46 protein-coding genes and 2 tRNA genes (1 of these 48 running past the window's edge) are annotated in these 57,671 nt (G+C 50.2%); 31 read left to right on the top strand and 17 right to left on the bottom strand.

The genetic code is table 11. The annotated features are described in order from the left end of the window. On the top strand, positions 1-166 hold the 3' portion of the coding sequence (locus V0288_RS16630; protein WP_332866255.1) for a hypothetical protein. 41 nt of this gene lie to the left of the window's left edge; the window shows 166 of its 207 coding nt (coding positions 42-207); the start codon falls outside the window, past its left edge; it ends in the stop codon at positions 164-166. Between the two features lie 182 nt (positions 167-348). Here V0288_RS16630 and V0288_RS16625 read toward each other — a convergent pair. After that, positions 349-422 (bottom strand) — tRNA-Asp (locus V0288_RS16625). Positions 423-466: 44 nt separating this feature from the next. Next, complete coding sequence (locus V0288_RS16620) at positions 467-3,952, bottom strand: HEAT repeat domain-containing protein (protein WP_332866254.1); 3,486 nt, start codon at positions 3,950-3,952, stop codon at positions 467-469. A 692-nt stretch (positions 3,953-4,644) separates the two neighbouring features. On the opposite strand from V0288_RS16620, the gene V0288_RS16615 reads away from it, so the two are divergent. From V0288_RS16615 to V0288_RS16600, 4 genes are all read left to right on the top strand, one after another. Further along, a complete protein-coding gene (locus tag V0288_RS16615; protein WP_332866253.1) occupies positions 4,645-5,436 on the top strand; it encodes a transporter substrate-binding domain-containing protein in 792 nt (263 codons plus the stop codon). Between the two features lie 60 nt (positions 5,437-5,496). After that, a complete protein-coding gene (locus V0288_RS16610) occupies positions 5,497-6,036 on the top strand; it encodes a tetratricopeptide repeat protein (protein ID WP_332866252.1) in 540 nt (179 codons plus the stop codon). 55 nt (positions 6,037-6,091) lie between these two features. Then, on the top strand, positions 6,092-7,126 hold the full coding sequence (gene trpD, locus V0288_RS16605; RefSeq protein ID WP_332866251.1) for an anthranilate phosphoribosyltransferase: 1,035 nt from the start codon (positions 6,092-6,094) through the stop codon (positions 7,124-7,126). A gap of 276 nt (positions 7,127-7,402) precedes the next feature. After that, positions 7,403-8,119, top strand: a complete 717-nt coding sequence (locus V0288_RS16600) for a Uma2 family endonuclease (RefSeq protein ID WP_332866250.1) — start codon at positions 7,403-7,405, stop codon at positions 8,117-8,119. A gap of 29 nt (positions 8,120-8,148) precedes the next feature. Here the strand turns inward: V0288_RS16600 and isiD are convergent, their stop codons facing one another. Next, the gene (isiD, locus tag V0288_RS16595) at positions 8,149-8,361 is read right to left on the bottom strand and encodes a protein IsiD (protein WP_332866259.1); all 213 of its coding nucleotides are present in this window, start codon (positions 8,359-8,361) and stop codon (positions 8,149-8,151) included. A gap of 188 nt (positions 8,362-8,549) precedes the next feature. Between isiD and V0288_RS16590 the strand changes: the two genes are divergently transcribed. Together V0288_RS16590 and V0288_RS16585 are read left to right on the top strand one after the other, a co-directional pair. Then, entirely contained in the window at positions 8,550-9,416 is an 867-nt protein-coding gene (locus tag V0288_RS16590) for an ABC transporter permease (protein ID WP_332866249.1), read from the top strand. 196 nt (positions 9,417-9,612) lie between these two features. Beyond that, positions 9,613-11,625 carry a ribonuclease catalytic domain-containing protein gene (locus tag V0288_RS16585; RefSeq protein WP_332866248.1) on the top strand — a complete coding sequence of 671 codons (2,013 nt, stop codon included), beginning with the start codon at positions 9,613-9,615 and terminating at the stop codon, positions 11,623-11,625. Between the two features lie 36 nt (positions 11,626-11,661). On the opposite strand, the gene V0288_RS16580 is transcribed toward V0288_RS16585, so the two are convergent. Beyond that, entirely contained in the window at positions 11,662-12,126 is a 465-nt protein-coding gene (locus V0288_RS16580; RefSeq protein ID WP_332866247.1) for a DUF29 domain-containing protein, read from the bottom strand. Positions 12,127-12,199: 73 nt separating this feature from the next. Here V0288_RS16580 and V0288_RS16575 point away from each other — a divergent pair, with 73 nt between their 5' ends. Together V0288_RS16575 and V0288_RS16570 are read left to right on the top strand one after the other, a co-directional pair. After that, positions 12,200-12,535 (top strand): hypothetical protein, encoded by a 336-nt coding sequence (locus tag V0288_RS16575; RefSeq protein ID WP_332866246.1) that lies wholly within the window; start codon positions 12,200-12,202, stop codon positions 12,533-12,535. After that, positions 12,532-13,152 carry a class II aldolase/adducin family protein gene (locus tag V0288_RS16570; RefSeq protein WP_332866245.1) on the top strand — a complete coding sequence of 207 codons (621 nt, stop codon included), beginning with the start codon at positions 12,532-12,534 and terminating at the stop codon, positions 13,150-13,152. The genes V0288_RS16575 and V0288_RS16570 overlap by 4 nt, the downstream gene beginning before the upstream one ends. Here V0288_RS16570 and V0288_RS16565 read toward each other — a convergent pair. After that, positions 13,132-14,166 carry a hypothetical protein gene (locus V0288_RS16565; RefSeq protein ID WP_332866244.1) on the bottom strand — a complete coding sequence of 345 codons (1,035 nt, stop codon included), beginning with the start codon at positions 14,164-14,166 and terminating at the stop codon, positions 13,132-13,134. The genes V0288_RS16570 and V0288_RS16565 overlap by 21 nt on opposite strands. A gap of 159 nt (positions 14,167-14,325) precedes the next feature. Between V0288_RS16565 and V0288_RS16560 the strand changes: the two genes are divergently transcribed. Beyond that, positions 14,326-15,501: a hypothetical protein gene (locus V0288_RS16560; RefSeq protein WP_332866243.1), complete on the top strand. Its 1,176-nt coding sequence runs from the start codon at positions 14,326-14,328 to the stop codon at positions 15,499-15,501. Positions 15,502-15,565: 64 nt separating this feature from the next. On the opposite strand, the gene V0288_RS16555 is transcribed toward V0288_RS16560, so the two are convergent. From V0288_RS16555 to bchL, 7 genes are all read right to left on the bottom strand, one after another. After that, positions 15,566-17,326 (bottom strand): mechanosensitive ion channel family protein, encoded by a 1,761-nt coding sequence (locus tag V0288_RS16555; protein ID WP_332866242.1) that lies wholly within the window; start codon positions 17,324-17,326, stop codon positions 15,566-15,568. A 133-nt stretch (positions 17,327-17,459) separates the two neighbouring features. Further along, positions 17,460-18,356 (bottom strand): tetratricopeptide repeat protein, encoded by an 897-nt coding sequence (locus V0288_RS16550; protein ID WP_332866241.1) that lies wholly within the window; start codon positions 18,354-18,356, stop codon positions 17,460-17,462. A gap of 223 nt (positions 18,357-18,579) precedes the next feature. Beyond that, positions 18,580-18,951, bottom strand: a complete 372-nt coding sequence (locus tag V0288_RS16545) for a hypothetical protein (RefSeq protein ID WP_332866240.1) — start codon at positions 18,949-18,951, stop codon at positions 18,580-18,582. Between the two features lie 96 nt (positions 18,952-19,047). Further along, a complete protein-coding gene (gene bchN, locus V0288_RS16540; RefSeq protein WP_332866239.1) occupies positions 19,048-20,448 on the bottom strand; it encodes a ferredoxin:protochlorophyllide reductase (ATP-dependent) subunit N in 1,401 nt (466 codons plus the stop codon). 16 nt (positions 20,449-20,464) lie between these two features. Further along, a complete protein-coding gene (locus V0288_RS16535; RefSeq protein WP_332866238.1) occupies positions 20,465-20,851 on the bottom strand; it encodes a DUF5331 domain-containing protein in 387 nt (128 codons plus the stop codon). A gap of 161 nt (positions 20,852-21,012) precedes the next feature. Next, the gene (locus V0288_RS16530) at positions 21,013-21,405 is read right to left on the bottom strand and encodes a DUF5331 domain-containing protein (RefSeq protein ID WP_332866237.1); all 393 of its coding nucleotides are present in this window, start codon (positions 21,403-21,405) and stop codon (positions 21,013-21,015) included. 185 nt (positions 21,406-21,590) lie between these two features. After that, positions 21,591-22,463: a ferredoxin:protochlorophyllide reductase (ATP-dependent) iron-sulfur ATP-binding protein gene (gene bchL / locus V0288_RS16525; protein ID WP_422661999.1), complete on the bottom strand. Its 873-nt coding sequence runs from the start codon at positions 22,461-22,463 to the stop codon at positions 21,591-21,593. A gap of 1,569 nt (positions 22,464-24,032) precedes the next feature. Between bchL and V0288_RS16520 the strand changes: the two genes are divergently transcribed. The 11 genes from V0288_RS16520 (at position 24,033) to V0288_RS16475 (ending at position 39,511) form a co-directional block, all read left to right on the top strand. Beyond that, a complete protein-coding gene (locus V0288_RS16520; protein ID WP_332866236.1) occupies positions 24,033-26,339 on the top strand; it encodes a GumC family protein in 2,307 nt (768 codons plus the stop codon). A 252-nt stretch (positions 26,340-26,591) separates the two neighbouring features. Continuing rightward, positions 26,592-27,743, top strand: coding sequence for an EpsG family protein (locus V0288_RS16515; RefSeq protein ID WP_332866235.1), 1,152 nt, complete (start codon positions 26,592-26,594; stop codon positions 27,741-27,743). Between the two features lie 163 nt (positions 27,744-27,906). Beyond that, on the top strand, positions 27,907-29,268 hold the full coding sequence (locus tag V0288_RS16510; RefSeq protein WP_332866234.1) for a flippase: 1,362 nt from the start codon (positions 27,907-27,909) through the stop codon (positions 29,266-29,268). Positions 29,269-29,996: 728 nt separating this feature from the next. Beyond that, a complete protein-coding gene (locus V0288_RS16505; protein ID WP_332866233.1) occupies positions 29,997-30,719 on the top strand; it encodes an FkbM family methyltransferase in 723 nt (240 codons plus the stop codon). Next, complete coding sequence (locus V0288_RS16500) at positions 30,716-31,972, top strand: glycosyltransferase family 4 protein (protein WP_332866232.1); 1,257 nt, start codon at positions 30,716-30,718, stop codon at positions 31,970-31,972. Before V0288_RS16505 ends, V0288_RS16500 begins: the two co-directional genes overlap by 4 nt. A 1,048-nt stretch (positions 31,973-33,020) precedes the next feature. Continuing rightward, positions 33,021-34,178: a glycosyltransferase family 4 protein gene (locus V0288_RS16495; protein WP_332866231.1), complete on the top strand. Its 1,158-nt coding sequence runs from the start codon at positions 33,021-33,023 to the stop codon at positions 34,176-34,178. 174 nt (positions 34,179-34,352) lie between these two features. Beyond that, the gene (locus V0288_RS25160; RefSeq protein ID WP_422662000.1) at positions 34,353-34,529 is read left to right on the top strand and encodes a glycosyltransferase; all 177 of its coding nucleotides are present in this window, start codon (positions 34,353-34,355) and stop codon (positions 34,527-34,529) included. 426 nt (positions 34,530-34,955) lie between these two features. Further along, positions 34,956-35,759, top strand: coding sequence for a glycosyltransferase family 2 protein (locus V0288_RS16490; RefSeq protein ID WP_479687455.1), 804 nt, complete (start codon positions 34,956-34,958; stop codon positions 35,757-35,759). A gap of 452 nt (positions 35,760-36,211) precedes the next feature. After that, on the top strand, positions 36,212-37,444 hold the full coding sequence (locus tag V0288_RS16485) for a glycosyltransferase (protein ID WP_332866229.1): 1,233 nt from the start codon (positions 36,212-36,214) through the stop codon (positions 37,442-37,444). Between the two features lie 307 nt (positions 37,445-37,751). Continuing rightward, a complete protein-coding gene (locus V0288_RS16480) occupies positions 37,752-38,192 on the top strand; it encodes a hypothetical protein (protein ID WP_332866228.1) in 441 nt (146 codons plus the stop codon). Between the two features lie 209 nt (positions 38,193-38,401). Continuing rightward, positions 38,402-39,511 (top strand): glycosyltransferase family 4 protein, encoded by a 1,110-nt coding sequence (locus tag V0288_RS16475; RefSeq protein ID WP_332866227.1) that lies wholly within the window; start codon positions 38,402-38,404, stop codon positions 39,509-39,511. An 86-nt stretch (positions 39,512-39,597) separates the two neighbouring features. On the opposite strand, the gene V0288_RS16470 is transcribed toward V0288_RS16475, so the two are convergent. The 5 genes from V0288_RS16470 to V0288_RS16450 form a co-directional block, all read right to left on the bottom strand. Continuing rightward, the gene (locus V0288_RS16470; protein WP_332866226.1) at positions 39,598-40,122 is read right to left on the bottom strand and encodes a YdcF family protein; all 525 of its coding nucleotides are present in this window, start codon (positions 40,120-40,122) and stop codon (positions 39,598-39,600) included. Between the two features lie 74 nt (positions 40,123-40,196). Beyond that, on the bottom strand, positions 40,197-41,207 hold the full coding sequence (galE, locus tag V0288_RS16465; RefSeq protein ID WP_332866257.1) for a UDP-glucose 4-epimerase GalE: 1,011 nt from the start codon (positions 41,205-41,207) through the stop codon (positions 40,197-40,199). After that, on the bottom strand, positions 41,207-41,977 hold the full coding sequence (locus tag V0288_RS16460) for a class I SAM-dependent methyltransferase (protein ID WP_332866225.1): 771 nt from the start codon (positions 41,975-41,977) through the stop codon (positions 41,207-41,209). The genes galE and V0288_RS16460 overlap by 1 nt, the downstream gene beginning before the upstream one ends. Positions 41,978-42,970: 993 nt before the next feature. Then, positions 42,971-44,353, bottom strand: a complete 1,383-nt coding sequence (locus tag V0288_RS16455; protein WP_332866224.1) for a sugar transferase — start codon at positions 44,351-44,353, stop codon at positions 42,971-42,973. A 602-nt stretch (positions 44,354-44,955) separates the two neighbouring features. Then, on the bottom strand, positions 44,956-45,753 hold the full coding sequence (locus V0288_RS16450) for a nucleoside phosphorylase (RefSeq protein WP_332866223.1): 798 nt from the start codon (positions 45,751-45,753) through the stop codon (positions 44,956-44,958). Positions 45,754-45,845: 92 nt separating this feature from the next. On the opposite strand from V0288_RS16450, the gene V0288_RS16445 reads away from it, so the two are divergent. The 10 genes from V0288_RS16445 (at position 45,846) to V0288_RS16400 (ending at position 57,635) form a co-directional block, all read left to right on the top strand. Next, positions 45,846-46,439, top strand: a complete 594-nt coding sequence (locus tag V0288_RS16445) for a sigma-70 family RNA polymerase sigma factor (protein WP_332866222.1) — start codon at positions 45,846-45,848, stop codon at positions 46,437-46,439. Beyond that, positions 46,439-46,822: a hypothetical protein gene (locus tag V0288_RS16440; RefSeq protein ID WP_332866221.1), complete on the top strand. Its 384-nt coding sequence runs from the start codon at positions 46,439-46,441 to the stop codon at positions 46,820-46,822. The genes V0288_RS16445 and V0288_RS16440 overlap by 1 nt, the downstream gene beginning before the upstream one ends. A 14-nt stretch (positions 46,823-46,836) precedes the next feature. Beyond that, positions 46,837-47,343, top strand: coding sequence for a Spy/CpxP family protein refolding chaperone (locus V0288_RS16435; RefSeq protein ID WP_332866220.1), 507 nt, complete (start codon positions 46,837-46,839; stop codon positions 47,341-47,343). 173 nt (positions 47,344-47,516) lie between these two features. Continuing rightward, the gene (locus V0288_RS16430; protein WP_332866219.1) at positions 47,517-49,259 is read left to right on the top strand and encodes a peptide ABC transporter substrate-binding protein; all 1,743 of its coding nucleotides are present in this window, start codon (positions 47,517-47,519) and stop codon (positions 49,257-49,259) included. Then, positions 49,260-50,216: an ABC transporter permease gene (locus V0288_RS16425; protein ID WP_332866218.1), complete on the top strand. Its 957-nt coding sequence runs from the start codon at positions 49,260-49,262 to the stop codon at positions 50,214-50,216. Positions 50,217-50,376: 160 nt separating this feature from the next. Beyond that, entirely contained in the window at positions 50,377-52,536 is a 2,160-nt protein-coding gene (locus V0288_RS16420; protein ID WP_332866217.1) for a Tex family protein, read from the top strand. Between the two features lie 682 nt (positions 52,537-53,218). Continuing rightward, positions 53,219-53,812: a YbhB/YbcL family Raf kinase inhibitor-like protein gene (locus tag V0288_RS16415; protein ID WP_332866216.1), complete on the top strand. Its 594-nt coding sequence runs from the start codon at positions 53,219-53,221 to the stop codon at positions 53,810-53,812. Between the two features lie 691 nt (positions 53,813-54,503). Then, positions 54,504-56,453: a LysM peptidoglycan-binding domain-containing M23 family metallopeptidase gene (locus V0288_RS16410; RefSeq protein WP_332866215.1), complete on the top strand. Its 1,950-nt coding sequence runs from the start codon at positions 54,504-54,506 to the stop codon at positions 56,451-56,453. Between the two features lie 94 nt (positions 56,454-56,547). Next, positions 56,548-56,621: transfer RNA gene (locus V0288_RS16405), tRNA-Met, on the top strand. A 138-nt stretch (positions 56,622-56,759) separates the two neighbouring features. Then, positions 56,760-57,635: an Arm DNA-binding domain-containing protein gene (locus V0288_RS16400; protein WP_332866214.1), complete on the top strand. Its 876-nt coding sequence runs from the start codon at positions 56,760-56,762 to the stop codon at positions 57,633-57,635. Positions 57,636-57,671 lie beyond the last annotated feature (36 nt).

Raw genomic sequence — 57,671 nt, 5'->3', positions numbered from 1 at the left:
ACCGCGATTCGCCGTGATTCCTTACGAGGAGTTTCTACAACTTCAAGAACTTTTAGAAGATGTAGAGGATCTGCTCGATCTCCGAACCGCTAAACAGGAAGAATCGAATCAACCATCTCTATCTATGAGCGAGGTTAGAAAGTTATTAAACGTCGATAATCCCTAGTAAACCGTCACCAGTACGCTCGATCGAACGATTAATCATTAACGCGGGCCGATCGATGTTTTCGGTGGGAACCGCAATATTTTTGGTGGGTCACGTGTTGTTTTCGGTGGGTCACGCGTTGGTTTTGGTGGATTACGCGTTGCTAATCCACCCTACGAATTTGTTTTTCGGAGAAATTAGAACGGGATTGACGGGGCTCGAACCCGCAACTTCCGCCGTGACAGGGCGGTGCTCTAACCAATTGAACTACAATCCCATTTTTGTCACATTTCCTATTATAACCACACGATCCCGATCTTGTCAAACTTTTTGTCGGGAATTTTCTCGAACCCACTGGAGAAGCGATCGGGGGGCTTTTGGCGAGAAGATCACGGGAAAATCGACCTCCCGTTCCGTTACCAAGCAGATATCCCCCGGAAACTTACTCAGCGCGGCGAGGAAATCTGCCGAAAAAACCTCCGCCTGTAGGGGATTCTCGTAAAATACCCAGATCAACCGGGTTTCTTCCCGCTCGCGGCGTAGGTTGTTCCAATACAGACGCAGTTTCGACAGGGTTTCGGGGATGCCGTACTCGAAGGGGGGGCAATTTTGCGCCAGCATCTGATCGTAGATATCGACCACGGGACGCTCGATATCGAGCAGGAACGCGCTATCGATACACAGGAAACGGGTATCGCCGGGTAACTCCCCCGACAGCCCGGAGAGGAGAGTGGCGAAATCATCCCGCGCGGGAACGATCGGCGCTGTTTTTCGGGCCGGGTGGTGCCAGGCGCGATAGAACTCGGTGTAGGAAATCTGCCGGGAGCATTTCCAGAGAAGGGTCTGGATGACCGGATCGGGCCGATCGGGGAAAGAGAGCGCGTTATTCGGGGGATCTGACGAATAGGCCGCCATCTCCCGGACGATATCGCCGATTCCCGCCCTCGGGACGATCTGGATTAAACTCTCGACCGCCTGTAAACGGGTCGCTTCCTCGACGCTCGATCGACACAACCGCGACAGCGCGGCGATCGCCTCTCGGTGTCCCCGGCCGGTTCCGCCCAAACTCCGGGCCGCTTGTTTGAGAATCCGGGGATCGCGTTCGGTCTGTAAACAGCGAATTAACGTGGCGATCGCCGCCGGGTTATCGGTGCCGATCTCGCCCAGACTCTGCACCGCTAACTCGCGAAGGTCCCGAGCCTCGGCCGATCGGGCCAGACGGACCAGGGTGTGAATCGCTTCCAGATTGCCCGGATCGATCGTCCCCAAACTGGCCGCGGCCTGTCGTCGGGTGAAATCGTCGTCCGAGTTCTTGAGAAAGGCGCTCAACGCCTCGATCGCCTCGGGATTGCCCGGATCGAGCCGGCCGAGGGTTTCCGCCGCTTCCCGACCGGTCGATTCCCCCTCGTCGGAGTCGATCAACGCGATCAGGGCGCGGGTGCAGATCGGGTGATCGGGCGCGATTTTGACGAGACTATCGAGACTTTCCCGACGCAGTAACGCCCGATCGGACGTTCGCACCAATTCCGCCAACGTCTCGATCACCTCGGGGCTACCCGCGCCGATTTTCCCCAGACTACTGATCGCCAGCCACGCGGTATATCCATCTCGCGATACCGCTAATAGATTCACCAGCGCGGCGATCGCCCCGGGATTGCCGGGGGTGATCTCGCCGAGACGGTACACGGCCTGTTGACGGATATCCTCGCTCGTGGCCGTTTGTAGCAATCTCGCCAGCACCGCGATCGCCGTCGGGTTGCCGGGGTCGATCCGTTCCAAACTCTCCGCGGCCTGACAGTGAACCAGGGGATCGCGGGTTGTCCGGATCAGTTGGACGAGGGTGGCGATCGCCGTCGCGTTGCCCCGGCCGATCGTTTCCAACGCGAGGAACGCTCGCCGGGCGATCGAGGGCGATCCGGTCTGTAATAAACGGGCTAGGGCGACGAGCGTTGGAGATTCGGCCTTGCCCAAGCGTTCCAAGGAGGAGAGGGCGAGATGACGGGGTTCGTCGTCGGTCGCGGTTTCCAGTATCGAGAGGAGGGTTTGGAGGACGAGGGGATGCCCGGGTTCGAGCCGGTCTAAAATTTCCGCGATCTGGCATTTATCGGCGATCTCGCCCGCGTTTTCCAGGCGGAACGTCAGCGCGGCGATCGCCCGCGGATGACCGCTCCCGATTTTTTCGAGAACACCGCGGAGGTCTTTGGGGATCTCCCCTTCGAGGGGTAAGCGATCGAGTAACGCGTCGAGTGCCAGATCCCGATCGCTTTCCCGGAGGGCGTTTCTCGCCCCTTCTACCAGCGGGGCCGGTAGGTGGCGCTCCTCGAACGCCCATCGCGTCACCTGTTGGACGATCGCCGTGGCGCGTTCGTGGACATCGAACTCCGCCAATCCCGCCACCGCTAGAAAGTGAGCGCGTTTTCCGTAGAGATTTCCGGAACCACAGCGATCCTGAAAATCGGTTAACGCGTCGAGGAAAGCGCTTTTTTCCCGTTCCGATCGCTTCTCGTTGCCCAACCAAAACAGGATAACCCGTTTCCACCGTTCCTCGAACGCCGGGAAAGGGGCGGGGATCTCGTTGCCGTTGGCGGGAAGTTCGGGCAGGAAAAAACGCCAGTCCTCGATCGCCGTGGCGGCGAAATAATCTCGAAAAGCCTCGTCGAGAAAGGCGTACCCTTTTTCGCCGGCATGGCCGCCGGGGGGAACGAAGGTCGTTAACCAACCCAAACGTATCGCCAGGGACACGAGAGAGGGATTGTTCTCGAAAGCGTCGGATACCTGTCGATCGGATAACGGTTCCTCCGACAGTAAGGCTTGTAAGGCTAATCTACCGAGCGCCCATTCTAGTTGTTGCTGGTGTTCGGGCGCGGTCGGTACGATTTCCGCCTGCCATTGATAGAACTGACGGACTAAACGACGGTACAAACCGGCTCTCGCGGTCGGTAGATGCGGTTGACATTCCTGCCAGAGACGACACAGCAGGGCGAGACGTAAGGGAGTTTCCAGACATTCCCGCAGACGCTCGCGACCGAATCGCTCCAGGGAGCGACCGAGGAGATCCGCCAGTGAAAGTTCGCCGTTATTTTCTCCGGGGGCGATCGTCGATCGCGCGCGATCTCGGGCGAACCATCGCTCGATAAATTTCTTGACCTCGGTGGGATAGGCGAGGGGAAGAATCCGATAGACCTCGAAATTCCGATCGAGGGCGCTCGCTCCGTAGCGGCAGGAAAGGAGCGCCCGCGTTCGATCCGCCCACCCCGCTCGATACTCGTTCAGGAAAGAAAAGTCCTCCACTCCATCGAAGAAAAACCAAACCCTGCCGCTATCGAGTAATTTATCGAATTCTCCCGTCCAATCCACGTCGGGGAGGGAGAGCGATCTCGCCGTTCGCGATAGCCATTTTTCTTCGAGATACTCGCGCGGGGATAGAGATCCCAGGGAAGAGGCGGCGATCCAGATCGGCAGAGCGTCGGTAGTTTTTAACAGGTAGAAGGCGATTTGATTTAAGAGGAAGGTTTTACCGCTTCCCGGAGGGCCGACGATGACGAGCGGACGGGCGATCGTATCCGCGTTGTACTCCCGGCGCGCTCGATCGAGAAGTTGCCCGCGCGTGTAACGCCTTCCCTCTCTGGTTTCCACGGATAAGGAGATCTCGTCATCGCCGAGTTCGACTTCTTCCGGATGCGTGGTAAAAGGATTGAGCGGTAAGGCGCGTTCGAGCATAATCTGACAGATCTTGTGCCAGTTCACGTTCGAGTTTTTTTTCTGGGATGTTACATCCCGCTCCGTCGTCATGTCCGCGTTGTGCATAGCGATTGGGAAAGATAGCGGCGGCGATCGCGCCCTCACTATGGATAACTTACCCATTTCGTCGGTCAATATTCGTATTTTCTCGCTAGATTTTTTCGAGAATTCGATCGGGGTGGGAGGCAATAGGCGGGAGTCAGGGGGCTGTTAGCTCGCTTTCCGCAACAAAGGCGGTAAAATCGGTCAAAAGAATTCAGATCTCGATTTTTCGAGGGTTTCGCGAGGGTTTCCCGGCTGTCGCTCTCCCGAATCCGCGCCCGGTAAGATCTAGAGGATCGGGTGTTCCGATCGAGCGCGGAAAAATGCTAGAAAAACGGTAGTAAATCTCTCGCGGAATGAAAAAATTGTCGTTTGGTTAGGGAGGCAGGAGCCGGGAGCCGGGAATCAGGAGTCAGGAGTCAGGAGAAATCGTAAAGAATAATAAAGCTAGAAATCGCGGAAAATACTTATTTATCTTAAATAATGACAGCTTTTAAAGTTTTGATACCCTCGAAAACGAATCGCGCGAGAGATCTCGTCTCGATCGACCGGAAAAGACCTCTAGCACAATTTCCTTTCTCTCCTCTAAAAATCCCAAAATTCACAATTTATAAAAATATTTCGACTTTTTAGGGATTTTTAGCGATCTTATTCTCTAATTCTTCCTCCTGACTCCCGATCCCACGAGAAATTCTGAATTCTGCAAGAGGCCGAAAATGTCCGTTCCCGTATTCCCGCGATTTCTCTCGACGTTCCTGGCGATCGCCCTGTCGGTCGCGTCCGCCGTCGGGGTCAACAGTGCCGACCTGGAAACGATCGCCCGTCGGGGGAAACTGATCGTCGGGGTGAAAAATAATCTTCCCCCCCTCGGTTTTACCGACGCGAGCGGAAATTTACAGGGGTTCGAGATCGATATCGCCAAACGTCTAGCCGGGGATATACTCGGTTCGGTGGAGGCGATCGATCTACGACCGCTCACCAACCGGGAGCGTTTACAGGCCGTGATCGAGGATCGGGTGGATCTGACGATCGCCCGCGTTACCATCACCCCCGCGCGTTCGCGGATCGTCGATTTCAGTCCCTTCTATTACCTCGATAGCACCGGTTTTGTCGTGTTAGATCCGGGGATTCAAGGGATAGAGGCATTAAAAACCGCTAGAATCGCTGTTTTAGAAGGTTCCAGCACGATCGCCGTCATTCGCTCCGAACTGCCCGGCGCGCGAATGGTCGGGGTGAAATCGTATCAGGAGGGATTCGATTTACTAGAAAAAGGCGAGATCGACGCTTTTTCCGCCGATAATAGCGTCTTGAGCGGTTGGACGCGAGAACATCCCCGCTACCGACAATTACCCGTCGAACTCCAGTTAACCGCGTTGGGGGTCGTCATGCCGCGGGGGTTGCAGTACCAGGATTTACGGGAGCGGGTGAACCGGGAGATCGAGCGTCTGCGCTCTTCCGGCTGGTTGGAGGAACGGGCGATCTACTGGGGGCTGAAGGTCGATCGATGAGCGATTCCCCACTGCTGTTATAATTTAAAGGCATAAATAGAAAAGTATAGTTCGATCGGTATGGAAGATACTCTCCCGATAATTTACGTCTCCGGGCTACTCATTTTCCTGCTCGGCTTAGGGGTTTTCGTCGTTATTCAAATCATCAAAACCCGGCAAGTAGAAGGCACCTTTAATAAACTCCAAAAGAAACTACAAAAAGAAAAAGGAACCGCCAAGGAATACTACGCGTTAGGAAGTCTCTATCTCGACAAAAAACTCTACGTGCAGGCGATCGGTCTCTTACAGAAAGCCCTGAAAACCAGCGAGGAAGAGGAAGTCGAGACGGAGAATAAAGCCTTAATTTACAATGCCCTCGGTTTCTCCTATCTCGCACAGGAACAGTTAGACCTCGCTATCCGGAACTATAAAGAAGCGCTCAAACTCTATCCGGAATACACGATCGCTCTCAATAATCTCGGCAACGCTTACGAGCGGAAACAGATGGTCGTCAAAGCGGTAGAAACCTACGAGGAAACCTTGAAATACGATCCGAATAATAGCGTCGCTAAAAAACGGGTTGAATCCTTACGGAAACGATTTGTCGAGTCGAAACAATAAATTCCCGTCCCGCACCGAACGATCGATCGAATCTCTCCCGATACCTTCAACACCGATGACGAATCAAGACTGGCCCGGCCTACTGCAACAACTTCTCGATCGAAACTCCCTTTCCCTCGATCGGGCGGAAGAATTAATGACCGGATGGTTAACGGAAACAATTCCCGAAGTCCTCTCCGGCGCGATTCTAGCCGCCCTGCAAGCCAAGGGAGTATCCGCGGACGAACTCGCGGGAATGGCGCGGGTTTTACAGGCACAATCGCGGGTACAGGAACGGAAATCCCACGCCGTCCCCGTGATCGATACCTGCGGGACGGGAGGTGACGGCGCTTCCACGTTTAATATCTCCACCGCGGTGGCTTTTGTGGCCGCGGCCGGGGGGGTAAAAGTGGCCAAACACGGCAATCGATCGGCTTCCAGTAAAGTCGGTTCCGCGGACGTGTTGGAATATTTAGGGGTCAATCTCGCCGCGCCGATCGAACGCGGGTCAGAAGCCCTCGACGCGGTGGGAGTGACCTTTCTCTTCGCCCCCGGTTGGCATCCCGCCCTCAAAAGTGTCGCCGGCCTCCGCAAAACCCTTAAAGTCCGGACGGTGTTCAATCTTCTCGGCCCCCTCGTGAATCCCCTCCGTCCCACCGGACAGGTAATCGGTGTGTACGATCGCCAATTCCTAGAAGCGATCGCCACCAGTCTGGCCCGATTGGGAACCGGGAAAGCGATCATCGTCCACGGACGGGAAAAACTCGACGAGGTGGGATTGGGGGATATCACCGATGTCGCGCTATTAAACAACGGCGAGGTCATTTCCGGCGAGATCGATCCCGAAAAAATCGGCTGTTCTAAGGCGAGTTTAACCGACCTAAAAGGCGGGGAAGTACCCGAAAACGCCGAAATTCTCAAAAATGTGCTAAAAGGGGCGGGAACGATCGCCCAACGGGACGCGGTGGCGATTAACGCGTCTCTCGCGTTACAGGTGGGGGAAGTGGTTCCTTTCGGCGATCATCGATCGGGTTTAGAGAGAGCGCGGGAAATTCTCGATAGCGGCGCGGCCTGGCAGAAACTAGAGGAGTTAGTTAAATTTCTCGGTTAGGATCGGGAGGTGGCAGGGTAGGGTGTGGGGTGTGGGGGGTAGGGAGTAGGGAGTAGGAAGTAATTTTCTCTATACTCTCGATTGTTGCCCGAAACTACAGCCTTTCTCAGATACATAAGGTACGTTCTCGCGGTTGGAATCTTTTAGCGGTAAGGGTTGGTATGTACTTCACCTTTACGAGAAAGGCTGTATCTCCTCTCTAAATTAATTTCCCACTCCCCATCTCCCGACACCCGACACCCGACACCCGACTCCCCATCTCCCCACTCCTCCACTATGATAAGCATTGATTCCCCTCCCGAAATTGTCTATCCGAGTTCTGACGGTGAACCCTTGGCCGAGTCCTATAGTCATCTCTACGCCATCTTGACGACCCTGGAAGTCCTCAAGCAATACTTGAGCGATCGAATGGCGACGGTGTTAGCGGATCAATTCCTATACTATAGTCAGGGATTCCCGAAACTGCGGGTCGCGCCCGACGTGATGGTGATTTTCGACGTGGAGAGGGGAGGACGGGATAACTATAAACTCTGGGAAGAAAAACAGATCCCGAAAGTGATTTTCGAGATGACTTCCGCGGGAACGAGAAATCAAGATCTGGAGTTTAAAAAGAATCTTTACGAACAGTTAGGGGTCGAGGAATACTGGTTATTCGATCCGAGAGGGGAATGGATACCGGAAAAACTGATCGGGTATCGACTCGATCGAGAACGTTACGAACCCATCACCGACGGTTGCAGTCAACCGTTACAACTCCGTCTAGCCGTGGACGGGGAATTAATCGCCTTCTACCGTCAGGAAACGGGAGAAAAGTTACTAATTCCCGACGAGTTAGCCACGGCACTGCGGGAAGAGTCGATCGCCCGTCAGACCGCCGAGTTACAGTTACAGCAAACCGAGAGCGAACTACAAGAGACACAACAACGCTTAAGCGAGGCGGAAGCTTTATTACAGCGTTATCGACAACAATTCGGCGAACTTCCGCCCTCTTAAGCGCGCGAGCCTATAGACGAAGATCCGGATCAAGCCTCGTCGTAGGCTTCGAGATCGAGGAGATAGAGATAGGGTTCCGCGAGTTCCTGACGTTGAAAGGCGATCGCCCGTAATAAATGCCAATCCTGCAAGGCCTCGAAGGGATCGCTGTAGTCGTCGCGTTCTAATCGCGCCGCTAAATTAGCGACATCATCGTCGGTAAACATCGAAATATCTCGTTGAATGAAGCTCGTGACCGTCATTCCCGTACCTCCCTCGATCTGGCTACTTCCCCATTGTAGCCCGAATAACTCGGTGAAAAACACCGTCTTCGGGAGTCGATCGACCCGTGGTTCGCGGGGATCGCCGCATCGGTCGCGGGAGCGATATCGCTTGTGTCGGGTCGGTATCGTCCCTTACAATGGACGGCGAATCGCGCCGGTATTTCCCGATGACCACACTTAAACCGATCGCCCGTTTGTTAGAACCGAACCTGTCCGCGCGTTTACTGTGGGCCGGGTTAATTATCACGTTTTTTTTCGTCTCGATCGCTCTCTTCGCCCCGGTTTTGCAATCGATCGGGCTGATCCAAGACCCGACCGATATTTTAAGTAACTATCCCCTCCAACCGCCGAGCGCGGAACATTGGTTCGGGACGAATATCCGCGGGTACGACGTGTTTTCCCGGACGCTATTCGGGGCCAGGGCCGCGCTATCGGTGGTGATTCTGGCGACCGGGTTATCCCTGCTCGTCGGTGTGCCGTTGGGGTTGATTAGCGGCTATCTGGGGGGACGGGTCGATCGAATTCTCCTCTTTCTCATGGATACCCTTTACACCCTGCCGGGGTTACTGTTATCGGTGGCCTTGGCTTTCGTTCTCGGTCGGGGTATCTTGAACGTGGCGATCGCCGTGAGTATTTCCTATATCCCTCAATATTTCCGGGTGGTGCGAAACCAGACCACCAGCGTGAAAAACGAACTCTTTATCGAGGCGGCGCGGGCGATCGGCGCGACTCCCACCCGTATCCTCTCGAAATATCTCTTTCTCAACGTCGTCCAGAGTGTCCCCGTCCTCTTTACCCTCAACGCGGCCGATTCGATCCTCGTTTTAGGCGGTTTGGGCTTTCTCGGTTTGGGATTACCGGAAGAAGTCCCGGAATGGGGTCACGATCTCAAGGAAGCTCTCGCCGACCTTTCTACCGGCATCTGGTGGACGACTCTCTTTCCGGGGTTAGCGATGACGACGATGGTGGTCGGTTTATCGCTATTAGGGGAGGGATTCAGCGAGATTTTTAACCCCCGGAATCGGAAGCGATAGGGAAAAGGGGAAAGGGGAAGGGGAAAAGGGGAAAGAGAAAATAGCTTTCTTCATCCTTTACCCGAAAAACTCCCTCATCTCCCTCATCCCCCTCACCTCTCTCATCTCCCTCACCGGCCGTCTACCCCTTGCGGGGGAATCGAAAAATGAACGATGATAGGAGGTAATAGATGTGGTTTAGGCGGTACAGGAATCAGTGGATAAGGGAACGCTCATCGAATTCAGGATCAACGGCGAGAGACGATTAGCGGTACTCGATCGCCCGGAAGGAAAAAAGGATTGGATCGTGATCGACGCGGAGGGACACCCGCACAAACTCCGGCCCCAGCGGTTCGATTACATCGCCGGTGGTGGCCCCTACACGTATAAGGATATTCCCGAGTTTCTTAAACAAACTCATCCTTATCTCGATCCCTCTAGTTTAGAGGTGGCGTGGGAATTGTTGATCGAGGAGGGAGGGCAAGTCACCCCGGAGGAAATGGCGGGAATTTTATTTTCCGAGAAAAGTCCGCCCCTCTGTTACGCCGCGCATTGTCTTCTGAGCGAGGACAAAATTTATTTTAAAAATAAAGGGGACGGGTACGAACCGCGCTCGGCCAATCAGGTCGAGGAGATCAAGCATCAGTTAACTGTCGAACAACAGCGTCAACGGGAGAAAGAAGCGTTTCTAGAACGCGTCCGTCAAGCGATAGCCGGGGAAACGGTAGAATGGTCGGAAAGCGATCGATCCCGTTTAGAAGCCCTCGAACGATTCGTTTTACAGCCCGAACAGAAATCCTCGGCCGCGGTAGAAATTCTCAATTCGATCGCCCGTCCCGCGACACCGGAAGCCGCCGGAGAATTATTAATCGAGTTAAAGTGGTGGAGTCCCCACGAGAATCTGTTTCTCCGACGCAGTTCGTACCCCGTTCACTTTTCCAAGAAGGTACTTGATGTGGCCCGCCTTTGTTTGACCGATCCCCCCGCAGATCCGGACAAGAATCGACTCGATCTCACGGGTCAGAAAATTTACACGATCGATGATGAGAGTACCGAGGAAATCGACGACGGATTGAGCGTGGAATCCCTAGAGGACGGAAAACATCGTCTCTGGATTCACATCGCCGATCCGAGTCGTTTGGTGTTCCCGGACGACGAATTAGACCTAGAAGCGCGCCGACGTAGTACCAGTCTGTACCTACCCACGGGGATGATCCCCATGTTCCCGCCGGAGTTGGCCACCGGGCCGATGAGTTTGGTGCAGGGACGGATCGGCCCGGCTCTTAGTTTCGCGGTGACTCTCGACGAGACGGGGGAGGTCGAATCCTACGAGATTCACGCCAGTACGGTCAAACCCACCTACCGCCTGACTTACGAGGACGTGGACGAGATGCTACACCTCGATATTCAAGCGGAACCGGAGATCGGGATTCTCGATCGAACGGCGAAACTGCGTCGGAGTTGGCGGAAATCGCGGGGGGCGATCGATATCCAGATGCCGGAATCCACGATCAAGGTTAAACCGGACGGCGAGGTAACGGTGGACTTACTGGAAATCTCCCGCGCGCGGCAGTTGGTCGCGGAGATGATGATTCTCGCCGGGGAAGTCGCGGGCCGCTACTGTCAGGAACACGATCTTCCCGTCCCCTTCCGCGGCCAACCCCAGCCGGAGTTACCCCCCGACGAGGAATTATTACTCCTTCCCGCGGGGCCGGTGCGCTCCTGTGCCGTCCGTCGTTGTATGCCCCGGAGCGAGATGGGTATTACCCCCAATCGTCACGCCAGTTTGGGATTGGATGTTTACTCGCAGGTAACGTCGCCGATCCGCCGCTACACGGATCTTTTGACCCATTTTCAGCTAAAAGCCCATCGCCGGGGCGATCCTTTGCCTTTTACACGGGAAAGAATGCAGGAAATTCTCTACAGTGTGGCGAGTTCCGCTCAGGAGGCGACCTCGGTGGAACGGCAGACGAATCGTTACTGGAGTCTGGAATTTTTGCGGCGACAGGGGGATCAGGTGTGGCACGCGCTGGTTTTGCGCTGGTTACGCGAGGATGAAAATCTGGGGCTGATCTTGTTGGAAGAGTTGGGGTTAGAATTGCCCCATCGTTTCGAGCGATCGGTGTCTCTGGGCGATCGCTTTCAAGTGCAGGTTAGTCGGGCCGATCCCCAGCGCGACGAGATCCGATTCCGCGAGATGGCCGGTTTCGAGGTTTCTTCGGCGATTTGAGGAACTAGGAGTCAGGAGATCCGAGAGAGCTAATCGCTAGACGGGGGGAAAAAACTGGTTATCGAGCAACTGTTCGGGGGTAAAAGGACAGGTTTCGGGAAAGGTACTCGCGGGTAACTCGCTTTTTTCGATAACCCGTCTGACCGATTTCGGGTAAACGATGTCGATTTTCTGCAAAAAGTAGTTATAAAGCGTCCTTGACTCCAAGGAAAACTCTAATTCTAGACGAAAGTTGCCGATCTCGTCTTTCCAGCCTCTCGCGCACCACTCCCGCTCGCTTTCCCAATACTGGTAAAGTAAGAGATGGATTAATAGCTGTGCTAGGTAACTATCTACTTTACGTCTCTCGCTAGTTCCTAATCCCTCGATCTCCTCGATGATATGTTCCCAATCTAATCCATCTATCTCGCCCCGTCGCAATTGTTCAGCGGTCTCATCCGCCCACGCGACGAAATCTTTCTCGTAGAGGTCTTTGAAGTGGGATACGGCTTTCGTTGTCATCGCGCTTCTCCATCGGCTATAAACGATTACAGACGATCGATCTCGATCGGTTTTATCTTCTGACTCCCGTTCTATGAGTTCATTCTATCCGAATCAGATTGTTTGTTTATCCTGCCAGGATAGCGCGCTCTACGCCGAGGTGATTCAGGTTATCGCCGATCGAGCGTCGATCTGGGCGCGTCCGTTATTATTAATATCGGGGGATAACGGGGATTCGATCGATGTGCGCGACGGTTCCGATTTAATCCTACCGATCGATCTGTTCCGTCCCGCGCTGGATACGGAGGTTCTGCCGATTTTCTCGCGGGTGATTAAAAATAATCCCTCGCCTCCCCCACCGCACTATCTCCAGAATTTTGTTCGCCAAGTTTGTAAAAATTATCCCGAATATTTTCAGAAAACCTCATGACGATCGATGAAGGGTACGTTAAATATCACTGTGTTTGGAACCCCGCGGAACCGTTGGAGTTTTCTTCGATTCGAGGGTTAAATTTTTGGCGGAATAAGCTTTTTCAGTTGGGGTTAATCGGGAAGTACGAGAATGGTATCGGTTTCGGGAATGTGAGTGTACGGGGGGAGATCGATCGACAGTTTATCATTTCGGGAACGAGTACGGGAGGGATTCCGGAGTTGGATGAATCCCATTACACGACGGTAATCGATTACGATTGGAAAAGGAATAGGGTGACTTGTGAGGGACCGATTCAAGCGTCGTCGGAAGCGCTCACCCACGCCGCGATTTACGAGGCGAATCCGCATACGAACGCGGTGATCCATATCCATCATCGTTTACTGTGGGAAAGGTTGATGTATCGAGTGCCGACGACGCGGGAAAATGTCGCCTACGGAACCCCGGAAATGGCGGAGGAAATTATCCGTTTATGTCGGGAAGAGGGGTTAGTGGATCAGCAGATTCTCGTGATGAGCGGACACGAGGAGGGAATTATCGCGTTCGGATCGTGTTTAGATCGATCGGGCGATTTATTGTTAGATTATTACGGTAGGTTAATTCAGGATCTCGTCTAATCTTGCTTGGATTTCTTGTAATCCTTTCCGCTGTCGATCGATCCACGCTTTCTCGGCGAGTCGTTGTTCTGGCGTTTCTTGCCGATAACGAGATTGTTTTTCTAGGAGATCGTTATAATTTTTCAAAAGTAACTGTAATGAATGTTTGGTAAAGTTCATTCGATGATCGAACAAACGCTCGATTTTATTTTCTACACTTTTTTGAAAAGATGTTCCAAAGCTTTCGATTTCTTTCCAAGTGATATTTCCTGATTTGTTTTTCCAATTAGCAATATCGCCTGTAGCGAGTACAAAAATAACGCCAGTAATCTTATTTTCTTGAAAATTCACGCCTAGAATATTGTTGACGTACTGTTGAAACGAGGTCTTTATCCTATCGTAATCTTGTTTAAATTTCAAATAACTATCTTTGTCTAATACATTCATGTGATCAGAAACTATTCCCGAACTGACCGGAGAGTATGAATACTTTAATAGTATTTTTTTGAAATTTTCGTTAACTACTTTTTCTATATCCTCCGAGTAAGCCTTGATATATCCTGAAATGGTTTTGTTAAAATTATCTTTATCTCCCCAGCCAAGATCGATTTTTTCTTTCTTGTTTTTAACATCGATAAAATGAGTCTGCTTGATTCCTTTGATCATATCGGACACTAACGAACGGGCTTCTTCAAAAGCTACTCGCTTACATTCCTGTCCGATTGTTTGAATTTGAATATCGAGTCCAGCGATTTCTCCTGATTTTTCCCAAATAGTTAGAGTAGGGAAGTCAAGAATTCTCTGTTTACTATTCCAAACATCTTCCGCCCGATCTAACTCATCAAAACAGGCTTTGATAAATGGTTGAAATTGATTCGCATAAATTTTGAGTTGTTGTAAACAAGGTTGAAGTGATTTATTCACCTTTTCGGCCGACCCCCGTATTTCTACCGAGTCGAGAAAGCTATAGTCACCCGCGAGAAGCTGATCCGTCGAGTCGAGTAATTTTTGAAAGGCTTTAAATTCTTCGTTCATCGGTGATCATTGTCCTGTCGATCCTGTTATCTTAGTTATATCCGATATTTGTGAAAACCCATACGAGGCTTTATGAGTTTTTTACTTTTCACTCCCGCGGTGCAAGCGATGCTCGATGCTGGTAAGTATGTATTAGTAAAAGATGCGGCGGGATTTGTTATGCCTATCGCAAGGGATGTCGCGACAGGGCGATTTGTAGCCGTGGCTAGAGTTGCCAATAATTTTAATCCGATAACCGCCCCGATGCAACTCGCCTCGAACTTTATCATGGGAGGCGCGCAAATGATGCAAACCCATAGAGGTTTTCAAAAAACTTACGCGATGTTAAATGAACTTCAAGCTAGTGTCGGAGTTTTACAGGCATCTACCGCGTTAATCGGGGTGGGAACTGTTGCGGTAGTCGCCTTATCCGCCGTTAATCTCTATCAAACTTTCAAAATAAGAGAGGACATTAAACAGCTAAAAATCGAGGTAAAAGGCGGCTTTATTGATTTAAAACAGGCTTTGTACGTGCGGAGCGATGAGATTTTACAACGGATCGATCAGGTTGCTGTTCATACGGAATTTCTCCATCATCGCACGATACTCGCTCAAGCTTACGGGCGTTTTATGCAAGCTCTTATTTACATAAGAGATGCACTAACGATGACGGATACAAATCTAAGAAATATGAGTCTAGGTAATGCTCAAAAGATGCTCCATGATGCTTTAGCCGATTATAATAACCCGTTACTTTTGCAAGATACGAGTGTAGCGGGACAGATTAGGATCAAAGAGTGTTCGTGGGCGATCGATCAGGCAATTACCCTAACTTATCAATTACAAGGCAGTGTCGAAACTATCGGCGATCGTGTTTCTAAACAACAGAAACAAATTCGTCAAGAATCCTTACATTTACTAAATAAATGTCGGTCAGAAGAAGAATTAGATTTTCTTGCTCCCGAAATTCTCCGATTGAACAATCAAGATGTTCTCGCACTGGAATATTGGAAAAACAATGTAGAATTCACGCGTTCCTTATCTCCCGCCGAACAACAAGAACTAGCAAACCTCGAAGCGGAAACCCCCGAGGACGCACCCGCGGAAATCCAGATTATCGAACCCCTTCCCGAACAATCCCTTTACGAGAACTTGAAACCGAAATCCCATTTTCACTCTCTACGGGATCAAGTAAAATTTTTAGTCGATCCGTCCCTACGGAAACCCCACGAGGAGTACATTACCCGACAGGCTGTAAATTCAGAATATAAAGCCCTCGCGCCGTCCAATTGGGAAGAAGTCCCAGATTTCACCGTCGCCAATCTCTACTGGTATTTCAAAAATCGAGCCTCCTAAATTCGGAGAAATTTCCCGCATTGGGTGATGGGTTACGCTATCGCTAACCCATCCTACGAATTTATTAATTGTTTCTTGTCGATGTTTCCCCGTCGAGATCTAGGGAGCTATTGAACTGAAGGGACTGGCGCGGCATACCGATCGATAATCCCTCTTTGTCGAGAGCGAGGGTGAGACGGCGACGGAATTCGCGCGCTACGGACCATTGTTGTAGGGGAAGGGTTTTGATCCACACGCGGATGAGAATTCCCTCGTGATCGAGTCGATCGATTCCTAATACTTCCGGCGGTTCCGGCATTTTATCGCGCCACCGCGGATCTCGCGCGAATTGTCGGGCCACTCTCTCGATCGCCGCTAACCCCCGATCGGGATCGGTTCCGTAGGCTAGAGTGACGGTAAGATCTACCCGCGACCAATCTTTAGAAAGGTTTCGCACGATCGAGATATTACTGTTAGGCACGGTGATCAGTTGTCCCTCGCCATCCCGTAGCTGGGTGATGCGGAGGTTCATATTCTCGACTAACCCGGAGACGCTATCGACGGCGATCACGTCCCCCACCGCGTACTGATCTTCGAGTAGGATGAAAAATCCGTTAATGATGTCCTTGATTAAATTTTGAGCGGCGAAAGAGATGGCTAAACCGACAAGTCCCGCGCCGGCCAGCAAGGGGAACACGTTCACTCCGACGAGCGAGAGAGCGGATAAAATGCCGAAACTGACTAAAATTACCGCGTTCACGCTTTTGAGAACCCCCGAGAAGGTGGAGAAACGTAAATTCAAACGCTCTCGCTCGCGGACATCGCCCGATCGCTCCCGAACCACTACCCGCGTCAGTCGATCGATCGAGAGATCGCTGGCCCGGATCGCGGCGTAAATGCCCGCGGCGATCGCCAATAGTTTCAGGGGAGTGGAGAGCAGAAACGGTTGTAACGGGCGCGTGTGAGGGTATAAACCGAGGATAAACAGTGTCGCGCCGATCCAGAGACCCAATCGCGCCACTTGTAAGAGACGATGCTGTAAATCGGCGAGATCTAGGCGTTGGCGTTGTTCGTGCCGTTGTTCGAGGGTGACATTCTCGATCGAGGTATCTTCTTCCGCGATCGTATCGACGATCTCGGCGGGGTCGGGAATCCTCTCCTGTAGTTTTTGCCGTTTTCGCTGTACTTTCCGTCCGTATCGATCGATCGCGATTTGAACCGCGAGCGAGAGACACAAAACGATCGCAACGATCGCGCTCTGACGGAGGAGGTAACGGGGTTGTCGTTCCTGTCGCGCTTGGGTCAACCCTTGGCGCACCAGATCGGTTAAACGTTCCGCCAGTCGTCGCGGTTCGTACCCGTACAGCCGCGCGTCGAGGGTGGTAACGGTCATCAGGTAGCGATCGCCGATAAAGAGGACGGGCAGATTACTACTCGCGTCCGTTCGGAAAGTCACTTCCGGTAAACCCTGCCGGCCGGGAATCCCGATACTCTCCTGTAGGGTGTTCTCGATCGCCGCGATCCGTTCCAGGAGGGGCGAGGGTTCGCTATCCCGATTCTCGCGCTCGATCGGGGGAACCGCGATCCGGAATAGAGTCCGTCCGTCGAGACGTACCTTTCCCGTCTGGATACTACTCCCGTCACTCTCGGAACCGATCGCCCATTGAAACGGGGTCAGCTTCGCGGGGGAGAGATCGGGGATCTGCGCGAGCGCGACCGAACGGTTGATGAAAAGCGAAAACCCGAGAGCGATCAGGAAAAAGAGGATAATTCTAGCGATCCATCTCGCGAGCGATCGTCGATTCTCTCGCTGAAAATTCTGTTTTTCCGGCATTCTCTCACTCATCGTATCTATAGCGTTTAGAAGGCAGAGGGCAGAAAAATAGGATAAAGGAGAAAGGTGAAGGGATTAGATAAGTGGTCTTTTCCCTTTTCCCCTTCCCCTTTTCCCGAAAAACTCCCTCGCCCAGCCGCTACCCCTACGGGTTAGAAGGGTTCGCGCGTCCTAACTCGATATAAGACCGGACATTGCGAATCGCGCGGGTGGCATATTCATCTCCCGGACGTTCGCGCATCGCCTGATTGAAATAGGTGAGCGCGTTGGAGTATTTGCCCCGTTCGGTGGCTTCATAGCCGAGTTGCATATAGCGATCGTAATCGGTTACGGTTTGTCCGGCGGGGCGGTTCTGCTGGTTCTCGCGGGCGATCGAGTTCTGGGCGTTCTGGACGGCGAGCGTTGCCAGTCGATCGTTCGGTTTCTCGTAGAGCGCGCCGAGGAAATACCGGTAAGCGGTCTCGTTATCCTGACGTTGTTGGGCGGCGTAACCGAGACGCATATAGCGATCGTAGGGGGATTCCCCGAAATTCGTTCTCGATAGCGTTGTATTCCCCGTATTCGGCCCCCCAGTGCCGGCGATATAGGTGGAAACGTTGCGGAGGGCTTGCGTGGCGTAGGTATTGCCGGGACGTTCCTGTAAAGCCCGCTCGAAATTGACGTAGGCGGTATTGTAGTCCCGGCGTTTCGTCGCGTCGTAACCGATTCTCATATAGCGATCGTAATCGCTTTCCCGTCGGGCGGTCCCGCTATTCTGTTTATTCAGCGCGTCTCTAGCGTTCCAGTAGGCGATCGTCGCCTCCCGATCCTGTGGGTTATAGTAGAGGGCCTGACGGAAATAATTCGCGGCGAGGCTATAGTCTTTCCGTTTCATGGCCGCGTAACCCAAGCGCATATACTCCGGGTAGGACGACGGATTGACCATCGGCAAACTCGGCGGGGGAGAGGGAGACAGCGACGGGACATTCTGCGCGGCGAGGGGAAGGGCGACGGCGATCGGGAGAGCGATCGACAGGGTGAGGAAGGGGACTAGATATTTCATGATTCTCCTAAAAAAATCCTTTTAAATCGTTATTTTCGAGAGTAATAGACGTGAGATCGTAACGATAGACTCGCGTGCGGGTTCTATCGCGGGGATACTTCCGCGCGTGACGATTTTTCCGAGCCTTGATGACGGGGTACGGCGATCGGCCGGGGTTAAACCGTTTCAGAAGAGTTTGAAAAACGCTAAAATCGTTCGATTTCCTCTTTATTCTGTCGGAACTCTAGCTTTCCCAGCATCCGTCAGGAGTGGGAATTCGATCAATCGAGGTGGGATGGGTTTCGGGGGTAAACAGGGCGATCGTCTCGCGGGCGATCGTTACAGAGAGGGCTAGGGCGATCGAGAGATGTTGGATAAATACTCGATAGTCTTCCAGAGATACGGAGTTTTTTTCTAAGAAAATCCCTCTTTCTATCATCGCGTCCGTGATTTTCGCCAATTGTACAAAGTCCTCTAACGACAGTTTCTCTTTTTCGAGGACTTCGGTAATGAATTTTCGACCGGATAGAATTGTTCGGTTTTTCGGGGCGATCGAACTGAGGGATCGATCGTAGAAAATCGGTTTAAAAAAAGAAATTTTTAAACGGTATTTCAAAATAATTTTTTCTACAGATTTCTCGCTCCCAATGCCCTAAAAATAAATAGGGTGAGCATCGCCCACCCTACCATTCTAATCAGCTTTAAAAGAGTGCTAGACTTTCGCGGACTCCTTAACCAACTTATCCCAGCCTAATTCCTTCAGGTTCGTATTCCGGCGGAGGGGACGGGTAGCGAGTTCCAAAATATCGCGCGCGTTGGTGAAGCCGTGGATTTGCGCGAAGGTGAACTCTACCGACCATTTCGTATTAATTCCCCGCGCTTCTAACGGGTTCGCGTGGGCCATCCCGGTAATCACTAAATCCGGTTGTAACTCGTAAATCCGTTGAATCTGATTATAATTATCGGGTTTCTCGATAATTTTCGGAACGGGAACGCCCATATCCTGACAGGTTTTCTCTAGTAACGCCAGTTCCGCCGCCTGATAGCGTTTATCCATGTAGGGAATGCCGATTTCCGGGCAAGTCATGCCGCAACGGATAAGGAAACGCGCGAGGGAAATTTCGAGAAGATTATCCCCCATGAAGAAAACCGATTTACCGCGAATGAGTTGAATATAGTCCTCCAAACTCTCCCAGATTTTCGCCTCTCTTTCCTCCAGTCCTTGCGGTTCCACTCCCAACACGGAACAGATTTTTTCTATCCACGCGCGGGTTCCGTCGGGGCCGATGGGGAAGGGCGCGCCGATAAGTTTACATTTCCGACGACGCATTAAAGTTGTGGCGGTACGGGAGAGAAAAGGATTCACCCCAGCGACATAATAGCCTTCCTCGATGACGGGTAATTCGGTGAAGCGTTTCGCGGGTAGCCAGCCGGAGATTTTCACACCCTGTTTCTTTAATTCTAGGGTAAGGTTGGTGACGATCGGATCGGGAACGGAACCGAATAATACTAAAGGAGGATGATCTTTATATTCCGATTCCTCGTGTTTGACCTCTTCTTTTTTGCGGCCGAAGGTGAGGAGTTTTTGTATGGCGTTCCGTTCTTCTTTTTCTTCCTCGTGTTTCACCGTTTCCGGGCATTTATGCACCATCGATGCGAGTACGGTATCCTCTCCCTGGGTGAACGCGTAATCGAGTCCGTTGGCGCGCGCGGTGACGATGGGAATGCCGATTTCGGCTTCTAGTTTCGGCGCGAGTCCTTCCAAATCCATTTTGATAATTTCGGTGGTACAGGTGCCGATGAAAACGATGACGCTAGGGTTTCGGTCGCGTTTAATCTGTAAGCAGAGTCGTTTTAATTCGTTGTAATCGTTGAGTTGCGCGGAGATATCGCCTTCTTCGAGTTCGGCCATCGCGTATCTCGGTTCGGCGAAAATCATGACCCCCATCGCGTTCTGTAGGAAGTAGCCACAGGTTTTGGTTCCGATGACGAGGAAGAAGCTATCTTCGATTTTTTGGTACAGCCACGCGACACAGCTAATCGGGCAGAAGGTATGATAGTTCCCGGTCTCGCAATCGAATTGTAAGGCGCTCGGTTCTTGAATGGCGGTCATGATTTTCGGTTCTCCTTTAATTTTGGTTGCGGAATTGGTTTAAATATTCGGTGTCGGGGTCGATAGTCGATTCGGGAAGTAAAGGAATAATTTCTGCTTCTTGGATTTTTGAGCGTCTTTCTTCTCGTTCTTTGAGTTCGTCACGAGGATCGAAATCGAGTCCCAAGGTTTTTACTACTCGCTCTCCATCCGAATCAATATCGACTAAAGGAATGAGAAAATCGATTATTGCTGGTTCTAGCAAAGAAACAGCAGTTAGGATAACTTTAGCGTTGGGACGTTTACTTCTACTTTGTACGCATTCAACCCAACAAGCTAACTTAATGATCCAATATTGATTAATCTCATAGTAATCTAACCATTGATCCTTAAGTCTAGCTTTTATCTCCTCGAAGTTGCTCATTTTTTCCTCTTTCTGAAGAAGGATATTCGTTGGTTAGGGATCGAAATTTGGGGTTCCGTTCTTAAAATTCTCCATGACGAGGCAAAAATTATCATCTTCGTAACGTAGGGGGTGGTTTCCAAGTGGATTCGATCGCTTTTACCTGTACTAAATTCATAATTTTAAACTCCTGAATTACGAAATTGATTTAGATATTCGGTATCGGGGTCTATAGTCGATTCGGCCAGAAGCGGAACGGCTTCAACATCTTGGATTTTGGCGAGTTCTTCCGTTCGCCTTTCAAGTTCTTCTTCTGGATCAAAGTCCAAACCTAATGAGCGTATAATGTGATCCGAGTCTGGTGAAAGCGTCAACAAAATAGGCATTAAGTTCGCTAAATCTGGAGATAAACCAGATAAAACACCTAAGATAAACATGGACAAAGGACGATAGCCACCGTCATTAGTTTTTTTGCAAAAATTTGTCTTGTTTATTTCACGAATCAAAATAGAATTTGCTTGGCAATATTTTAACCAGATTTCTCGCACATTCGCTTTAAAGTCTCCAGATAGCATGACCTTACCCTTTCTGAATAATGGTGGTTGTCGGTTAGGAATCGAAATTCGGGTTTCCGTGTTTAGAATTCCCGATGACGACGCGAGATTCACCATTATCAGAAAGTCCGTCTCGGTGTTGGCGAGATTGAGGGGGTGGATTACGCTGTCGCTAATCCACCCTACGGGATTATGGGGGGACGGGGTTAGACCATCATGAGATCTAATTCTTCTTCTGCGGTGGGGGGTTTGGGTTTATCGGTGTTGAGGTAGAAATCGGAGAGGAGGGTGAAGAGTTCGCGGTCTTGGGCTTCTTTGGGGATGACTCCTTCGGGTTTGGCGAGTATTTGGTCGGCGATGTTGAGATAGTAATCGCAAACGTAATTTAACATCGGGTCTTTGTCAGCCATCTCGAAAAGGGTTTGACCTTTGACTCGGGAGACGCGGATATCTTCGATGAGGGGTAATACTTCTAAAACGGGCATGGGAACGTGATCGATGTATTTATTAATTAAATCCCGTTTCGAGGTGCGATTGCCGATTAATCCGGCGAGTCGGAGGGGATGGGTACGCGCTTTTTCCCGTACCGAGGCGGCGATGCGATTGGCGGCGAAAAGGGCATCGAATCCGTTGTCGGTGACGATGATGCAGTAATCGGCGTAATTGAGGGGCGCGGCGAATCCCCCGCATACCACGTCACCGAGGACATCGAAGAGGATGACATCGAATTCATCGAAGGCGTTGAGTTCTTTGAGGAGTTTGACGGTTTCGCCGACGACGTAGCCACCGCAACCCGCGCCCGCCGGAGGTCCGCCGGCCTCGACACATTTCACGCCCGCGTAACCCTCGTAAATCACGTCCTCGGGCCAGATGTCCTCGTAGTGGAAGTCTTTTTCCTGTAGGGTGTCGATGATGGTGGGGATAAGGAAGCCCGTGAGGGTGAACGTGCTATCGTGCTTGGGATCACAGCCGATCTGTAGGACTTTTTTGCCTCTTTTGGCTAACGCGGTCGAAATATTACAACTGGTGGTCGATTTGCCGATGCCGCCTTTTCCGTATACCGCGAGGGTCAATGTCATGGCCGGGTCTCCTAAAACGCTTCTGAATGGGGGTTTGTTTATGCCGCGTCGATGGCCGCGCTCTCGATCGAATTATTGACCATGTTCCCACCCCTGAAAAGAGCTTCGATTTTTGCGAGATAGTGATATAAAGAGATTTTAAGCATTAAAAAGCTTTAAATCGTTTAAAATGCATCAAAGACCAAAGCAGAGATAATATATAGCTTGTAAAAAGCTTTGTATGTTTTTATTTTAATAATAAAAGACAATAAACAAATATTTTTTCCGGGCTACTGCGACGATGGCGCGGGAGGGTGAATAGACCGCGGGGAGGGGGGAAACGAGGATTGTAAAGCCACCGATGAGCGGGATCGGGGATTTTCGTGAATAATCATTACAGTTTTCGATCCGGGCCGGGGGGAGGCCTGGGGGAGCGTCGCCCGGTCGATCGGGCGATGCCGTAGTAGAATAGGGGCGATCGAGAGATAATCCCTATCCGGGAGATCGTATCGATCGCCACTAGACGGTCAATTTTTTCGCTATCCTGTTTTTCAAGGATTATTCCCCCGAATTTCTCTTCTTACCCCCGATAAGGCGGCGTGGACTTCGCACCGTCAACGCGAGAAAAACCTAGACCGTCCATCGCCGGCCGGTAATCATTGTTTCCTTGTCCCTGGACAGAAGGAAAACGGATTTCCGGGTCGAGCGAAAAAATTCACGGTTTCCTGGAATGTCGGGGGTAAAATGTTCGATAGGTTACGTTTCGGGCGCGCGAGTCGCGCTACTACCGTAGATTACGGTGTTGAAGGTAAGGGCGCGCGGCAACAGCGCGTTTTTCGATAAGATGGGCGGATTCCCAGGACACCGAAATCCCATCGACTATCCGGGTTAAATACTTTCGCGATCGTCCATGAAAAACTTATTCCGTTCTAATCCCGCTTTCTGGGGCTATCTATTTCTCGGAACCCTGCTCGTGACCCTTGGGGTGTATATTTTTCGAGGGATCGGATGGTTATCCTTTCTTCCGGGAGGAGTGATTTTATGGCTGATTTTTCTCTCGATATTGACGGGAATCTTATACGGGAGGGGGAAGACGCGGAGATTTTAGCGTTCGAGCTATCTATCCCTGGAGCGAGTGGCACTCTCGTCCATAAGTCAAAAAATATCTATCTAAAGGGGGATGCAATCGTATTTTACCGGTTTTCGATATTTTTAGATTTATCTTTTAACGAGCGTTACCGACACGTTTCTCCGAGGGCGATCTCTTTTCCCCGCGCCGATCCGGGCCGAGCGGATCGAGTCCCGGACGATCGAGAGACCGTCCCGCGAAAACTAACGACAATAATCGATAAATTCACGTTTTATGATATACTCTTGAATGACGAAAATTGCTCCCGCTCTCGATCGGGTTTTATTTCGGGTGGGAAGCGTCTAGGGGATCGGGGAACCCTACGAAAAAGGGAAACATAAAAATAACTTATGACTGACGCGGATCGAACCCGATTCGGGATCGTCTCGCGCTCTCTGTAAAAAATTATCGCTCGATGCCTTATTTATTGCCGACAACGTTTTTGAATTGTCTTAACAACGATGAACAACTACCAAAATGGAAACAATGGCTCTCTAAAAACGAAACCTTTGGAGACCTTCCAAATCGTATCGCCTCCCTCCCTCGTTAAAGCGGTGGCTCCCGAGGAAGAGGAATTAAATATCCGCCAATTGTTCTCGGTAGTCAAACATAGGGCGCTGTTAATCTCGATCATTACTTTGGGCGTGACGGCCGCGATCGGAGTGTGGAGTTTTCTGAAGTCCCCCGTCTATCAAGGTAAATTTTTATTGTTAATCGGCAAACCGATCGAGGAAGACAAAGCCAAACTGCAAGTACAGGAGATTTTACCCCAACTAGGGGGAGAGGAAATTGATTACGACACTCAAATCCAAGTGTTGAGCAGTCCCCAAATTCTCGCTCCCGCGCTCAAGACTCTCCAGCGTCAATATCAAGGGTTCGACTACCAAGATCTTATTAAGAAAAAAGGGAAATCCCCCCTGAATATTAATCAATTAAAAAAGACAAAAGTTCTGGAGATCACTTACGAAGATCGAGACCCCAAAAAGATTGAAAAAGTTTTAAAAATTTTAGCGGACTCCTATCTACGCTATAGCGCTCAAGAGAGAAAAACCGAGATCAATCAGGGGCTAGATTTCGTGACCGCCCAACTGCCCCTGCTGTACGAGAAAGTGAACCTCCGCCAGCAACAGATGCAACAGTTCCGGCAGAAATACAACTTCCTCGATCCCGAGAAAGCCGCCCAGCGTCTATCCGAGCAGTTCGCGGCGGTAGAGAAAGAGTATATCGAGGCGAAAGTGGCCCTGAGCGAGGCGAATTCTCGCTATCAACTTCTCGAAAAACAAGTGGGTTTAGACCCGGATCGGGCGATTATCGCGACCTATTTGAGTGAATCCCCCGGCTATCAAGAACTTCTGAAACAATTTCAGGCGGTGGAAGTAGAACTCGCCAAACAATCGGCGATCTATGCCAGCGACAGTCCGATGATCGCGACCTTGCAGGAAATGAGAGCGAATTTACTCCCCCTACTCCAGAAAGAAGCGCGAAAAGCCGTCGGGGGGAAATTGCCAGAAACCGAGGTCGATCGATCGCCCTCGATCGTCTCCCCGAGCGATCTGCGGGTGGAACTGACCAAAAACTTAATCCAAGCCGCCAACGAGCGGGAGACCTTACAGATTAAAGTTCGATCGCTGGCCGACGCTCTCAAGGCGCAAAAATCCCAGGTGAAGAATCTAGCCACTCTCGCCCGACAGTATACCGATTTACAACGAGAGGTAGAAATTAGCACCGAGAGCTTGAATCGCTTCTTGGAAGAGCAACAGAAGCTACAACTGAAAGTGGCGCAACAGGTCGTTCCCTGGAAAATTATCGCGCCCCCGGAGGTGCTGGACCGTCCGGTCTCCCCGAAAACGACCCGCGATCTCGCGTTAGGCATAGTCGGCGGCCTGGTCTTAGGATTGGGAGCCGCTTTTCTCGCCGAACGACTCGACCCGGTTTACCATTCGATCGAGGAGATCAAGGAAGATACCAAACTCCCGATTCTAGGATCGATTCCCTGGCAAAAAGATCTCGGCACGATCGAGAAAGTGTTAGTCAGCAACGTCCCGCGGCTGAAGATCGGCGAGCGCTCGATCGACTTAGGTTCTTCCCGCTCCCCCAAAAACGCCGTCGTTGGCTCTTATCAATCCAGCGCCTTCTCCGAAGCTTTCCGCACGCTCACCACGAATATTCGCTTGCTCGGTGCCGATTCCGCCCTAAAATCCCTGGTTTTTAGTTCGGTGAGTCCGGGAGACGGTAAAACCACCGTCGCGGTCAACCTAGCTAAAGCCGCCGCCGCGATGGGACAGCGAGTGCTGTTAGTCGAGGCCGATTTACGACGACCGCAAGTACACGTCCGGCTGAATCTCGACAACGATTACGGACTCAGTAACGTGATCGCCACGGGTTTAGACTGGCGAGAAGCGATTAAAACCCTTCCGGGGTACGAAACCCTATCGATCGTCACCGCTGGAGAAATCCCTCCCGATCCGACGAGACTACTCTCCTCGCGGAAAATGCAGGATTTAATGACCGAGTGGCAGAACGACGACTCTTTCGATTTAGTGATTTACGATTTACCGCCGATTTCCTCCTTTGCCGACGCGAGAATTCTCGCCGCTCTGACGGCGGGAATCATCTTGGTAGCCAAGATCGGCAAGACCGATCGCTTCGCGGTGAGAAATTTGATCGAGGAGTTAAAACTCTCTCAAATCACCGTTCTCGGCGCGATCGCGAATAATGTTAGCCGGAAAAATCACGGTTACGGATACTATGGTTACTACAAGAGCTAACGAGGCATAGTACGGGGCGGTTCGGGAAAGGCTTCTCGTTCCGATTCTTCCGGATGATGTACCGCCCCCCTCGATTTCCCTTGGCTGAAAACGACTTCGGATGAGGTTATCGGGGTCGGGAAACACGATTAGAAACGGTGAGCGGGATGATTTTCCCCGTCGGCAATCATCCCCGGCTAGAAATTGTCAAGGGCGCTTTCTCGATCGAGTCTACAGCTTCACTAACGATTGTCGCGGAAAGGTAACTGTCTGATGCTACAAGCTGAAACGCCATTTATATTACTCGAAATTATCTACTTAATTGCCGTAATCATTTATTGCGTGTATCCCGTTAGGGTTATCTTATATGCTTCTTATATTTTGGCGGGATTTAAATGGTCTATTTCCTCTCTTGGAACTTTCGATATAACGGCCTATCAAGGTGAATACGATGGATTGAAAGATTACTTTGATTGGGGTGGGGAAAGTTTATTCGGCTCGGAAAGCTCCTTCTGGAAATTGATTTATATCGCCAAAAATCTAAATATATCTCTAACGATATTTCACGCGTTAGAAATCATTCTTTATCTCGTTGCCATCTCGTTCTTTTTGAAAGCGTTTTTTCCCGATAAAAAAGCGAATAAACTCAGCCTGGTATTCGGTTTTTTCGGAACGGGGAGCGAAACCTGTTTCTATCTTCTACGAGAGTTACTAGCCACCAGCTTTCTGCTCTTCGGCATGGGGTTTTTATTCAGGCAGAAACCGATCAAAGCGCTATTGACAGCGTTCTCCGGGCTTTTGTTTCATTCCTCACCGATCTTGTATCTCCCCTTTTTCGTGAGCGGTATGGTAGCCGATCGATTTGGCAAGGAGGGGACTTCCAAAAAAATCGATCGCGAGAAAATAATTTTTCTAGCGTTATTATTCGTTATCTATGGATTTTTGTATATAGCGATTAATGACCAAACACTCTCCGTGTCGGTACTGAACCTTGTATTCGGCGAGGAAACACTCTATGTCTCCAAGTACGAGGGTTATCAATCTTACGCGGGAGAGGAAGGTTGGAGAGACGAGTCGGCTTTCGGTTTTTTAACCCTCGTGATGTTAGCTTTTTTGTTGTTCGTAAACGTTCTGAGACCTTGGATATTGCTGAAAAGTAAGCTGTGGCTTTTCTATACCCTTACTATCACGCTCTGTATTTTTCGTTTTCTTTTTGAATTAGCCAGGGCTACTTGGTTATCCAGCCGCTTACCGATCGACTTTTTTCTCCAAACCTCTTGCTTATTATTAGTGTTGGAAATAGCGGGTAAAAAAGACCAAAATCGTATTATTTTGGGCGCGAGTATTGTTCTGTTCTTGCTCTCGATTCAAAGGATTGTCAATGGGTACGAGGCACACGGTATGTTCGTGTACCCTTGGCAATAAACCCTGGTGGATCGACGAGCGAGTCGGGGGAAGGAAAGAGCTTGAATTGTTGAGGGTAAACCCGGCCGATACCATAGAGATCGGCTACCGAAAAATCAGTTAGTTCGGTGGTAATCTTATCGATCGATGGTATACTGACAACAATAATTGCCGCAACGAGAGAATGTTAGATAGAGTACAGAAAATATCGCGGGAGCTTAGCCCCGGACTCCGGAAAATTATCGGCAACGTTGGCTGGTTATTCGCCGAGCGTTTGCTGATGATGATCGTCAATTTTCTGGTCAGTGTTTACGTAATCCGCTATTTGGGCGCGGGGAATTTCGGGAAATTAAGTTATAGTCTTAGTTTGGTTATCATCTTCAGCGCGATCGCCAATTTAGGATTAAACGGTATCGTCGTTCGCGAGGTAGTTCGAGAAGAAAAAAACGCCCCGGAGATTTTGGGAACCGCTTTCGTATTAAAGTTAATTGCCAGCCTAGCCACGATCGCTCTAATCGCTCTGTCCATCGTGTTATTTACCAATCAGCCCGATACTAGATCGATGACGGTCGTGATCTCGATCGGTTTAGTATTTAGCGCGTTTGACGTGATCGAGTTTTGGTTCGAGTCCCAAGTTCTTTCGAGAGTCACGGCTATTTTGAGAACGATGCAAACGATTCTCAGTTCTATTGTGAAATTTATCTTAATCGCCGGTCACTTGCCGCCGATCGCGTTCGCCTGGTTGGTTCTGGGGGAAAATACTTTTAAGGCGCTGGCCATGTCCGTGGCTTATATCCGACACGACCAATCGTTACGAAAATGGCGCGTGAACTGGTCAAAAGGATGGGAAATGCTACAAGATTCCTGGCCTTTGTTGTTATCGACCGGGATGATCCTGATCTATATGAAAATCGATCAGGTAATGCTCGGGAATATGTCCACGGTTTCGGCCGTAGGGAATTACGCCGCGGCGGTTCGATTTTCGGAGGTTTGGTATTTTATTCCGATCGCGATCTGCTCTTCTCTCTTCCCGAGCATTTTCCGATCGAAACAGAGAAGCGATCGAGAATACTATTCTCGGTTACAAATTCTTTACGATCTGATGGCGTGGTTCGCGTTCTCGATCGCGATTCCCATGACTTTCCTTTCCACCCCGCTCATGGTCACTTTACTGGGCCCCACCTACGTCGAGTCGGGAGAAATTCTCACCTTTCATATTTGGTCGGGTTTGTTCGTGTTCTTGGGCCACGCTCAACACCAGTGGTTGATGGCAGAAAATATCAATCAATTTAGCCTCGCGAAAACCTCGCTCGGCGCGCTATCTAATATTTTACTCAATTTCTGGTTAATCCCCCATTATCAAGGAGTGGGAGCCGCGATAGCCACCACGGTTTCTTACTTTATCTACTCGCATATTTCCTGTTTACTGTTTCCGCAACTTCGTGCCAATGGTTGGATGCTAACAAAAGCTTTATTTATCCCCTTTAGAATTTCGCAAAACATTCAGTATTTCAACACGATTAAAAAAGTGATTGTAAAAGCGTAAAAAGGCGAGCTACCTCGCTTCTCAAAAATCCGCTCTCAAAAATCCGCGGTACCTTCCCCTCTCGCGCGAGCGCTTCTTGTCTAAAACCGGGAAATCCGTGCCTCATCTTTTCGGAAAAAGACGGTAACGTCCCGACTACCCGTTCGATATTCCCTCGCGCTCTCTACTAGACTATCTAGCCGAACGGGTGAAATTATTCGGGCTGATTAAAGCCGAACGGAAACGAGAGAGAGCTAGAGGCTCTTGCCCGGAAAATTCGAGAGGCGATACCTCGGGTATTTTTACGGCGGGAAGAGCTTTAATAGTCGCTCGGTTGAAGTTGACAAATCCCTAGGCATCTGTTATGCTTATCCCGAAAACTGACGAACTCTTAAAAAATGATCGTTAGGTGTTAAACTCTTATTAAACCGTGGCGAGCTTCGCGAATGTTTATTACAGCGTTTTTCAGTCCACAAACCTCATGTTGGGGTGTGTAGATAGATCCGCCGATCTCCTAGCGCCTCGATTTTGTTCTTTTTGATCCTGCCATCGATACCCGCACCATTTTTTTCGATTTTTCCATCCTGTATCGGTGTCTGGAAACCTCTCCCGATCGGGAATTTACCCTGATTATAAATCTAGAAAAATGGTTGTATCTCTCGCGTGGCTTAGTAGGTTTTGAGCTAAAATCGATTAACCTAAACATCGATCGTTCCTGACAAATTATTTTCTGGATAACCTAACTATCAATGCTGAAAAACTCCTTAAAAAGAATTGTTAGAAGCTTGGGATTTGAAGTCAAAAGGTATAACCTGAATAATTCCCAAGTCGCGCTAATCGGACATCTCTTGAAGTATTATAATATCGATTTAGTTTTCGATGTTGGCGCGAACGAAGGACAGTACGCGAGGTTTCTGCGAGAGTGCCAATATACCGATCGGATTGTTTCTTTCGAGCCACTTTCTAGCGCGCGCTCCCGATTAGTTGCCGCGAGTCGGAACGATCCGCGGTGGGAAATCGCCCCTCAAGTCGCCATCGGCGATCGGGAGGGCGAGATCACCATTAATATCTCGGAAAATAGTCTCAGTAGTTCCGTGCTTCCGATGTTGGATACTCACCTCAAAGCCGCTCCCGAATCCGCTTTTCGCGGCTCGGAAGTCGTCCGATTGAGCCGGTTAGATATTGTCGCGAAAGACTATCTTAAAGATGACGATCGAGCGATCTTTTTAAAGATCGATGTCCAGGGTTTTGAAAAGCAGGCGATCGAGGGGGCGGCCGGCATCCTTCCTCGGGTCAAAGGAATTCAATTAGAACTGTCCCTGGTTCCCCTTTATGAAGGGCAGGTTCTCTGGCAAGAAATGCTAGATCTTTTGCAAGAATTAGGATTTAGTCTCTATTCGATTAGTCCCGTTTTTAACGACCCCGAAACGGGAAGAGCGCTTCAAATTGATGGAGTTTTCTTTAAATCATGAAAATTTGTCTGCTCAGTAAGTCCGACGGACGGGGCGGCGGCTTTTCGGCCGCTTACCGACTCCATCAAGGATTGCTCCGATCGGGGGCCGACTCGATCATGCTCGTACACGATGGAACCCGTGGCGATCGCTCGGTTTTCTTCCCGAAGAGTAAATGGGATCTCGGTTTAACCAAACTCGCCTCTACCTTGGATGAATTGCCCTTATCCCTATACAAACAAAGGCAACCGGGGATATTCTCGCTCCAATGGTTTCCCGATCGCCTTACCCATCGACTAGCCCGGATCGCCCCCGATATTCTGAATCTACATTGGATTAACACCGCATTTTTACGGATCGAAACCCTGGCCAAATTTAACCGGCCGATCGTCTGGACACTGCACGATATGTGGCCGTTTACCGGGGGGTGTCATTATAACGGGGAATGCGATCGTTACACCGGTTCGTGCGGTGCCTGCCCTATGCTCGGAAGCCATCGAGACCTAGATATTTCCCGTTGGGTTTGGCATAGAAAAGCCAAGGCTTGGAAAAATCTGAATATGACCCTCGTTAGCCCGAGTCGGTGGTTGGCCGATCGAGCGAGAGCTAGTTCTCTGTTTCAAGATTTTCGGATAGAAGTTATTCCGAACGGTTTGGATATTCAACAGTATAAACCTATCGATCGAAAAGTCGCGAGAAATCTACTGGGATTACCGTTAGATAAACCGATCGTTCTTTTCGGGGCTATCTCCGCTACCGGCGATTCTCGAAAGGGATTTCACCTACTCCTACCCGCTTTACAAAAACTCGCTCACCGGACAACCGGGGAAAATCGTCCGGAGTTAGTTGTCTTCGGCTCGTCCAGTCCGGCCGATCCCCCGGATTTCGGATTGAAAACTCATTACCTGGGCAAATTTCAAGATGATCTTTCCCTCGTTTTACTCTACTCCGCGGCGGATGTTTTTGTCGCTCCCTCCCTACAGGATAACCTCCCGAACACGATCGTGGAATCCCTAGCCTGCGGGACTCCCTGTGTCGCTTTTAATATTGGAGGAATGCCCGATCTGATCGATCCCGGCGAGAACGGATATTTAGCGAAACCCTTCGATATCGAAGATCTAGCCGAGGGAATACTGTGGGTGCTAGAGGAGCCGGAGAGATACGAGAGGTTACGCGGTAACGCGCGAGAAAAAGTAGAGCGGGAATTTAGTTTGGAATTGCAGGCGAAAAACTATCGATCGCTCTATGAAGAACTCTGTATATCTTCAAGCTAACTGTATTCTTGCCGGATAGGAGATCGGACGATCGATAATTTTCTTGGCAAGAGTGAAAAGGTTGTTTACAGTCTATAACTCGGTGAAGCGATGTCTCGCGCCGCGCCTCGCGTTGTGACCGATGTTGGTAGCCCCGCGTGGATAGTGGGGAACACGGGAAAAGTCGTTCCCCCGAGAGAGTCCGATCGACTAACGCGAGGATGGCGAGACATAATCGATGTAGATACCGAAAAAAAAACTCGATCGGGACGGTTAGCGAGAGAGAGGATTTTTCGGGATTTTTCTATCGAGAAAAGTTCCAGTGAATATAATCATTGATATACCGCGTTTCTCCAAAATTCGCGATACATTCCCTCGGGCATGAGTGCCTTTTGAATCTTGTCCCCTCGGGGAGCCTATACATCATCTCTAGGAAAAAGGCTGTAACCAAATTTTGTTACTATCTAATCCCTGACAAGGCAAGGTCTTATCGAAATGAGTAATATACCGCATCTCTCAAAAATCTACGGTATATTACTCTTTTGCCTATTACCCCCTCCGGGAAACCTTACCCCATCGCCGAGAAAAAAGGCTGTAATTGGCGATTTAAAAGCAAAAAATAGTTAACGGGCAATACGCCGCTCTTTACAAATAGAAATTAATCTTATTCCGAAAACCCCATCGGAAAACTGAATAAGCTCGTGTGTCGCTCGATGAAAATTTAAACCCGCGAGATTGACAAGCGAGTTTCGAGTAACCCGAACAACGATCTAAAGTTTTCGCCCGATCTCGAGTAAGAGCGTTTCGCTTTTCATGTCAACCACTTTTATGCTAAATTGTATTTTAATACCCTAGGACGATGAACCTGTTGAAGAAACTGTCTAAAGTCTAACGTCATTCATTTGCGAACGCTTCAGGATATTAAAGCAAAAATGACAAAATTCTTACGTCTATAGACTACCAACAGATTTTTTTCAATGATTTCTAACATTAGCGTGGCTTATCCTCGCGATATCTAGTAATATATTGATTGCGTTGATTTTTATTGACGGCATTGACCATGTATGATATGGACTCTACCAACCCGGCCAATTGTAAACTGAAAATCCTGTTTATCATTACTCGTGCCGACACGATCGGGGGAGCGCAGGTTCATGTCCGAGATTTAGCTATCTTTCTCAAGGCGAATGAACATAGCGTGCTAGTCGTCACGGGAAGCGAAGGCCCTCTCGTCACCGAACTTAGAAAGCATCAGATCGATTGCATTTCCTGTCAATTTTTCGGTCGCCAGATTCAACCGGTAAAAGATTGGCGAACCTTTCAATTTATTCAAAAAGTTATCCACCGATTTCAACCGGATATTATCAGCACTCACTCTAGTAAAGCGGGAGTTATCGGTCGTTTAGCGGCAAGATCAACCAAGACACCCTGTATATTTACCGCGCACGGTTGGGCTTTTACCGGAGGGGTTCCGGAACCCCAGCGCACTATCTATCAGTTGATCGAGAGAGCGATCGAGCCTTTAGCCGATCGGATTATCTGCGTGTCCCGACACGATCGCTCGATCGGCCTTGCCGTGGGAATGCGTCCAGAACGACTGCTGGCAATTCATAACGGTATGCCCGATCTACCGCGAGAGTTAGAAGCGAATCCCTGTCATTCCAACCCGACTCGGATCGTCATGATAGCCCGTTTTGATCGACAAAAAGATCAGGAAACTTTACTCAAAGCTTTTTATAAGATCCCTGGCGCTCATTTAGATTTGGTGGGAGAGGGGCCTACTCTAGAAAGAATAAAAAAATTGGCGAAAGATTTAGGAGTGATGGATAGAGTAAAATTTTGGGGATTTCAAGCCAATGTAGCGAAAATTTTGGCGAACGCTCAAATATTTACTTTAATTTCCCATTGGGAAGGTTTCCCCCGAACAACTATCGAGGCGATGCGAGCGGGACTTCCCGTTATTGTATCTGATGTGGGGGGTGCCTCGGAAGCGGTTGTAGAAGGAATTACCGGTTATTCTGTACCGAGAGGTGATGTGGATGTCCTGCATCAAAAATTATTAGAATTAGTTTCTAATGAACGACTACGCTGTAAAATGGGAGCCGAAGGACGCAAACGCTACGAGGCGGAATTTACTTTTGATAGAATGTTCGGTAAAACTATCGAGGTTTATCGACAAATATTGAAAGAAAATACAATAAATATAAGGGATAAAGTTGTGAGATAGTTCTATCAAGATTCTCTCGAAACAAAACTCGAATACAACAATTGTAAATCTAAGTATCTAGACAAAATTAATCACACATCTCGCTACCCCTCTTGCCTCCTGCCTCTTGCCTATCTCAACCGGGAAATTAATTTTTCACAACTACCGATCAAATGAAACAGAGAGCTAGGCGGGATTCCCCGCGTCGCTTTTAAAAGGGGAGAAATGCCCGAGTTGATCGATCCTGGCGAGAGCGGGTATTTCGCGGAACCGTCCGATAGCGAAGATCTTGCCGGGGGGATAGCGCGGGTACTAGAGGAGCCGGAGAGACACGAGAGGTCGCGCGCGAGAAAAAGTAGAGCGGGAATTTAGTTTTGAATTATAGGCGGAAAACTATCGATCGCTTTATTAACAACTCTATTCATCATTCGGCTAAATGTATTCCTGTCGGATGGGAGATCGGGCGATCGGTAATTTTCTTGACAAAAGTTAAAAGCTTGTCTATAATCGGTAGCTGTCCTTAAAATTCATCTCGTCATGACGAATAATATTTCTTCGGGAGAGCGAAAAATTCTCGAACTCGATCCTTGTTTTTCAACCACTCGCTTACTCACCCGAGAAGAACCCAATATTATTCAAAATAATTCGGACAAAATATCGAAATTATTATTCTTACCTCCCTCGCCAAAACGTAAAGGAGAAGGCGGCTTAAGGACGAAAGGATATTTCAAAACTTCCTATGATAAAAGCGGTGGTGTATGGACAAATTTACCCCTACCTCTTATCACGATTGTTACCGTGGTTTTTAACGCGGAAAAGTCGTTAGAAAGAACGATTCAAAGTGTTCTTACCCAAAGCTACGATAATGTCGAGTATATCATTATCGATGGCGGTTCTACCGATGGCACGCTCGATATTATCCGCCGATACGAGGAAAAAATCGATTATTGGGTGAGCGAACCAGATCGGGGTCTTTACGACGCGATGAATAAAGGGATTCAATTGTCATCGGGGGAGGTAATCGGTTTACTCAATAGTGATGACGTGTACGAAAACGATTCCCTTCAAAAAGTTAGAGATCTCTCGATCGCGGAGGGAGAGGTCGATCGAATGTTAGTCATTGCCGGGGCGAAGCGATCGGTAGACTATACACGGGGAGTACAAATTACCGTCGGATTAGATCCCGATTTCCTGAAGACGATCGATTATAATATGCCCCTCCATCATCCCGCCACGTTCGTCGAACGTAAGGTGTACGAAACCATCGGCGGCTTTAATACAAGCTATCAGATTAGCGGCGACTATGACTTAATTTTTAGATGCTATCGGGAGCCTCGTGTAAAATTCGTTCACACGGATGATGTCCTTACTAAAATGAGTAAAGGGGGACTCTCGATGAAGTTAAAAACTTTGTTCCTTATTTTAAAAGAAAATTTTTCCATCAGAAAAAACAATAATGTTGTGCTGATAGACAATTTTAAACATTCTTTACGCTGGTTTGTTAAAAATTTAATGTTCCGGATAGGTAAATTAGTTCTCAATGATGAAGCTATCCTCTGGTATTATAAAATTCGTTATAAAAATCAGCGTGAAAATATATAATTTTGATAGTTTTTTGGCTACCTCCTCACCTTTTTAACTCTCGACAATCCAGGCGATTAGTCGTTAGCCGTCTTTGTCCCGACAGCCCCGACGGGGAGAATTCACGCTCCTTTGCGAGCGGCAAAAAAAATTGATCGAATTCAAAGTTTTTACCTCACCTTTATTTCCCGATCGAAACGTCTAAAAACTGTTTTGAAAAGCCAATGGTAACCTTCCTCGCGGAGAAGTATCGGCGTTTCGCTCCCGCTCGGTTAGAACTCTCATGGTTGAAAGAGTTCGAGAAACTTTTTTAACGGTTTCTTAGTTGACTCGATGGATCGTTCATGTTAATTTGTGTAGAAGAATTCTAGGTTCTAGGAGTACCGCTCGAATCTCGTCTAGTACCAAGCGGAACTTTAGCGATCGATAATTATTTTTCTGGTTCAGACCGCAAAAAAGCCGTAGATGAATATTTGAATCTTAGGAAAAATAATTCTATTTTTTTGTTCCTCTCATCCATATATCCAAAAAGTCCAATGAAAAGAGCGGTTGATTCAAAAACCAAAACAGTCTGGTTTATGGTCACGGGTTTACACACCGGTGGCGCGGAAATAATGCTTTATGTTTTGTTAGCGAAAATTGACAGGAAACGTTTTAATCCCGTCGTCATTTCTCTCGTGGGCGAAGGCAACGTGGGAACGAAAATAAGAGAGCTAGATATTCCAGTTTATCCGTTAAATCTCAAAAAAGGCCTAGCCTCGATCGGGGGCATTTTTACATTATTTTCTTGTCTATTTAAGCATCCTCCAGATTTAATTCAAGGATGGATGTATCATGGCAACTTAATCGCTCAATTCCTGAGTTTTGTGAATTTTAATAAAATCCCGGTGGTCTGGAGTATTCACCATTCTCTAGATTCGATTGATAATGAAAAATTCACTCTATCGCTCATCATTCAAACTTTATCTTTTCTCTCTCGTTTTCCCCGAAAAATCCAATACGTTTCTAAAACGGGTGCCGATCAGCACGAAAAAATCGGATATCACTCTCGAAATCGACAAATTATTCCCAATGGATTCGATACTCGAAAATTTATTCCCAACCCTGAAAATAAAGTGAGTCTACGTCAAGAGTTAAATCTAGACGATCGGCTAGTGTTAATCGGTCTTCTCTGCCGTTTTCATCCCATGAAAGATCACGCTAATTTTTGCCGGGCCGCTCGAATTTTGCTCGATCGGTTCCCCGATGTCAATTTTGTATTAGCGGGCCGAGGGGTTGACGGGAATAATGAAGACTTACAAGCACTTTTACAGAAGTTCGACCTGCTCGATCATTGCCACTTATTAGGAGAAAGGCAGGATATGGAGTATATTATTTCGGGTTTAGATATCTTGACCACCTCATCTGCCTATGGGGAAGCTTTCCCGCTAGTGATCGGTGAAGCGATGTCCTGTGGTGTGCCTTGTGTTGCCACCGATGTTGGTGATTCCGCGTGGATAGTGGGGAACACGGGAAAAGTCGTTCCTCCGAGAGATCCGGAGCGACTAGCGCGAGGATGGCAAGACATTATCGAGTTAGATCTCGAAAAAAGAAGCCGACTAGGAGGGTTAGCGAGAGAACGAATTGTTCGGGATTTTTCTATCGAGAAAATTGCCGATGAATATAATGATTTATATGACAAGATTTTGTCAGCGGTTAACCCTTAACAAGGGAAAGCTTCTCCTGATCGATCGAGATCTCTCGGACATTCGCTGAAAAATGTTAGCTAGATCGCGTGGTGAGTCTCGCGCTCCTACATCTCTCGACGTGTTGAGGGTAGGAGAGTAGGCTGTAAACTCTCTATACGATAAGACGAGCTTATCAACATAACCGCGAAAAAGTCATCAATTTTAGGAACCAGACAAGATACAATCAATGCGAAAATCAACTGGACTGAATACGGTAGTATTTATGGCTCGGACACCTTCTAGCCCGCGCGACTTACGGAAAAAAAACCGAAGGAGATGGACGGGAGTGAAAAATTTTCAAGACCGGAACGCTCGGCTGAACTGCCTCGAAACCCACCACATCGATTTTGACAATATCACCCGCGGGATCAATCCCGAAATCGGGCAAAAGTCACAAGTTTTTACCCAGAATTTTCCGATCGGAGCGAATACTAAGCTGGCAACGCTCGAATATGTTCCAGGAGGAAGGTATACCTATCCTATCGCGTACTTTTTGACCCGTTATCGACAACCGGAGATCGCACTCGGAACCTGTGTGACGGACGAATTTTCCTATCCGACTTTTTTAAAAGCTATAGAAGATGATCGAACTGGTCTACCTTGCAGTAGCGATCCGGCTTATTTTCGGCTATCTAATCCAGGAAAAGCCGTAAGAATACTATTTGATTTAATTTTAAAAAATAGATGGAATTTATATCTTAATAAAGGCGAAAAAACTTATCCGTGATTTTAGATAAAATCAGAAAATGGCTTTTCTGTTATAGATTGTGACCGAGATTATCTCGTGAAACCACGCTCTTTCTTAGGTTCTGAAATAAGTTTTGTTCGTGCGAAATTTATGGGAAGAGAAAAGCGATTTTTGAGATAATTTACACGCAAAGATCATGGTCAAGTATCACCCGCACAATGACATAAAACTGATTATCTAGAAGATCCATGTCTCGAAAAATCACGATACTTTATATCATTACCCGATCGGATCTGGGAGGCGCGCAAGCTTATGTAAAAGATCTGATCGGGGGATTTCACCCGAAGTATAATATTCATCTAGCTACCGGTCTAGATGGCCCGCTGACACAAAGCGTTAAAAGCCTAGGAATTAGCACTCATATTATTCCGAGTTTGATCCGTTCCATTAACCCGTTCACCGATCTGCGCGCCGTTCTCGACACCATGCGGCTAATTCGTAAAATTCAACCGGATTTGATTCATGTCAATAGTACGAAAGCCGGAATTACCGGACGGATCGCGGGGAAATTATGTAACGTTCCGACGGTATTTACCGCGCACGGCTGGAGCTTTTCGCCCAATACCCCGATCGCCCGTAGACTCCTCGGACTATTCAGTGAACAATTAGCCACGTTCATTTCCACGAAAATTATCTGCGTTTGCGACAGCGATCGCCGATTGGCCCTGAGATATCAGGTCGGGAACGAGCGAATTCTCTCTTGTATTCCGCTCGGGATTAATAAAGATTCCGTCCCCCTAGCGCAACCGGGTATCCAGCCACCCAGAATTATCATGGTAGCTCGCTTTAACGAGCAAAAAGATCAACCCACCCTGCTAAAAGCGATCGCCCAATTGCAAGATCCCGACGTACCGGTCGATTTCGTGGGGGGCGGTATTTCTCTCGATTCCTGTAAAACCCTAGCCCGTTCCCTGGGAATCGATCGACAGGTTTCCTTTCTGGGCGATCGCTCCGACGTTCCCGAGCTATTAGCGCGAGCGGGGATTTTCGTTCTCAGCACTCACTACGAGGGATTGCCGATCAGTATTCTAGAAGCCCTGCGCGCCGGCCTGCCCGTAGTCGCCACGAAGGTAAACGGAATTCCCGAGGAAGTCGAGGACGGCCGAACCGGTTTCTTAGTGGCTAACCGTGACGTGGATGGTTTAGCGTCCGCTCTAGAGACGTTAATCCGAAACCCGGATCTCCGGCAAACAATGGGGGAATTCGGAAGACAGAAATTCTCGCGAGAGTTTACCCTCGATCGGATGTTATCGGAAACGGAAAAAATTTACCTAGAAATCTTGAGCCGATCGCCATGAGACCGGAACCTTCGCGCGAGAAAATTCCGATCTCGACTCAGAGCGATCGATCGAGCCTAGCCCGGAGTATTCCCGCGACCGTGCCTCTATAAACGCGGATTCAAACTAGCTCCCGATCGACCGGTTAGTATCCACAAGAAAGAGCGGATAATATCCCGCGATACTCTCCAGATAGATTCCGCGGGATGGTTTTCCGAGGGGACGGGGACGGGAGTGATCGCGACCCCCCGACTGCCGAAAACCAGGGTAGCGATCGCCCGCGCCCGTGTCATGTGATAATCGGAAGTCACTAAGTAGAGATGGCGGATTCCCGCTCGGGTAAAAATTCCGACGGTAGTGGTGAAATTCGTGACCGTATCGGTCGCGCGAAAATCGTAATGAATTCGTTTCTCCTCGACCCCTACCTCCTGGAAGATCGCCCGGTCCGTTTCATAGAACTTCGGAAAATCCGATATCCAAACATTCAAGTCCGGATTCTCCTTCGCTAACCGGGCGGCGCTATTCATTCTCACCGAATCCCCTCCCAAAACGAGGATCGCCAACGGTCGGGGCGCTTGATGGTAGGCGAGCGCTATCCGTACCGGGATAATACCGATTAAAAGCGTTAACATCGCCGCTATCCAAAACATCCCTCGAAAATGTCCTTTAACCGGGGGAATGATTCTTCTCTTCTTCTTGACGGTTCCTAACACGTTGAACGCCGGATCACCGTATCTAATTTTTTTTCCCATTCCAAAGTTGTCCGCACGATCGTTTCTAAATTATCGAAGCGCGGTCGCCATGCCAATAGCTCCCGAATCCGGGTCGAGTCGGCGATAACGCACGCGGGATCTCCGGGCCGCCGTCCCTCTTCCACGACGGGGAAATCGTTTCCGGATATTTCCCTCACCGTCGCGATCACCTCCCGCACACTGTAGCCCCGACCGTAACCGCAATTGAGGATCTGACTCTCCCCCCCCGATCGCAAATAATCCAACGCTTTAACGTGGGCGGCCGCCAAATCCTCGACGTGTATATAATCCCGTACCCCGGTCCCGTCGGGAGTCGGGAAATCGGTGCCGAAAACGCTCAACGAGGGACGTTTCCCTAACGCGGCCTGACAACTCATTTTAATCAGATGAGACGCTCGCGGCGAGTATTGGCCGATCCGCATTTCGGGATCGGCTCCCGCGACATTGAAATACCGCAGGATAACCGAGCGAAAATCCCCGGCCCGACCGAAATCCTCGATCGTCCACTCGCTGGCTAGTTTCGATCGCCCGTAAGGATTGATCGGACGGGGGAGCGTTCGTTCGGTGACGAGCGCTTCTTCCGTATCGCCGTAGACCGCCGCGGTACTGGAAAAAACGAATTGATTCACCCCGAAAGCCTGACAGCAACGGAGTAGGTTCAAGGTATTGCGGGTATTGTTGGCGTAATAGTCGAGAGGATAGGCGATCGACTCCGGGACGACCATACTCGCCGCGAAATGTAAGACCGCCGTGAAGTTGTATCGGGCGAAAGTGCGGTAGAGACACTCCAGATCCGCTAGGTCGCCGATCACGAGTTCGCCATAGAGAACCGACGCGGGATTGCCCGTCGAACAGTTATCGTAGACGACCGTATTATAGCCGGCCTCGCCAAGCTGTCTTACGACGTGGGAGCCGATATACCCGGCCCCTCCGGTTATCAGAATCGCTTCCTGATTGCTTCCCATCACTTTTTGGGTTTTCCCGTAATTAACATGGAGCGGTATAAGTATTTGAGAGGAGGAAAAACTTTCTCTAAATTAACATCGATTGTAAAAGCCGTTTTCATTAAAATATTGTCCGGTGTTTTAAATAAAAACTTAGACAAGATTCCCAAGGGGACACTGGTAAATTGACCGTATAAAATCGACGTTGAAAACTTTTTGTCTAGCGATTTTAATTGCTCGAACCCGAAGGGGGTCTCATCTTCCGTTCTCGACTCCGGGGTTAACAATCTCACGAGTTTGCCGACGGGATTAATGCCTAACGGCTCGATAAAAAACATGATCCCGTCCGGCTTTAAAACCCGATTAATTTCGCTTAAAGCAACGTCTAACTGAAGGTGATGTAGCATCCCCGCCCCGAACACGAAGTCTAAACTATTGTCCTCGAACTCCAGGGCATGAGCGTCCATTAAACGGAATTCCGGTTTGAAGTTACTAGCGCGGGAGAGTTCGACTCCTTTTTCTAACTCTTTTTCGGAAATATTAATACAGGTCAACTTCGCCGGATAGATCCCGGTGTCTTCAACCCAAGCGCTCCAGATGGTATCTCCCAACTCGATTCCAACTTTATTTTCCCCGAATTCTCGCATAAGTTCGATCACTCGCTCGTGCCATATCTGATTGTAAAAGAAAAGCGCGTGCGACATTATGCCTTCGTAGTTCTCTCTTTTCAGACCTTGATTATAGGTTTCGCGTTCTTTCCTGGCTCTTTCTTTGATTTGCTCGTCTAACATTGATTTACCGCTTAATTTTTTAGAATGGACGAAAATTGCCGTAAGGGTTTTAGATATCTATAGAGATTCGGTCTTACCGGAAACGATCTTACTGTACTTCTCGTTTTATCGATTGTCAAGAGACTCGAAAGGGGATTGTTGGTAATTCTTCTCAGACCGGCGCGTCTTAACAATCCTTGACAGGAATCCTAAATTATGATTTTACGGTACATCTTTCCGGACAAGGATATAACGCTTTCCTCCCCGGTTCACCACCTCCGGATCGCTCGGCGCTCCCGATTCGGTCTTGACCCCGAATTTTCCGCGACCGAGCGGAGTATTCATTCGAGGTAAGGGCTGAACCCTTGAATCTTCCTCGCTCGCTCGTTTAGAGCATCTTAAAAATCACGAGAATCCGTATATTTTCTGACTAAATAAGACGCGCTTACCCCGATAATTCCTCCGATTAAACCGTGAGAACTTGTAGGAAAAGTCCGCTGTAAACCTTTCCGCTTAAAGGTTCCCCCCTTCCGGCACCGATCGCCCGCGACGCTCTTTCTTTCGCCCCGAAGGATCGACCCGCTCCTCTCCCGTCTCGTATATTCCGACCATCATTTCTCTTTCCTTTTCACTCCAGAGAAAACACTACCTCGGGTCAGGGAGCGAAGACCGAATCATGGGCGAGAGCGCGGTCGGTTTGAACTCGATCGATTCCCGTAACCGCCGAAAGATAGAAATTCCCGGTGGTTCGCGGCGTTTTTTCCGCCTAATCTTGGCATTTCCAGATCTTACCCGATCGACTTCGCCTTTTAGCGGAAAGGTACCTCCTTTCGGGATGTAATGGGGCGAGTCGCGGTCATCGTTACCGGGGATCGGGGAGCGGCTTCCGCCGTCCGCGCCGGGTTCATCTCGCTCGTTCCTCGATCGCCGTTCGCGGGGAGTACCTCTCGGGAGATTCGATCGAGTATTCCGCCCGCGATGGTCGTCCGTACTCCCCGCGTTTTTCCCGCTCTCTCAACGGCCTTTTCCTAAGAAAATGACCCGTATGGTTTTCAAGACGATCGCTACATCTAACAAGAGGGAATAGTGCTTAATATAATAAAGGTCGTAGGCGACTTTTTGGTAGGCATCTTCGACCGAAGCGCCGTAGGGATAGCGAACTTGCGCCCAGCCGGTAATCCCCGGTTTGACCAGATAACGGATATCGTAATAGGGAATTTCTTGGCGTAACTCGCTATCGAATTCCGGGCGTTCCGGACGGGGGCCGATCAGACTCATCTCTCCTTTGAGAACGTTCCAGAATTGCGGGAGTTCATCGACTCGGGTTAACCGGATAAATTTGCCCACTCTCGTGATCCGTGAATCGGTCGTACTCGCCCATCGCGCCCCCGATTTTTCCGCGTCCTGTCTCATGGAACGGAATTTATGAACTTTAAATTTTTGTCCGTTGAGTCCCGTTCGGATCTGACTGTAGAAAACCGGGCCCGGACTGTCCAACTTGATAGCGAGAGCGGTGATCGCGGCGATCGGCGAAATCAACAGGCAAAGAAAGCTAGAAACGACGATATCGAATAATCGCTTGATTTTCACGTTGATGCGATTGTGAAAAAGCGCGAAGCCGGATGTAAAAGCGAACCAATCATCCTGAATTAACTTCGGGGGAATTTTTTGGAAAAACTCCTCGTAAAATTCCGCGGGTTTGTAGATATACACGCCGCGCAGTCGCATATCCATCAGTTGCCCGGTCGTTAATTCCGATAGGGTTTCCAGATCCTCATCGATAATGACACCCGACCAGATCTGTTGGCTTAAAACCTCGAACTGAACCGACTGGCGGAGTAGAACCGGCGAATTACCGCCAACCACCATTTTTTTCTTTTCCTCGCGTTCTCCCCAGTAGACAAACTCCGTTAGGGGATTGGCCTGTCGGTAGTCCAATTCCAGATACGCCATTTTATCGCGATCGCCGATGACCAACCAGCGAGTCCGCGCTAGAGCGAACTGTAATCCCCGGTAGGCGAAAATTCGCGAGGCGACCCCCCAGATCGTGAAGAAGAGTAAGCTGAGAGACCAAATTCCCCGGCCCACCAGATGGGTCGTTCCCCACCACCCGGTTAGATAGATGATCGTGCCGAGCAGCGAGAACATCAGGCAAAGGCTAACGAGAACCCGCGCGGGGGCCCACAGTCCGGCGATTTGAATATCGAGACGGTAGGTATCGGCGATGTACAAACCTAAAAGTATCGTGCCGATCATCAAGTACAAGAAGGGAGTTCCCACCTCGATAAATGACCCTAAACGAAAGAAAAAAGCGAGATTCAGGCAACCCAGCAAACTGATAATGTCGCCGGCTAATAAAAACCAAGGAATTGTTTTTCGAGAAATTAGAGATTGCATGATTTTGGGTAAGAACAATTATTATTTATTAGGTAAAACCGGGAGATGCACGGAAGGTTCGATCGAGAGTTCGGTCTCTTACATTTCGGAGACCTCGCTCCCCTCGCTCTGACCGATCGATTTCGGAATCGGCGGTCATCCAATCACTAGATCGGGATCGGAAAAAACAGGGATAACCGAGAGATAAGCCCGTGAACGAGGGGATTTTATAGATTCTCGACGTTTTTAGTAAATACGGTGGTCGTGGAAAATAACTAGGGATTATTTATCGAAAAATCGGTTAACTGGATCGGGATTAGAGAATTCATAAAATACCGAACGGCAGGGGGAAGTATCCGAAATCGATCGAGCGTTCCGTAAGGAGGGATATCGAGTCGAATTTACCTGACCAACTCTTCTCGATAGAGGGGGGAGCGTTCGGGATCGCGGTCGAAGTGCCATAGAACCACTTCGATATCCCCGGATAGACATCCTTAATAACAGACCGGGACTAGAGAAAGTTATGGGAACTCGTTCTAGTTATTCCGGATAAGTCAACTATCGAAAGAAATAAATCGGGACGTTTATTTCTTTTAAGAGCCTAGACAAAAGGAACGGATCTGTCAAGTATTTCCGATTTCCCGAGCGGATAATGTTCGGATCGCGTGTAAAGCCACCTCGATCGCCCTCTCGATCGCCTCTCCTTTCTTCTCGACCTCGATCGCCTCGTTCTCCGTCCTTCGCGCTACCACCCCGCAGATACAAGCCGCGGTAAAGCTGTATACCCCGGCCATCTTCAACAGCGTTCCCGCCTCCATCTCGTAATTGAGGATATTTAAACGGCGGTATTCCTCGGTGATGCCCTGTAACCAACGCGGTAGGTGAGGGTTCGCCGAGGATTCCGTTCTTTCCTGTCCCTCGTAAAACGTATCGACCGAAGCGGTAATCCCCAGATGATATTCGATCCCGAGATCCCGCGCCGCCCCCGCGAGCGCGACGGTTAGAAACGGATCGGCCACGGCCGGATATTCCACCGGCGCGATATCGTTGGCCGCCCCCTGCCGACACAACGCGCCGGTCGAGATCACCACGTCCCCCACCCGGACCCGGGCCTGGATCGAACCGCAAGTACCGATCCGGACGATTTTTTCGATCCCGACTTGCACTAACTCGTTGACCGCGATACTTAACGACGGCGCGCCCATCCCGCTGGTGGCGACGAGGATCGGCGTGGAATCGAGATAGCCTATATAACTATTCAATCCCCGATAATCGGAAAGTTGGCGGGAGTTTTGCAGGTAATCGCGGGCGATCCGGGCCGATCGCTCCGGCTCCCCGGATAGGAGGGCGATCGCCGGTGGCGAGGTTCCCAGATCCGCGCGGCTAAAGTTGATATGGTAGGGTTTGGCAAATGGGTTCACGATCGGGTTTCTCGATCCTTCTCCAGAGGTATTGAACCATTGTCGCGGGTGGGGGGTCTAAAAAAAGTGAAGAACGATTTTCGGTGAGGTCGATGAGCGCGGTGATAGCCGATAACCAAGCGAGCGTGAGCGATCGAGAGTTGGTCGGGCGATGTCAACAGGGCGATCGACTCGCCTTCCGTCTCCTCTATCGACGGTACCATCCCAAAATCCGCTCCACCCTCTATCAACTCTGCGGCCGGGAATGTCTCGACGATCTCGTGCAGGAAGTGTTTTTGAGAGTGTGGCGCGGCCTCCCCGGACTCCGGCAACCGGCCTATTTTTCCACCTGGGTATACCGCATTACCTGGAACGTGGCCAACGACGGGCGACGACAGTTCGCCAAACGGCAGATCGAGCGAGATCCGGCCAACTCGATCGAGGGAGAAGATTCCCGTCTGGAAATCCTCTCCCGACCCCAGGATAGTCCCGATCTCCTACGCTTGCACTACGAGGACGTACTCCGGCGGGGACTAGAAACCCTCAGCCTAGAACATCGCGCCGTGTTAGTCCTACACGATCTCGACGATCTGCCCCAGAAAGAAATCGGCCAGATCCTTCAAATTCCCGTCGGAACCGTGAAATCGCGTTTGCATCACGCGCGCGGCGCCCTCCGCCAATTCTTGCAACAACAAGGAGTTCTCTGATGTCCCCGGAAGATGACAATCTTGTTAGCTTTCTGCGTCAACATCGCCCCTCTCCCCCGGAACCGAGAGCGAATTTAGAGGAAGAAATCCTACGAGCGATCGAGATCGAGGCGGAAACCCCCCGTAAACGCCCGATCATTTCCCCGCGAACCGGGGCGATCTCGATCGCCGCGATCGCTCTGCTCCTGTTCGGTTTCTATCGTTGGTCGAGTCCCACCCCGCGGGTCGCGACTATTTCCGACCGGGAGTTAGAAGCCTTTCTAGCGGACAACTGGAACGAAACCCTGTACGGATCGAATCGTTCCCCGACCGTCTCGCGTCCGGAAAACACCCGGACAACCCGGACGGAACCCCGGCTTACTTATTCCACCTACCATCCCTAACTAGGAGGTCTATCATGTCTATTTTCCCGATTCTTAGCACCGCGATGGCTTTAACCGTGGGTACGACCGTTCTCTTCACCCATAACGTCACCGCTACCCCGAAACCCGATCTCACCATCGCGCAAGCCACTTCCGAACCGAGTCCTCAAGGTCGCCCCCGTCGTGTCCGGGGAGAGGATAATCTGCTCGAACAATTAAATCTCTCCGACAGCCAAAAACGTCAAATAGCCGCCATCCGTCAGAAATATCAGGGACAGATGCGCCAACTGCGAGAAGCGATGAAAAGCGATCGCCAAGAAATGGAAACCCTGATGACCGGAAACGCGAGCGATAATGAACTTCGCGCGAAACACCAAGAAATCCAACAGAATCAACAACGTTTAGGCGATTTACGTTTCCAAAGCCTTTTAGAAACGCGAAAAGTATTAACTCCCGCCCAACGGACTCAATTCGCCCAGTTAATGCAACAACGCCGCTCCGAATTCCGCGAACGCGAGGGACAGGGGCCGCGAGACGAATAAGCGAAGACGGGTGTAGGGGGTAGGGGGTAACTTTCTCGAAACTCTCGATTTTTTTCCCGAAACTATCTATTGATTTCCTACTCCCCATCTCCCGCCTCCCCATCTCCCCACCCCCGGAACTCCTCCATAGGCTACACTGATCACTGAATTAATCGGTTCCCGCGTGTATCAGGATGCTTAAGCGATCGCAGTTCTTGCCCCTTCTGACCCTCTCCCTGTGCTGTACACTTTTGTTCGGGGCTTGTAACGCTCGAAATACCCCCGAATCCGCCTCTTCCCCGACCGCGGGTAACGGCAACACGGAAGTATTAAAACTCCTGTACTGGCAAGCGCCGACGATCCTCAACCCGCACCTATCCACCGGCTTCAAAGACTCGGAAGCGGCCCGGATCACCCTCGAACCCCTCGCCAGCTTTAGCGCGGACGGGAAACTCGTTCCCTTTCTCGCGGCGGAAATTCCCAGTATCGAGAACGGGGGAGTGGCGAAAGATGGTAGATCCGTCACTTGGAAGCTAAAAAAAGGCGTGAAATGGTCGGACGGGACTCCATTCACCGCGAGAGACGTGATCGCGACCTATAAATTTATTACCAACCCGAAAACGGGATCGACCAGCGCGGGAACCTACGAGAGCGTGAAAAATGTCGAGGCGATCGACGATCATACGGTAAAAATTACCTTTAAAGAGGTAAATCCCGCTTGGTCGTCGGTATTCGTGGGAACGGAGGGAATGATCCTCCCCGCGCACCTCTACGAGAAATATAGCGACGAGAAAGCCAGACAAGCGCCCGCGAATTTGTCCCCCGCGGGAACCGGCCCCTATAAAGTAATCGAGTTCCGTCCGGGAGATACCGTCGTTTACGAGGCGAATCCCCTCTTTCGGGAAGCGGATAAATTGGGCTTTAAACGTATCGAATTAAAAGGGGGAGGGGATGCCACCTCTGCGGCCCGCGCCGTTTTACAGACCGGGGAAGCCGATTACGCCTATAATTTACAGGTCGAGGCGAAAGTTCTCGACGATTTAGAAAAAGCGGGGAAAGGGAAATTAATTTCCGGCTTCGGCTCGTTAGTCGAAAGAATTTTATTCAATCTTAGCGACCCGAATAAAGTCGCCCCCGATGGAGAGCGATCGAGCGTTCAATTTCCCCATCCTTTTTTAAGCGATCCGAAAGTGCGGGAGGCGTTAACTTTGGCGATCGATCGGGACACGATCGTTACTCAACTGTACGGGAGAACCGGGAAAACCACGCCGAATTTCCTCGTTCTTCCCGAAGAATATAATTCTCCCAACACCCGTTACGAATTTAATCCAGAAAAAGCGTCTAAATTATTAGAAGAGGCGGGATGGAAAGATAGTAACGGTGACGGAACCAGAGATAAAAACGGCGTAGAAATGAAACTGGTTTTTCAAACCACCGTCAACCCCTTGCGACAGAAAACCCAAGAAATTATCAAGCAGAGTTTTCAATCGATCGGCGTGGGAGTAGAACTAAAAACGATCGACGCGAGCATCTTCTTTTCCAGCGACCCGTCGAATAATGATACGGTAGAAAAATTCTACGCCGATCTCCAGATGTATACCACGGGAAATAACGTTCCCGATCCGAAAGATTATTTAAAAACCGTCACCTGTAACGAGATCCCGAAAAAATCGAATCAATGGTCGGGCAATAATTACGCTCGTTTCTGCGATAAAAACTACGATCGCTTATGGCAGTCTTCGAGCAAAGAACTCGATCCCGCCAAACGTCGCCAACAGATTATCGAAATGAACGATATTCTGATTAAGAACTTTATCGTGGTTCCCCTCGCCCATCGCGCCGATGTCGCGGCGATTAGTAATAACCTACAAGGATTTGAATTAACCCCGTGGGATCGAAATACCTGGAATATTAAAGATTGGAAGCGATCGAAGTAAATGCTGAAATATTTTTTTCAAAGATTGTTATTCGCTATCCCGACATTAATCGCGATCAGTATCATTATCTTCGGCATTCTCGCCATCGCGCCGGGCGATCCGATGGGAGAGTTCGCCGCCAATCCTTCCATTACCGAAGAAGTCCGCGAGAATATCCGCAGAAGTTTGGGACTAGAACAACCGATTCCCGTTCGCTACGTGAAATGGTTTTTCGCATTTATCACGGGAGATATGGGGTTTTCTTTCACCAGTCGTAGCCCTGTTTTCGATCTGATTTTACAGCGTTTACCGACCACATTATGGATCGTCGGTACGGCTTATCTTTTCGGAATTCTCCTCGCCATTCCCCTCGGAGTAATCTCGGCGATAAAACGCTATTCCTGGATCGATCGAGCGCTCACGACCTTCTCGTTACTCGGTTTTTCCCTACCCACCTTCGTCACCGGATTACTCTTCATTATCGTCTTCAGCGTACAGCTAAACTGGTTTCCCTCCTTCTATTCCAGTACCCTAAAAATTACCGATCTCGAAACCTTCATCGAGCAGATCAAACAATCGATATTACCCGTCACCGTATTAACCTTATATCAATCGGCGATGTTAATGCGGTTCACCCGATCGTCCGTCTCCGAGGAAATCCATCAGGAGTACGTGAAAACCGCTCGCGCCAAAGGTTTACCCGAATTAAAAGTGATTAAAAATCACATCGTTCGTAACGCCTTAATCCCCATCGTCACCCTGATCGCGCTCGATATTCCCTCCATTTTCACCGGTGCTTTAGTCACCGAACAGGTGTTTCGCGTTCCCGGAATCGGTTCCCTCTTAGTCGATTCGATCTCTAGAAGCGACACCCCCGTGATTATGGCGATTACCTTTATTTACGCTATTCTAATTGTTATCTTCAATCTCATCGCCGATCTCACCTACGGTTTCCTCGATCCGCGAGTGCGTTATTAATCGCTTAATTTAGTGTTTGATTCCCAGTGCAATGACCGAGCGAGATTCCACCTAAAATAAGAGAGGAGATCGAAGTCTTCCGACTCCTGACTCCTGACTCTTAACTCCTGACTCCTGACTCCCCCACTTCACGATAAGGTTATTTGTCTTCACCTAACTTATGTCCCTCAATATTTTACAAGCTATCGCTAGAGAACTGAACTTACAGCCCGATAACGTGAGGAATGCCCTCGATCTCCTCCAAGAAGGGGCGACAATTCCCTTTATAGCCCGTTATCGTAAGGAAAAAACGGGTTCTCTCGACGAAAACCAACTGCGGCAGATTAGCGATCGCTACACCTACCTAACCGAACTCGAACAGCGGAAAAAAACTATCCTCGAATCGATCGCCGCTCAAAACAAGCTCACCGACGAATTAAAGGCGAAAATCGAAGCCTGTACCCAGAAAACCGAGTTAGAAGACCTCTATCTCCCCTACAAACCCAAACGACGCACGCGAGCGACGATCGCTCGGGAAAAAGGACTGGAACCTCTAGCACAATTAATAAAATATGTCAATACCCCGATCGGGAAATCGATCGATCTCCAGAAGGAAGCCGAGCGGTATCTATCCGAGGAAAAAGGTGTTACCACTATCAAAGACGCGTTAGACGGTGCGGCGGATATTCTAGTCGAGGAGATCGCCGATAAAGCCGAACTACGGGCTTACGCGCGGAATTACCTCCTCAAAGAAGGCATTTTCACCTCGAAAGTCAAAAGCGAACATCCCGAAGGCAGTACCAAATTCGAGATGTATCGGAACTTTCAGGCACCCGTGAGAAAAATCGCCCCCCATAACCTCCTCGCGCTGTTTCGCGGGGAAAGCGAGGGGATTCTCAGCGTCGATATCGCCTACGACGAGGGAACCGTGTTAGCCTCGATCGAGTCGCGGGAGATCCGATCGAAACAGCCGGAGATCCGAGAATTTTACGCCAGAGTAATTAAAGACGCGTTTAAACGTTCGATCGAACCCTCGATCATTCGAGAGATCCGCGCGGAGAAAAAAGAACAAGCGGATCTCGAATCGATAAAAACCTTCGAGGTAAACTTACGGGAATTATTATTAGCACCTCCCGCGGGAATGAAACCCACTCTCGCGATCGATCCAGGCTTTCGGACGGGTTGTAAATTGGCGATCCTATCGGAAACGGGAAAATTTTTAGAATATCACACCATCTATCCCCATTCGGGAGAGGGAAAACGGAAAGAAGCCGGGGAAGTGATTCAAAAACTCCTCGCTAAATATAATATCGAGTTGATAGCGATCGGTAACGGAACCGCATCACGGGAAACCGAACAATTTATTACCTCGGTATTAAAAAACAGCGCGAAAAAACCGATTACCGTCATCGTCAACGAGTCGGGAGCGTCCGTTTATTCCGCCTCGGAAGTCGCGCGATCGGAATTCCCCGATCTCGATGTTACCATTCGCGGGGCGATCAGCATCGGCAGACGATTACAAGACCCACTCGCCGAATTAGTGAAGATCGATCCCAAATCGATCGGGGTCGGCCAATACCAGCACGATGTCGATGGAAAACTACTCAAGAAAAAACTCGAAGAAACCGTCGAGAGTTGCGTGAACTACGTCGGGGTCGATCTCAATACCGCCTCTAAAGAATTACTAACCTTCGTGTCGGGAATCACCCCCACGATCGCCAATAATATCGTCGTCTATCGAGATACAAACGGTGAATTTAAGAACCGAAAACAATTATTAAAAGTTCCCAAACTGGGAGCGAAAGCCTTCGAGCAATCGGCGGGATTCCTGCGGATACGGGGAGGCGAAAACCCGCTCGATAATAGCGCCGTCCATCCCGAAAGTTACTCGATCGCCGAAAAAATCGCCAACGCTTTACAGGTTCCCCTCCAACAGATCGGTCAACAGAGTTCCCGATTGAAATCCCTCGATTTAAACCGCTTCGTCACCGACTCGATCGGTTTACCCACCCTACAAGACGTGATCGCCGAACTAGAGAAACCCGGACGCGATCCGAGGAAAGAATTTAAATACGCCACCTTTCAAGAAGGCATTACCGAACTTAGCGATCTGAAAGAGGGAATGATTTTAGAGGGAATCATTACCAACGTGGTTAACTTCGGGGCTTTCGTAGATATCGGCGTTCACCAGGACGGTTTAATCCATATCTCTAACCTCGCGAATCATTTCGTTAGCGATCCGAAACAGATCGTCAAAGTAGGACAAGTGATCAAGGTCAAAGTTCTCGAAGTTAACGAGAAATTAAAACGAATCAGCCTATCGAACGCGGAATTGATTTAAAAAAACGTCAATTCGGGATAAGCCAAAATCGAGATCCTCTCCTTCAAGCCATCCCGAAATCTTGTCAACTCGCGGTGAGGTCGCGCGTGGACCTGTGCGGGGGGTTCGGGTGGCTAGTCCCCCGAATAAGACTCGGTCTCTCACCGAAAAATCATCAAATTCTTATCCCGAATTAGCGTTAAAAAAGCTGTATTCTATCCGTCTACCTTTCCCTGAAAAGTAATTCTGTTCTGTTTCGAGAAAGTCGGTATCGCCCTATACCCGATAGAGTCGGCGCGAGTCGCGAACGCGGTTTACCCCTGCCGACAAAAATCCGCCCCGGCTTTTCCGTCCCGAAAATTTCTCGCGGTCAATATCCTTCGATCGCCAGCGAAAAATGCTTTCGAGTTCGCTCCGAACGACGGGAATTCCTCCCGAGAAAACCGATCGCCCGCGGTGGGTGAACCGGCCACCTTTGTCGAACTCTTCTTGATGCGGACAATATCAAGGGTAGGCTGGCAAATTACCAGCGAGTATTCGATACAGAAACTAAAATTTTCGGATAATAGTCCGCAATACTTTTGATTTTTTTCCATAACTCGGAAAAAACACTCCCGAAGTCGCTCGAACGCGGTTTTTATTTTAAGAATTCTATCGAATCCCGCGCGGCCTCCATTACCGAAAGGTATTTCTAGAGAATAAAGTGACTCTTTTGAACCTTGCTATGAAGCGCCGGGTGTTTCTAGAATTAGCCGGGAAAGGAGCGGGTCTGTTAGGGCTTTTCCCCTTTTCGGACGGCTCCCGGCAGGATGTAATCTCTCTCCTCCCCCTCGGAAAAATGAAATTAGAAAGTTCGGCTTTCGTTACGAATGGCGCGATCCCCTCCCGGTACACCTGCGACGGACAGGATCTGTCCCCTCCCCTCGCGTGGGACGAACCGCCCGCGGGTACTCGGAGTTTCGCGCTGATCTGCGACGATCCCGATGCCCCCGGAAAAACGTGGGTTCACTGGGTCGTTTACAATCTGCCCCCCGCGACCCGTTCCCTACCGGAGAAGGTTTCCCCGAACGCTACCGTCGCCGGTGGGGGACTTCAAGGGAAAAATGATTTCGGTAAATCGGGCTACGGCGGCCCCTGTCCCCCGAGCGGCACTCACCGCTATTTTTTCAAACTGTACGCGCTCGATCGAGTCTTGGAACTATCGGCGGGAGCGACGAAAGCGCGCGTGGAAGAGGCTATCAAGGGTCACGTTCTAGCGGAAGTCCATCTAATCGGACTGTACCATCGGGGTCGGTAGACCGTTCTCTCCTCTTATTTAACAACGCGACTACCCCCGGCCACCGCGGGAATTTTTGTCCCGCGAACCGCTACATCGTCCGTCCCGCGGGCGATAGCGGCGATTGACGGGGGCGGAAGGCACTCGCGAAAACCTTTAACCCTCTCTAGAACATCGTGTCGCGGTGGGATTTTCGATCGCCCGCCGCGAGCGTTCACTTTTCCTGGAATTCATTAATATTTAGCCTTTATTACCAGAAAACAACGATTTACAAGCCTCCCCAATTTAAGGGAAAAAGGGTTCGGCCGGAGTTCAAGATCCCGGACAACATCCACCTCCTGCCCCTTCTGGGGCGATTAAGATTTTCGAGATTTTCGAGATCGACAGATAAGAAATTTATATAAGAAATCCTCCCGGAAAACACGGAGAAATATCCCCGCCCGACCTGGAACCTCAAGGGATCGGTAACGTCTACCGAAATATTAACGAGCCACCCGAAAAAATCACGACCATCTCCCGCATCGAGAGAGAGACTTGTTTGTTTTCAAAAACCGGGTTAACCTTTGCTAAAAAGTCCCTTTTAGATAGTTTGACAGTAACGTCAAGCGCACCGGGTTACACGCCGATAGTCTCGATGACGGATCGTCGTAACCGCTCATCCGAGTTTGAAAAGCTGGATGAAGCAAGCTCTTTATATCCCTAGGAGGTCTGTTTGAAAGAGACTTTTCACGACTCAATCCTATCCGTCACTCCTGGACGGACGGAACGGGAACAATCCGAACTCTCGCCCCCGCGGCAGGGAAATCCCCTCGTTCGTCGTTCCGCCGCCGCTCTCGGGCTGGTCATCTCGATGGGAACCACGGGAATGCTCGCGGTTCGGCCCGAACGAGTTCACGCCGCCAATTCGCTCCCGTCGGACGGCGAGCGGTTGAATATCCCCTCGATCGAACGTTCTCGGGACAACGATCCCCCGTCCCCGCGGGTCATTCTCTCGGAAACTCTCACTTCCGTCTCGATAGTCGCGGCCGCCCCCGCGATCGAACACGAGGTCAAACCGGGCGAGTCCCTGTGGTTGTTGGCGCGCGCCTATCACACCACGCCCGAAGCGATCGCCACGATGAATGAAATTCCCGAGCTATCCGAACTAACGATCGGACAGACGTTAAAAATTCCAACTCCTGAGCGGTTGAACGCGGCAATGCCGTCGGAACCATCAACTTCTGAGCAGTTGGAGCGCGTATCGGATAGTCTGCACCAGACAAGCAAACGTCTTCAGGATAGTTTAGCGGACTCTCTCGCTCGCGAGACCGAGAGTCCGTCGGAGTCATCGGAAACCGCGCTCGCCCCGGATAAAAACGATCTCGCCGCTCGGGACGAAAATACCCAGAGGGGGATCGAGATTCCCGTGATCCCCCCGGAAGAGTCTCCCGAATCACTCTCGCGCTCGATCCCGATCGAGGTTCCCGCGCCCGAAAGCGATCGTCCGGTAACGGCGGTGCTTCCTCGGAAACCCGCGACCGCGCCCGTCGGGGAAACCGCTCCATCGTCTAACGTCACGCCGGTCGGCGAGGCCGCGCCCGCGGCGACCGAACCCGGATATAGCGCGGAGGTTCCCGCGATTCCCGATCCCCGCGCGATCGTTCCCTCGAAAACGCGATACTATCGCGTCCGCCCGGGAGATACGTTAAACACGATCGCCCGCACCCGGGGGATCTCTCCCGGTGAACTCGCCCGGGCGAACGGAATTCTCGACCCGAACCGGCTCGAGATCGATCGATCGCTGATCGTTCCCGCACCGTCCGCGGAACCCGTCGATCGGGAAAACCCGATCGGAACGAATTCTTCTCCGGCCGAGCCTCCGGCGTTATCTTCGTCCCCCGGCACGGTCGAGGGCCTTTCCGAAAACGGGAACCGTAGCCGGCCGGAGAGCGCGGGAGAGTCGATCGCGGCAACTTACACCGATAAGTTGCGCCAGGAAGTCGCCCAACTGCGTCGCTCTACCTCGTCGGAACCCTTGAGCGCGACCCCGATCTCGGTCGGGTCCCCGGTTTCCGAAAACCGCGGCAGCGAGGGGCGACTACCGACCGATCGTTTCTCCCGTAACCCGCAATGGCCGGGGGCTACTTCCGGTGCGTCCCGATCGACGGGAGAAGTGATTATCGGTTCGGCTCCCACGAACGTCGAGGAATACAACGATCGACTGAGAATTCCCGTCGGCGAGACGGTCGAACCGTCCTTACCTCCCCTGTCCGATCCCGACGACCATTTACCCGATATGCCTTTTAACGGCTACATCTGGCCGACGCGAGGGGTTCTAACTTCCGGGTTCGGTTGGCGTTGGGGCAGACCCCATCGCGGGATCGACATCGCCGGGCCGGTCGGCACACCGGTCGTCGCGGCCGCGTCGGGTGAAGTCGTCTCGGCCGGCTGGAATTCTGGTGGCTACGGCAATCTCGTGAAACTCCGACACGCCGATGGCAGTATCACCTTCTACGCTCACAATAGCCGACTCCTAGTTCGTCGGGGAGAGACAGTCGATCAGGGACAGCCGATCGCCGAAATGGGTAGCACGGGTTTTAGTACCGGGCCTCACCTCCATTTCGAGGTTCATCCCGACGGGAAAGGAGCGGTTAACCCGATCGCTTTTCTGCCTAGACGGTAACTCTCTCGCGAGGGGAAGAATTTTCGCTTCCCCTCCCCCACCATCTTGACGAAAAGCGGTTAGTTATTTTACGATAGTAAATCGTGGTAACAACGGCTCGGTAGCTCAGTTGGTTAGAGCAGGGGACTCATAAGCCCAAGGTCGGCAGTTCAAATCTGCCCCGAGCCATCAAAGAATCAAGGTTTCCAGCGGCTCTCTCTCGGAGACGCTTCCCTTAACGTCGGGTCTTTTCCGGTCAGTTCGGGTCAAAAATTGGGGTAAATTTGGGGTAAAATTTAGTACAAGAGAACCAATAGAGAGTTCCCCATGCCCTCTAAAAATTCTTCGACCAAAGCCGCTAAAGGCTCCGTTCGCCTCAAGATCTCCAATAATCGCATCCAACTCGTCTTTACCGTCGCGGGTAAACGTCACTACCTTTCCACGGGATTGATGGATACTCCGTCCAATCGCCGGGTAGCGGAACGCAAGGCCGCCCTAATCGAGGACGATATTTTTAAAGAGAAATTCGACCCGACCCTAGAGAAATACAAACCGCATTCGGAGCTACCGAGCGGTATCTCTATTCCCGCCGCGAGTGATGACCCCCCGCGAACCGCCTTACTGGAGTTATGGACTCGCTATACCGAATTTCAAAGCGAGCATCTAGAAGAGACGACCATCCTGCGGGACTACGGGAAAATCGAAAAACGGATTCGGAAGTTTCCGAAACCATTTCTAGAGAACGCTATCGATATACAGACCTACCTGCTGAAAAATTATTCCGCGGAGGTGACGAAACGTACTCTCAAGCATCTGAGCGCCTGTTGTAATTGGGCGATGAGGAAGAAACTGATCGCGGGAAATCCTTTCCAAGAACTAGCCAGGGATATCAAGACCAAAAAAACTAGCCGGGTATCCCGAAAACCCTTCTCCCGTTCTTGCGTGGCGGCCATTATCTCCGCGTTCGAGAATAATACCTACGCGTCTAAATACTCCCCGATCGCCCACTCTTACTACGCTCCCTACGTTAAATTCCTGTTCCACACCGGCTGTCGGCCGGAAGAGGCGATCGCTCTCAAGTGGAAGCATATCGAGCCGGATCGCGTTCATTTCTGTGAGGCGTTCGCGACAGATGTTCGGCTTCGGAAAACGACGAAAACCGACAAGCCCCGCTATTTCCCGATCAATAGACCTCCTGCATGAATAGCAAGACCCCGTGCCGGTTAAGGCAAGTTCGGG

It is taken from the genome of Pannus brasiliensis CCIBt3594 (assembly GCF_036688125.1).
In the GTDB taxonomy this organism is placed as follows: domain Bacteria; phylum Cyanobacteriota; class Cyanobacteriia; order Cyanobacteriales; family Microcystaceae; genus Pannus; species Pannus brasiliensis.
This window is presented reverse-complemented; position numbering and strand designations above follow the sequence as displayed.

Bases quoted from the DNA above. Each gene is read 5' to 3' on its own strand.
- V0288_RS16400 (WP_332866214.1), top strand. From the start codon at position 56,760: ATGCCCTCTAAAAATTCTTCGACCAAAGCCGCTAAAGGCTCCGTTCGC.
- V0288_RS16420 (WP_332866217.1), top strand. From the start codon at position 50,377: ATGTCCCTCAATATTTTACAAGCTATCGCTAGAGAACTGAACTTACAG.
- V0288_RS16590 (WP_332866249.1), top strand. From the start codon at position 8,550: ATGACCACACTTAAACCGATCGCCCGTTTGTTAGAACCGAACCTGTCC.
- V0288_RS16520 (WP_332866236.1), top strand. From the start codon at position 24,033: ATGAACAACTACCAAAATGGAAACAATGGCTCTCTAAAAACGAAACCT.
- V0288_RS16460 (WP_332866225.1), bottom strand. From the start codon at position 41,977: ATGTTAGACGAGCAAATCAAAGAAAGAGCCAGGAAAGAACGCGAAACC.
- V0288_RS16435 (WP_332866220.1), top strand. From the start codon at position 46,837: ATGTCTATTTTCCCGATTCTTAGCACCGCGATGGCTTTAACCGTGGGT.
- galE (WP_332866257.1), bottom strand. From the start codon at position 41,207: ATGGGAAGCAATCAGGAAGCGATTCTGATAACCGGAGGGGCCGGGTAT.
- bchL (WP_422661999.1), bottom strand. From the start codon at position 22,463: ATGACATTGACCCTCGCGGTATACGGAAAAGGCGGCATCGGCAAATCG.
- V0288_RS16530 (WP_332866237.1), bottom strand. From the start codon at position 21,405: ATGCTATCTGGAGACTTTAAAGCGAATGTGCGAGAAATCTGGTTAAAA.
- V0288_RS16570 (WP_332866245.1), top strand. From the start codon at position 12,532: ATGACGATCGATGAAGGGTACGTTAAATATCACTGTGTTTGGAACCCC.
- V0288_RS16550 (WP_332866241.1), bottom strand. From the start codon at position 18,356: ATGAAATATCTAGTCCCCTTCCTCACCCTGTCGATCGCTCTCCCGATC.
- V0288_RS16555 (WP_332866242.1), bottom strand. From the start codon at position 17,326: ATGAGTGAGAGAATGCCGGAAAAACAGAATTTTCAGCGAGAGAATCGA.
- V0288_RS16505 (WP_332866233.1), top strand. From the start codon at position 29,997: ATGCTGAAAAACTCCTTAAAAAGAATTGTTAGAAGCTTGGGATTTGAA.
- V0288_RS16455 (WP_332866224.1), bottom strand. From the start codon at position 44,353: ATGCAATCTCTAATTTCTCGAAAAACAATTCCTTGGTTTTTATTAGCC.
- bchN (WP_332866239.1), bottom strand. From the start codon at position 20,448: ATGACCGCCATTCAAGAACCGAGCGCCTTACAATTCGATTGCGAGACC.
- V0288_RS16560 (WP_332866243.1), top strand. From the start codon at position 14,326: ATGCCTATCGCAAGGGATGTCGCGACAGGGCGATTTGTAGCCGTGGCT.
- V0288_RS16565 (WP_332866244.1), bottom strand. From the start codon at position 14,166: ATGAACGAAGAATTTAAAGCCTTTCAAAAATTACTCGACTCGACGGAT.
- V0288_RS16470 (WP_332866226.1), bottom strand. From the start codon at position 40,122: ATGTTAACGCTTTTAATCGGTATTATCCCGGTACGGATAGCGCTCGCC.
- V0288_RS16575 (WP_332866246.1), top strand. From the start codon at position 12,200: ATGAGTTCATTCTATCCGAATCAGATTGTTTGTTTATCCTGCCAGGAT.
- V0288_RS16615 (WP_332866253.1), top strand. From the start codon at position 4,645: ATGTCCGTTCCCGTATTCCCGCGATTTCTCTCGACGTTCCTGGCGATC.
- V0288_RS16430 (WP_332866219.1), top strand. From the start codon at position 47,517: ATGCTTAAGCGATCGCAGTTCTTGCCCCTTCTGACCCTCTCCCTGTGC.
- V0288_RS16495 (WP_332866231.1), top strand. From the start codon at position 33,021: ATGGACTCTACCAACCCGGCCAATTGTAAACTGAAAATCCTGTTTATC.
- V0288_RS16510 (WP_332866234.1), top strand. From the start codon at position 27,907: ATGTTAGATAGAGTACAGAAAATATCGCGGGAGCTTAGCCCCGGACTC.
- trpD (WP_332866251.1), top strand. From the start codon at position 6,092: ATGACGAATCAAGACTGGCCCGGCCTACTGCAACAACTTCTCGATCGA.
- V0288_RS16610 (WP_332866252.1), top strand. From the start codon at position 5,497: ATGGAAGATACTCTCCCGATAATTTACGTCTCCGGGCTACTCATTTTC.
- V0288_RS16620 (WP_332866254.1), bottom strand. From the start codon at position 3,952: ATGCACAACGCGGACATGACGACGGAGCGGGATGTAACATCCCAGAAA.
- V0288_RS16600 (WP_332866250.1), top strand. From the start codon at position 7,403: ATGATAAGCATTGATTCCCCTCCCGAAATTGTCTATCCGAGTTCTGAC.
- V0288_RS16445 (WP_332866222.1), top strand. From the start codon at position 45,846: ATGAGCGCGGTGATAGCCGATAACCAAGCGAGCGTGAGCGATCGAGAG.
- V0288_RS16440 (WP_332866221.1), top strand. From the start codon at position 46,439: ATGTCCCCGGAAGATGACAATCTTGTTAGCTTTCTGCGTCAACATCGC.
- V0288_RS16535 (WP_332866238.1), bottom strand. From the start codon at position 20,851: ATGAGCAACTTCGAGGAGATAAAAGCTAGACTTAAGGATCAATGGTTA.
- V0288_RS16475 (WP_332866227.1), top strand. From the start codon at position 38,402: ATGTCTCGAAAAATCACGATACTTTATATCATTACCCGATCGGATCTG.
- V0288_RS16500 (WP_332866232.1), top strand. From the start codon at position 30,716: ATGAAAATTTGTCTGCTCAGTAAGTCCGACGGACGGGGCGGCGGCTTT.
- V0288_RS16425 (WP_332866218.1), top strand. From the start codon at position 49,260: ATGCTGAAATATTTTTTTCAAAGATTGTTATTCGCTATCCCGACATTA.
- V0288_RS16515 (WP_332866235.1), top strand. From the start codon at position 26,592: ATGCTACAAGCTGAAACGCCATTTATATTACTCGAAATTATCTACTTA.
- isiD (WP_332866259.1), bottom strand. From the start codon at position 8,361: ATGACGGTCACGAGCTTCATTCAACGAGATATTTCGATGTTTACCGAC.
- V0288_RS16580 (WP_332866247.1), bottom strand. From the start codon at position 12,126: ATGACAACGAAAGCCGTATCCCACTTCAAAGACCTCTACGAGAAAGAT.